We start from the raw sequence: 56,973 nt of genomic DNA, 5'->3' as shown, positions 1-56,973 counted from the left end.
CAGGTACAGGTCTTCGATGGCGGTGCGACGCTCATCGCCCAGGGTCAGGCCGGCAGCATCGCCGTCGCCCCAAGTGGCAGAACTGAGCAGGTTGAAGGCACCGTACATGGCCCCGCTATCGGCCAGGGCCTGGCTGGCGCTGAGGCCGTATTTGACGTAACCCTCCTGCCAGGCGGTGCTGCCGGGTTGGCGGTTGCCGGCCTGGTTGAAGCTTTCGTCGCTGTGGAACGTGCCGAACAGGGCTTCGAGGTCGGCGTTGAGGGTGGTGCCGTTCTGGTTGTACAGCTCGTAGGCCTGGCTGGCGGGCGCGGCGAGCAGCATGGCCAATGTGCAGGCGAGTGTGTGCCTCATGGGGTGCTCCATGGTTTTTTATTGTTGTTTTGGGTTGCCTGGGCCGGCCTCTTCGCAGCACAAGGCTGCTCCTACAGGGACCGCGTGCGCTTGTGTGCGGCGAAGAGGCCGGTACAGGCAGAAGATCAGAGCTTGATCAGCACTGACTTGAGCTCGGTGTAGTGCTCGATGGCCGCTGCGCCCATCTCACGACCCACGCCAGACATCTTGTAGCCACCAAACGGCAGCGCCGGGTCCAGCGCGCTGTGGCAGTTGACCCACACCGAGCCGGACTTGATGCGCGGGATCATCCGATGCACCGCCGCCAGGTCGTTGGACCAGATGCTCGCACCCAGGCCATAGGGGTTGTCGTTGGCCATGCCGATTACTTCGTCCAGGTCATCGAACGGCATCGCCACCAGCACCGGCCCGAAGATTTCTTCCTGCACCAGGCGGTGGCGCTGATCGACATCGACGATCACCGTCGGCTTGACGAAGTAACCCGGGCCAAAGCCTTCGCCGCCGCAGGCGATGGTCGCACCCAGTTCGCGGCCAAGCTCGATATAGCCGGTGACGCGGTCCTGCTGCTTGGCCGAGATCAACGGGCCCATCTGCACGGCTGGGTCCAGCCCGTTACCCAGCTTCATGCCGTTGGCGATCCCGGCGATGTCGGCCACCACATTGTCGAAGTGCTTGCGGTGCACGTACAGCCGCGAGCCAGCGCAGCACACCTGGCCCTGGTTGAAGAAGATCGCCGTGGCGGCGCCGGCAGCAGCTTCCTGCAGGTTGGCGTCGGGCATGACGATGGTCGGCGACTTGCCGCCCAGCTCCAGGGTGACGCGGGTCATGTTGTCCATGGCCGCCTTGCCGATCAGCTTGCCCACTTCGGTGGAACCGGTGAAGGTCAGCTTGTCGACGCCGGGGTGGCGGCTGAGCGCGGCGCCGGCGTTCAGGCCGGTGCCGGTCACCACGTTGAACACGCCTGCCGGGTAGCCAGCTTCGTCTACCAGTTCAGCCAGCTTCAGCACGCTCAGTGGGGTTTCATCGGCGGGTTTGAGCACGATGGTGCAGCCGGTGGCCAGGGCCGGGCCGAGCTTCCAGCAGGCCAACAGCAGCGGGAAGTTCCAGGCGACGATGGCGCCGACCACGCCGATGGCCTCACGGCGCACAAAGCCGTGGAACTGGTCGTTGGGCATCAACGGCATGGAGGCTTCGACGGTGCTACCCTCGATCTTGGTGGCCCAGCCCGCCATGTAGCGCAGGAAGTCAATGGCCAGCTGCACGTCCATCACCTGGGCCACGGCGGCGCTCTTGCCGTTGTTCAGGCATTCCAGCTCGGCCAGCTGGCGAGCGTCGCGCTCCATCAGGTCGGCCAGGCGCCACAGCAGGTTCTGCCGTTCGCGTGGGCGCAGGCGGCTCCACGGCGAGTCGTCGAAGGCCTGGCGTGCTGCGCGCACGGCGCGGTCGACATCCTCGGCGTCGGCGGCGGGCACTTCGCCCAGCACTTCGCCAGTGGCCGGGTTGCGGAACGACAGGGTGCGGCCGCTGGCGGCGTCCTGCCAGTCGGCGCCGATGCGCATCTTCAACTTGCGTTCGAGAAAGGCGCGGGTGGCGGGCAGGATGGGCAGATCGGAAAGCATGGGGCTGTGCCTCTTGTCATTGGGTGTGAAGGGCACTGGCGCAATGGGCGTGCCAAGGTGGGCAGATGGCCGCAAGGCGTTGAAGGCGTTGGGTTTTGCCTGGGCGCAAGGTTGTGATTGCAGGCGTGCGCTGTTGCACATTGAGACGGTGTGAGACGGTGGTGCAACAGTGGATGTCCCGGCCTCTTCGCGGGCTTGCCCGCGAAGGCCTGCGTGGCAGGCCCTTGTCTCAGGATGAAACACCTAGTCGCGAAATGGCACGCTGCAAGTGGCCATGTTGGCTGCTGGTCAGGCCACGGAAACTGCCTAAAAGGTTGAAAGGCAACGCTTTTACAGCAACTGGCACAGTTCCTGTATCACAACTGCCACATGCACACCTGCTGTACCAAAGCGTGCGAAAAACGATAAGAACAACAACCGTGGAGGTCTGACCTTGAAGACGACTCGACTCCGGCGGCATGCGGGCAAACTGGCGCTGGCCGCCGCCGCGCTGCTGAGCACCCAGGCCATGGCGGCCGAGCAGGGCCCGAGCCTGTTGCAGAACAAGTGCATGGGGTGCCATATCCCCGAAGGCAACGATACCTACAGCCGCATCAGCCACCAGCGTAAAACCCCGGAAGGCTGGCTGATGAGCATCGCTCGCATGCAGGTGATGCACGGCCTGCAGATCAGCGACGACGACCGTCGCACGCTGGTCAAGTACCTGGCCGACAAGCAGGGCCTGGCGCCCAGCGAAACCGATGGCGTGCGCTACGCCATGGAGCGCCGGCTGAACACGGTCGAGCATTTCGACACCCAGCTCAGCGAAACCTGTGGCCGCTGCCACTCTGGTGCTCGCGTCGCCTTGCAACGCCGCCCGGCCAAGGAGTGGGAGCACCTGGTCAACTTCCACCTCGGCCAGTGGCCGTCCCTCGAATACCAGGCCCAGGCGCGGGACCGCGACTGGTTGCCGATTGCCCTGCAACAGGTGGTGCCGGAACTTGCCAGGCGCTACCCGCTGGACAACCCGGCCTGGGCTGAATGGCAGCAGGCAAAACCGAAGGCCGACGTGCTGCCGGGGCAGTGGGCGTTCAGCGGCCACATGCTGGCCAAGGGCGATGTGCGCGGTGTGATGAGCGTTTCGGCCGGGGAGGGCGACACCTTCAAGGTCGAGGTCAAGGGCGCCTATGCCGACGGTACGCCGTTCAACGGCAGCGGCACGGCGATCCTGTACAACGGCTATGAATGGCGCGGCAACGTCAAGGTTGGCGACACCAATCTGCGCCAGGTGTTCGCGGCGCTGGATGGCGAAATGAAAGGCCGCATGTTCGAGGCCGAACACGACGAGCGCGGCCTTGACTTTACGGCAGCCAAGGAAGGCAAGGCGCGCCTGCTGGCGGTGCAACCGGCATTCATCAAGGCCGGTGGCGAGAGCGAGATCACCTTGGTGGGCAGCGGCCTGGACGGCAAGCCCGACCTGGGTGCCGGGGTAGAAGTGACCCAGGTACTGGAGCAGACCCCGACGCTGGTACGGGTCAAGGCCCGCGCGGCAGCCGACGCCAAGCCCGGGCAGCGCGAAGTTGCAGTGGGCGCGCTCAAAGGCGTGAGCCTGGCGGTTTACGACAAGGTCGAGGAAGTGAAGGTCGTGCCGGCGTTCTCCATTGCCCGCATCGGCGAAAACGGCGCTTCGGTGCCGAAGGTGCAAGGCCGTTTCGAGGCCGAAGCCTGGGGCAAGGATGCCAGTGGCCAGCCGCTGCGCATCGGCTACCTGCCGGCCACCTGGAAGGTCGAGCCGTTCAACGAGCGTGCGGTCGAGGACGAAGACGTCAAGTTCGCCGGGCAGATGCAGGCCGACGGGGTGTTCGTGCCAGGCGGTGCCGGCCCTAACCCTGAACGCAAGATGATGACCAACAACGCGGGCAACCTGAAGGTTATCGCCACGCTGGCCGACGGTGGCCAGACCGGCGAAGGGCACATGATCGTCACCGTTCAGCGCTGGAACAACCCGCCGCTGCCGTAACGGCAGGGTGTAACGGTTTTCCATCGGATCGATTACCGGGAGGTCGCCATGGGCGCACTACTGAACCTGGTCGAACGCAACCTGCATGAAGTGCAGGTTGATGCCGACCGCATGCTGTTCCATATCCCCAGCAGTTCGCTGTTCACCGCCGACGCGGTGACCGGGGGCATCATCGACACGTTGCGCCAGCAAGGCTGTTCGGCCGAGGAGCTGATGCAGCGCCTGGGCCAGCAGTTTGCCGGCGACGATATCCAGGACACCCTGCGCGAGCTGATCGCGCTGGAGCTGGTCAGCGACGGCTCGCCGCTGACCCCGGAAATCGGCGTCAAGCGGGTCGAGCGCACCGCGCTGAATACCGTGGTGCTCAACGTCAACACTGGTTGCAACCTGAGCTGTACCTATTGTTACAAGGAAGACCTGGACAAGCCTTCTGCCGGCAAGAAGATGAGCACCGCCACCGCCGAAGCCTCGGTGGAAATGCTGCTCAAGGAATCGCCCGACGAGGAGCGCTACAGCGTGGTGTTCTTCGGTGGCGAGCCGTTGTCCAACCGGCCGCTGATCGAGCACATGGTGGCTTACTGCGAGCGGCGTTTCGCCGAAGCGGGCAAGCAGGTGGAGTTCATCATGACCACCAATGCCACGTTGCTGACCGAAGAAATTGTCGACTGGCTCAATGCCCACCGTTTCGGCCTGTCGATCAGCATCGACGGCCCCAAGACCGTGCATGACCGCAACCGCATCACGGTGGGCGGGCAGGGTACCTACGACGTGGTGCGGCGCAAGGCCGACATGCTGCTGTCGCGTTACAACAGTCGCCCGGTGGGGGCGCGGGTAACCCTGACCCGCGGCATCACCGATATCGAGACTATCTGGAACCACCTGTTCAACGAAATGGGCTTTGCCGAAGTCGGCTTTGCCCCGGTCACCTCCGGCGACATGGCGGCCTTCAACCTCACCGGCGAAGAACTGGTTGAGGTCTTCGCCAACATGAAGGCGCTGGGCCGCCGCTACCTGGACGCAGCGCTGGAGCACCGCAACATCGGTTTCTCCAACCTGCACCAGCTGATCACCGACATTCACGAGGGCCACAAGAAGGCGCTGCCATGCGGTGCCGGGCTGAAAATGCTGGCGGTGGACCATGAAGGCGAGCTGAACCTGTGCCACCGTTTCACCGGCTCTAGCCTGCCGACCTTCGGCAACGTGCACCAGGGTGTGAAGCAGGTGGAGCTCAACGACTTCCTGTCGCAGCGCCTGGACCGCAGCAACACCGGCTGCGAGAGCTGCCGCATTCGCAACCTGTGCTCCGGTGGCTGCTACCACGAAAGCTACGCCCGCTACGGCGACCCGCAGCACCCGACCTACCACTATTGCGAACTGATGCGCGACTGGGTCGACTTCGGCATCGAAGTCTACAGCCGCATCATGGCCGCCAACCCGGCCTTCATCGACCGCTACATCACCCCGCGGAAGGCGCACTGACATGAAGCACTTGAAGCCCCTGAACAACAAGGCGCGCATCCTTGAGCAGGCCGCTGCCGAAGACCGCATCGAAGAAGTCGTGGCCATGAGTGCGGTGGCCGGCTGCACGGCCACCACCGACCCGGGTTGGGAAGTGGATGCCTTTGGTGGCGTGAGCTCGCTGTGCCAGCCGATGGAGGCCGACCTGTATGGCTGCTCCGACCCTTGCTGGTGGCCGGCCCAGGTGCCGGACATGATGAGCACCTATCAGGACTGGAACGCCCAGGCGACCAACTCGGCGGATGACTGGCGCAACCTGGGCACTGTGTTCCCGAAAGACAAGTGACCGGCCCAACAAGAATGACAAGGGGAAACCGCATGAAAGCTGGACGCTGCGCGCAACTCGCGCTCACCATCGCCGCCACGGCCTGCGCCGGGCTGGCTCAGGCTGACGACACCGGGCCTGCGCTGAAGGCTGGCCACGAATACATGATCGTGACCAACTACCCGAACAACCTGCATGTGGTCGATGTGGCCACCGACACGGTGTACAAAAGCTGCCAGATGCCCGACAAGTTCGGCCCTGGCACGGCGATGATGGCGCCGGACAACCGTACCGCCTACGTGCTCAACAACCATTACGGCGACATTTACGGCATCGACCTGGACACCTGCAAGAACACCTTCCGGGCCAACCTGTCGAGCGTGGCGGGTGAAGTGGGCCGGTCGATGTACTCCTTCGCCATCAGCCCGGATGGCAAGGAAGTGTACGCCACGGTCAATCCGACCCAGATGCTGAACGACCATTACGTGGTCAAGCCGCCACGGCTGGAGGTGTTCAGCACCACCGATGGCCTGCAGGCCAAGCCGGTGCGCACCTTCCCGATGCCGCGCCAGGTGTACCTGATGCGTGCCGCCGACGATGGCAGCCTGTTTGTCGCAGGGCCGGACATCTACAAGATGGATGTGAAGACCGGCAAGTACACCGTGGCCTTGCCGCTGCGCAACTGGAACCGCAAAGGCTACAGCGCCCCGGACGTGCTGTACTTCTGGCCGCACCAGAGCCCGCGTCACGAGTTCACCATGCTGTACACCATTGCCAGGTTCAAGGACGACAAGCAGGACCCAGCCACCGCCGAGCCGTTGTATGGCTACCTGAGCGTCGACCTCAAGACCGGCAAGACCCACACCCAGGAATTCGCCGACCTGACCGAGCTGTACTTCACCGGCCTGCGCTCGCCTAAAGACCCGAACCAGATCTACGGCGTGCTCAACCGCCTGGCCAAGTACGACATCAAGCAGCGCAAGCTGATCAAGGCGGCTAACCTTGAGCACACCTACTACTGCGTCGCTTTCGACAAGAAGGGCGACAAGCTGTACCTGGGCGGCACCTTCAATGACCTGGCGGTGTTCAACCCGGATACGCTGGAGAAGGTGAAGAACATCAAGTTGCCCGGTGGTGACATGTCCACCACTACGCCGCAGGTGTTCATCCGCTAGAACGAGGGTGGATTTACTGGCCTTTTCGCAGCACAAGGCTGCTCCTACAGGTCACCACGTTCCAATGTATGGGCCGGCCTCTTCGCAGCACAAGGCTGCTCCTACAGGTCACCGCGTTCCAATGTAGGAGCAGCCTTGTGCTGCGAAGAGGCCGGCCCAGACACTACAAAAACAACAAGAGAGCGCCCATGCCCCAGCCAAGCTACTCCCAGGGCAACCAGAACAAGGCCCTGCTTACCCAATGCATCGGCGACGCCTTCGACGCCACCGTCGCCCGCTTCCCCGACCGCGAGGCGCTGGTGGTGCGCCACCAGGCTCTGCGCTACACCTGGCAGCAACTGGCCGCTGCCGTCGACCAGCACGCCCGCGCGCTGATGGCACTGAGCGTGCAACCCGGTGACCGGCTGGGTATCTGGGCACCCAACTGCGCCGAGTGGTGCATCACCCAGTTCGCCAGCGCAAAGGTGGGCGCGATCCTGGTCAACATCAACCCGGCCTATCGCTCCAGTGAGCTGGACTACGCCCTCGGGCAGTCCGGCTGCCGCTGGGTGATCTGTGCCGACGCATTCAAGACCTCCGATTACCACGCCATGCTGCAGGGCCTGGTCCCTGGCCTGGCCAGCGGCCAACCAGGCGCACTGAGCTGCGAGCGCTTCCCCGAGCTGCGCGGGGTGGTCAGCCTGGCTGCCTCGCCACCATCTGGCTTTCTGGCCTGGCACGCATTGCAGGCGCGTGCCGAGTCTGTCAGCCGCCAGGCCCTGGTCGAACGCCAGGCGCAGCTGCGCTGCGACGACCCGATCAACATCCAGTACACCTCCGGCACTACCGGGTTCCCCAAGGGCGCCACCCTCAGCCACAGCAACATCCTCAACAACGGCTACATGGTCGGCGAAAGCCTGGGCCTTACCGAGCACGACCGGCTGGTGGTGCCGGTGCCGCTGTATCACTGTTTCGGCATGGTCATGGCCAACCTTGGTTGCATGACCCACGGCAGCACCCTGATCTACCCCAACGATGCCTTCGACCCGCTGGCCACGCTGCGTGCCGTGGCGGAGGAAAAGGCTACCGCGCTGTACGGTGTGCCGACCATGTTCATCGCCGAACTGGACCACCCGCAACGCGGCGAGTTCGACCTGTCCAGCCTGCGCACCGGGATCATGGCCGGCGCCACCTGCCCGATCGAGGTGATGCGCCGGGTGATCGGCGAAATGCACATGGCCGAGGTGCAGATTGCCTATGGCATGACCGAAACCAGCCCGGTGTCGCTGCAGACCGGCCCCGATGATGACCTGGAGCGCCGGGTGACCAGTGTTGGCCGTACCCAGCCACGGTTGGAAAACAAGGTGGTGGACGCCGACGGCAACACCGTGCCGCGTGGCGAGATAGGCGAACTGTGCACCCGCGGCTACAGCGTGATGCTCGGTTACTGGAACAACCCCAAGGCCACGGCCGAGAGCATCGATGAAGACGGCTGGATGCACACCGGCGACCTGGCGGTAATGGATGAACAGGGGTATGTGCGCATCGTCGGGCGCAGCAAGGACATGATCATTCGCGGCGGCGAGAACATCTACCCGCGCGAGCTGGAAGAGTTCTTCTTCACCCACCCGGCGGTGGCGGATGTGCAAGTGATTGGCGTGCCGTGCAGCAAGTACGGCGAAGAAATCGTGGCCTGGGTGCGGCTGCACCCGGGGCATACCGCCAGTGAAGAAGCGCTGCGTGAGTGGGCGAGGGCGCGGATTGCGCACTTCAAGGTGCCCCGGTATTTCCGCTTTGTCGACGAGTTCCCGATGACGGTCACTGGCAAGGTGCAGAAATTCAGGATGCGTGAGATCAGTGTCGAGGAGTTGTCCTCCCGATAACCATCACCCCTCAGCTACGCGGACCTTTGTAGGAGCGGCCTTGTGCCGCGAAAGGGCCGCACAGCGGCCCCAGCAATTTATGCATCACAGCTGAAATCCCGGGGCCGCTTCGCAGCCCTTTCGCGGCACAAGGCCGCTCCTACAATGACCGCGCCATGTGCTTAGCCTTGCAATAGTTCCGGGCTGTTGAAGTTGCTTAGCCGGCGATCATCCTCGGTGCATTCCAGCCCCTGCACCGCCTCGCGCAGCAGGGCCTTCTGCAAGCTGCGCTCACCCGCCGCCCAGGCCTGCTCCAGCATTGGCAGTATTCGCCGTGGCAGCACGCTGAACATCGGCTGCCAATACCCGCCCTGGCGCACCATTGCCGCACTGTCGCCGGCCACCGCCAGCCTCAGCAAGTCTTCGATCAGTTCGCGGTCAACCCGCGGTGCATCGCAGGCCAGCAGCACCACCCAGTCATGCCGAGCCACCTTGAGACCGGCAATCACCCCTGCCAGCGGCCCCGGGAAGTCGGCTTCTGCATCGCCCACCAACTGGTCGGCGTACGTGCCGTAAGCCTCCTGGTTACGGTTGCAGGAAATCACCAGGTCATCGCTTAGCGGCCGCACCACCCGCTGTACATGCACAACAAGCGGTTCGCCCTGCCAGGCGACCAGGCCTTTGTCGCGCCCGCCCATGCGTTGGCCACGGCCGCCGGCGAGAATGAGGATGGAGCAGGGGGGCAGTGCATCAGGCATGAAAAAGGGCTCCGGGCAGTCATTGCCGGGAACCCTCCCATTTCACACGGGGCTTGTCCAGTCAGCTTTCGCTTATCCCGCCTTGTGCGTTGGCATCACGCGCCTGACGCCGTCCCGCAAGGCGCATCACCACCACGAAGAACACCGGCACAAACACCACCGCCAACGTGGCGCTGAGCATGCCGCCGATCACCCCGGTGCCGATGGCCTGCTGGCTGGCCGAGCTGGCGCCGCTGGCAATGGCCAGGGGTACCACACCGAGGATGAACGCCAGCGAGGTCATCACGATGGGCCGCAGGCGCAGGCGGGCAGCCTGTACGGCGGCGTCTGCGGCGTCCACGCCCTGGTCGACCAGGTGCTTGGCGAACTCGATGATGAGGATGGCGTTCTTCGCCGACAGGCCGATCAGGGTAATCAGGCCAACCTTGAAGAACACGTCGTTGGGCATGCCGCGCAGGGTCACGGCCAGCACCGCCCCCAGGATACCGAGCGGTACCACCAGCAGCACGGCGGTCGGGATCGACCAGCTTTCGTACAGCGCTGCCAGGCACAGGAACACGATCAGCAACGACAATGCCATCAGCATCGGCGCCTGGCTGCCGGACAAGCGTTCTTGCAGCGACAGGCCGGTCCACTCAAGGCCCGCGCCGGGCGGCAACTGCGCCACCAGGCGTTCGATTTCGGCCATGGCTTCGCCCGAGCTGTGGCCAGCTGCCGGCTCACCGGAAATCGACACCGCCGGGTAGCCGTTGTAGCGGGTCAACTGCACCGGGCCGCTGACCCACTTGGCCTGGACGAATGCGCCCAGTGGCACCATCTTGCCGCTGTTGTTGCGTACGTGGATTTTCAGCAGGTCTTCGACCTGGCTGCGCTGGTCGCCTTCGGCCTGCACCACCACACGCTGCATGCGGCCCTGGTTGGGGAAGTCGTTGACGTAGCTGGAGCCCACCGCCACGTCCAGTACCGAGCCGATATCGGCAAACGACACCCCCAGGGCATTGGCCTGGCGGCGGTCGATTTCCAGCTGCACTTGCGGGCTTTCGGCCAGCGACGCTTCGCGCACGTTGGTCAGCACCTTGCTTTTGCCCGCATTGGCCAGCAGCGTGTCGCGGGCAGCCATCAGCGCGGCGTGGCCCATGCCGCCGCGGTCCTGCAGGCGGAACTCGAAGCCGGTCGACTCGCCCAGGCCGTCGATAGGCGGCGGCAGCACCGAAAACGCCACGGCGTCCTTCAGCTGGGAGAAGGCCGCGCTGGCGCGGTCGGCAATCGACTGGGCGCTGTCGTCGGCGCCGCGCTCGGACCAGTCCTTGAGGGTGGTGAAGGTCAGTGCCGCGTTTTGCCCGCTACCGGAGAAGCTGAAGCCGAGGATCACGGTAGTGTTGCCTACGCCGGGTTCCTCGGCGTTGTGTGCCTCGATTTGCGCAGCCACCTGTTCGGTGCGCATGCGGCTGGCCCCGGGCGGCAGCTGGATGTCGGTGATGGTGTAGCCCTGGTCTTCGGTGGGCAAGAATGCCGTGGGCAACTGGCTGAAGCCATAGCCCAGCACCGCCAGCAGCACCGCGTACAGCAGCAGGTAGCGGCCGCTGCGCTTGAGCGCCTGTACCACCCAGCGCTGATAGCCGTTGCTCATGCTTTCGAAGCGGCGGTTGAACCAGCCGAAGAAGCCTTTGCGTTCATGGTGCTCACCCTTGGCCACCGGCTTGAGCAGGGTGGCGCACAGGGCGGGGGTGAGGCTGAGGGCCAGGAATGCCGAGAACAGGATCGACACCGCCATCGACACCGAGAACTGCTGGTATATCACCCCAACCGAACCCTGCATGAAGGCCATTGGCAGGAACACCGCCACCAGCACCAAAGTGATGCCGACAATCGCACCGCTGATCTGGCCCATCGCCTTGCGCGTTGCTTCTTTGGGCGGCAGGCCTTCCTCGGCCATGATGCGCTCAACGTTTTCCACCACCACGATGGCATCGTCGACCAGGATGCCGATGGCCAGCACCATGCCGAACAGGGTCAGCACGTTGACCGAGAAGCCCATGGCCAGCATGACCGCGAAGGTGCCCATCAGCGCCACCGGCACCACCAGGGTGGGGATCAGGGTATAGCGCAGGTTCTGCAGGAACAGGAACATTACCGCGAACACCAGCAGCATGGCTTCGAACAGGGTGGTGATGACCTGCTCGATCGACACCTTGACGAACGGCGAGGTGTCATAAGGAATGTCGTACTTGACGCCTTCCGGGAAGTACCGCGCCAGGTCCTGCATTTTTGCCCGCACCAGGGTGGCGGTTTCCATGGCGTTGGCACCCGGTGAGAGCTGCACGCTGAACGCGGTGGCCGGCTTGCCGTTCAGGCGCGTGCCGTATTGGTATTCCTGGGCGCCGATCTCGACCCGGGCGACATCACCGACGGTGACCGTGGAGCCATCCAGGTTGGCGCGCAGGACAATGGCGGCAAATTCCTCGGGGGTGCTCAGCTGGCCCTTGACCACCACGTTGGCGGTGATTTCCTGGGTGTCGCGGCTGGGCAGGTCGCCGATGCTGCCAGGCGCCACTTGGGCGTTCTGCGCCGCGATGGCCTCGGCCACGTCGTTGGGCGTGAGGTTGAAGCCGATGAGCTTGCCCGGGTCGATCCAGATGCGCATGGCGCGCTCCGAGCCGTACAGCTGGGCCTTGCCGACACCCTTGAGGCGGCGGATTTCGTCCATCACGTTGCGCGCGAGAATGTCCGACAGTGCGGTTTCGTCGAGCTTGCCGTCTTCGGAGGTGAGGGTGCCCAGCAGCAGGAAGCCGGTGGACACCTTTTCCACTTGCAGGCCCTGCTGGGTGACCGGGCGCGGCAGGCGCGACTCGACCACCTTCAGGCGGTTCTGCACGTCGACCTGGGCCAGGTCCGGGTTGGTCCCCGGCGCGAAGGTGGCGGTGATGGTGGCGCTGCCCAGGCTGCTCTGCGACTCGAAGTACAGCAGGTTGTCGGCGCCGTTGAGTTCCTGCTCGATCAGGCTCACCACGCTTTCGTCCATGGTCGCCGCCGAGGCGCCCGGGTACACGGCATAGATTTCCACCTGCGGCGGTGCCACGTTGGGGTACTGGGCTACCGGCAGCTGCGGGATGGCCAGCGCACCGGCCAGCAGGATAAACAGCGCGACCACCCAGGCGAACACCGGGCGGTCGATGAAGAATTGCGGCATGAATCAGGCCCTCACTGGCCGGTGTGCTGAGCGATGGGTGCTACACCGGGGTTTTGTTCAACCTGCACCTGGTCACCGGCCTTGACGTGCTGCAAGCCTTCGACCACCACCCGCTCGCCAGGGGCCAAGCCCTCGCTGACGACCCAGCGATCGCCCTGGGCGCTGCCCAGCACTACCTGGCGGTCGCTGACCCGGGCTTGCTGGTCGACCACCAGCACCTTGGGCACGCCGGCGCTGTCGCGCAGGATGGCGCGCTGCGGCACGCTCAGGCCCTTGGGTTGCACGGCCTGTTCCAGGCGCACGCGCACGTAGCTGCCGGGCAACAGGTCGAGGTCCGGGTTGGGGAACTCGCTGCGCAGGGTGATCTGGTTGGTGGTGGGGTCGACGCTGATGTCCGAGAACAGCAGCTTGCCTGGCAGCGGGTAGGCGCTGCCGTCGTCCTGGATCAGCGTGGCGCGGGCCTGGCCGTCGCCCACCTGCTGCAGTTCGCCTGCGCGCAAGGCGCGGCGCAGGGCGTTGAGCTCGCGGGTAGACTGGGTGACGTCGGCATGGATCGGGTCCAGCTGCTGGATGGTGGCCAGTGGGGTGGTCTCATTCTGGCCGACCAGTGCGCCTTCAGTGACCAGGGCACGGCCGATACGGCCAGAAATCGGCGCCGTTACGGTGGCGTAGCCGAGGTTCAGGCGGGTGCGTTCCAAGGCAGCCTTGGCCGCGGCCACTTCGGCATCGGCCTGCAGGAAGCTGGCCTTTGCGTTGTCATATTCCTGGCGGCTGACAGCCTTGTCGTCGACCAGTTCGCGGTAGCGCTGCTCCTGCAAACGCGCCTGGTACAAGGTAGCCTCGGCCTTTGCCAGGGTGGCGCGGGCGCTGTCATGGTCGGCCTTGAATGGCGCTGGGTCGATCAGGAACAGCACATCGCCCTGTTTGACGTCACTGCCTTCGCGGTACACCCGCTTGAGCACCACGCCCGCGACGCGCGCGCGCACTTCGGCGGTGCGCGGAGCCAGGATCCGGCCGCTGAGTTCGCTGCTGATGGCCAGTGGCTGCAGTTGCAGGGTTTCTACCCGCACTTGCGGGGTAGGGGCTTTTTCGTCTTGCTCGGCGCTGTCGCCACAGCCGGCCAGGGACAGGCTCAGAAACGCCATGAACGCCAATGGGCGCAGGCGAGGGGGGAGGGTAGTAGGCATGCGGATCTTCCGATGATGACCGGGCGTATGGTACGGCAGGTATTGCCCGTGCGGCTGTTAACACCTGTAGGGCGAGTGTGAAAAAGTGTGAAGAACAATCCTTTCGTGCGGCTGGGTTCTATATTCTGCGTATGCCTGTGCCGGCCTCTTCGCGGGTAAACCCGCTCCCACACGGATCGCGTACAGGCCTACCTCAACCCAGATTCCCAAGCACCTATGCCGAATATTTTCCTGGTCGAAGACGACAGCGCACTTTCCGAGCTGATCGCCAGCTACCTGCAACGCAACGACTTCCATGTCCAGGTGATCGCCCGGGGCGATCATGTGCTGGACGAATATCGTCGGCAAAAACCCGACCTGGTCATCCTCGACCTGATGCTGCCGGGTATCGATGGCCTGCAACTGTGCCGCCTGCTGCGCCAGGAGTCACAGACTCTGCCGATCCTGATGCTGACCGCCCGCGACGACAGCCATGATCAGGTATTGGGCCTGGAAATGGGCGCCGACGACTACGTGACCAAGCCCTGTGAGCCGCGCGTGCTGCTTGCCCGCGTGCGTACCCTGCTGCGCCGCAGCAGCGTCAACGAGCCGCGGCTGGATAACGACCTGATCCTGATCGGTGGCCTGCGCATCGATCTGGCCGAGCGCACGGTCAGCTGGCGCGGCGAGGAGGTGGAGTTGTCCAGCGGCGAGTACAACCTGCTGGTGGTACTGGCGCGCAATGCCGGCGAAGTGCTGAACCGCGACCGTATCTTGCAGCAGCTGCGCGGTATCGAGTTCAACGGCACTGACCGTTCGGTAGACGTGGCCATTTCCAAGCTGCGGCGCAAGTTCGACGATAACGCCGGCGAAGCGCGCAAGATCAAGACCGTGTGGGGCAAGGGATACCTGTTCAGCCGCGTCGAGTGGGAGTGCTGACCGACCATGCTCAAGATCCTGGTGCGGCTGTACCTGGTGATCATCGTCGCCTACGCCGGTGCGCTACTGTTCATTCCTGACACCATCGTCGGCCTGTTCCAGGAGCGCTTCATGGCCTACAACCTGGACCAGGCCAAAGGCGTGCAGTCGCTGATCGTGCGCCAGTTCCACCAGGCCCCGCGCGAGCAGTGGCCGGCTGTGGAGCAAGACCTGGCCAGCGCGTTCGCCCCGCTGGAAGTGAAACTGCTGCGTATGGATCAGGCCGAACTGAGCGCGGACGAGCAGGCGCGCCTGGAGCAGGGCCAGTACGCTGTGCGCATTGCTGAGTGGGGTTACTACGAAACCGTGCTGGCACCGCTGGACAAGGACTGGCTGGTGCGCCTGCACGCACCGCCTGACCCGCTGGACATCAATGTGCTGTCGTGGGGCGTGACCGTGCTGATCGGTGCGGCCATGCTGGGCTGCCTGCTGTTATGGGTATGGCCGCACTGGCGCGACCTGGAGCGCCTGAAGGAAACCGCCCGGCGCCTGGGCCAGGGGCAGATGGCCGAGCGCACTCACATTTCGCCGCATTCCAACATTGGTGAGTTGGCCGGGGTGTTTGACACCATGGCCAGTGACCTGGAGCGCCACGTCAACCAGCAGCGCGAGCTGCTCAATGCGGTGTCCCATGAACTGCGCACACCGCTGACCCGCCTGGACTTCGGCCTGGTGCTGCTGTTCGACGAAGTGCCGCCGGCCAGCCGCAAACGCCTGCTGGAGCTGGTGGGGCATGTGCGCGAGCTGGATGAGCTGGTGCTGGAACTGCTGTCCTACAGCCGGCTGTACAACGCCGACCAGGCCCGCGAGCGGGTCGAGGTGTCGTTGCTGGAACTGGTCGACAGCGTACTCGGCGGCTTTGCCGAAGAACTCGATGGCCGGGGTATCCAGTGGGAAGTGCGGGCCGAGGGCAATTTGCCCCGGTTTGTGCTGGACCCACGGCTGACGGCGCGGGCGGTGCAGAACCTGGTGCGCAATGCCATGCGCTATTGCGATGAAAGCCTGTTGCTGCGCTTGCGGCTGGAGGACGATGGCGCTTGCCTGCTGACGGTGGAGGATGACGGGATTGGTATTCCGGTGGAGGAGCGGGAGCGGATTTTCCAGCCGTTCTACCGGCTGGACCGCAGCCGCGACCGCAACACCGGCGGTTTTGGCCTGGGGCTGGCGATCAGCCGGCGGGCGATCGAAGGGCAGGGCGGGACCTTGACCGTGGCGCAGTCGGCGCTGGGCGGGGCGCAGTTCAGGATCCGCTTGCCTGCAGGGTGATGGGGTGCCTGTGCCGGCCTCTTCGCGGGTAAACCCGCTCCCACAGGTACGCCACAGCGTTCAAAATCTGTGCGGTCCCTGTGGGAGCAGGTTCACCCGCGAAGAGGCCGGGCCTGCTAGCCCTGCTCCGCCAACTGTGTACTCCACAACACAAACCGGTCCTTGCCGGTGTGCTTGGCTTCATACAATGCCTGGTCGGCGCGGACCAGCGCTGTGGTCAGGCTGTCGCTCCTGCCCACCCGGGCCAGGCCTATGCTGATGGTTACCGGGTGCTCGCCCCTGTCCTCGCGCACTCGTTGGCACAACGCCGCCACCTGCTGCTCGGCACCCTGCTGGTCCAGCCCCTGCAGGAAGATTGCGAACTCCTCACCGCCCAGCCGGGCAAACGCATGGCCGGCCATGCTCGCCTTGATATGCAGGGCCACTCGCTTGAGCACTTCGTCGCCTACGTCATGGCCGAAGCGGTCATTGACCCGCTTGAAATTGTCGATATCGATCATCGCCAGGTACTGCCCGGAGGTGGCCATGCGCAGCTGGCGGTCGGCCTGGGCCATGAACGAGCGGCGGTTGGGGATTTCGGTCAGGGCGTCGACGTAGGCTTGCTCCAGCAACACCTTGGACAGGTAGAAGTTGTGCAGTTTGGTCTTGCGGATCTGCAGGTAGCTGTAGCTGACCAGGCCGCTGAGAAACACTGCGTAGCTGATCAGCATGGCGCCTTCGAGCGCGTCGGGCTCCATGCGGGTGTGGTAGAACGGGCTGAGCATCACCCAGGTGATGGCCATGGCGCAGAAGAATGACCAGCGCCGCACCGGCAGCACCGACATGGCATACAGCACGGTGGAGACCCCGAGGATCAGCCACACCGGGCGCAGGGCCACCGGGAGGCCTTCGATTACCAGCCGCATGCCCAGAGTAATGACGGTAATGAACAGCAGGTTGAGCACATCGAAGTGATGGCTGCGACGGGTGAAATGCAGCACGACGGTCAGGCAGCCGAGCAGGGCGAAGAACAGGAAGGAAAGCCAGGTAAAGCCTTGGCCGCCGAGAAAGCTGACGATCAGGTCGAATACCAGCCAGGTCAGGAGGCTGACGCAGAACACCAGCAGGCAGAACGGGCGCATGGACTCGAATTCGTGCTGGCGGAACTCGGCGCGCAAGGCGGCGGGGGCGACCTGCTTGCGTACGTGTTCCTCGATGGTTTTGAACATGGGTGAGCTCCTGGGGGTACTGCTTTGCCAGGCCCGGCCCTTTCGCAGCACAAGGCTGCTCCTACAAGAGGCCTGCGCTATCTGTAGGAGCAGCCTTGTGCTGCGAAAGGGCCAGCTTTGGCGACTCAATTCTGTGGCAAAACACCCCGGGCCCAGGGCCGGTAGCGCAAGTCAAACACCGCCTCGAGATGGCACCCGCCAACCAGCTTCGGCTCCGTAGGTTCAGCCCTGAATACCTGCCCAGGTGCGCTCACCTGGCGGAACGCCTCGCGCACCACGCCTATCCGGCATGGCAAGGCCTGTTCGTAACCCTCGCGCACCAACGGCGGCAATCGCCCAGTGCCGGCGCCATCCTGCCACCACACAGTCAAGCCCAGGCCTGCCAGTTGATCCAGCCAGGCAGCGTTGACCCGGGGCGACAGCTTGCCTGCGCTGAAGGCACTGATGTGCAAAGGCTTGTCCAGTTGGCGGTTGAAGGCCTGTAACTGGCTGAACAGCGCTTCGCGCCGCGCGGGGTCGCGAAAATGCTGGTCGTCCAGCTCCATGGGCAGGTACCAGCCGTCCACCGACAACTGCCAGGCCTGGCGCAGTTGCTGGTACTGGCTGAGTGAGCGCCCCAGTTGCGCTTTCCAATAGCTGCTCAGGCCTTCGCCGTCCAGTTCGTCCAGACGCTGGTAGTAGGCGGGGTCCATGTACAGCCCCAGCACCACCTGCAGGCCTTGGGCACGTGCGCTGCGCAGGCTGTTGGCCAGCCAGCCCTGGGCGCCGCCGAAGTCGCTGTCGCCATAGGCGCTCCATTGTACGATCAGGGCCTTGCCCCCCTGGGCCACGGTGGCATGCCACAGCTGTTGCCACTGGGCGGGAGTGACATTGGCGTCGCGGTTGAGCGGTTGATAGAACAGGCGCTGGTCGGCCGTGGCGGGCAGGCACAGGGCAAGCAGGCAGAAGGCGAGGATCGCACGCATCAGAAGGTCATCTCCGCACCGACCAGCACGCCGTTGGCGCGCTGGTAAAGATTGCCGCCCAACGACTGCTGGTACTCGGCACGCACTTTCAGCGAGCCGCGGTAGGCGTTGTAGCGGTCGTCATCGAACCACCATTGCCAGCGCACGCCCACTCCGGCCCGGACGTCCTGACGCCAGTCGTTGCTCGGGTCCTGGCTGGAGAACTCGACAAAGCCATAGGGCATGATGGTTTGCGGGGAACTGCCGGGCAGCTTCCAGGCATGGCCTTGCTGGTAGCGTGACAGCCAGGCGTGGTCGCCGGCGCGGGTCCACCAGGCCGCGTCGAGGTAGAGGAAGCGCTCGTTCCACTCGTCTTCATCCACGCGCCAGTCATTGCGCCAGTCGCCCTGGTCAAGGAACGAGGCGGTGGCGCGCAACAGCAGGTCATTGCTCGATTCGGCATGGTGGCGCAGGTCGCCCCAGTTGCCGCCGACCTTGGCCGGGCTCAACAGCTGACCAAGGCTCAGGCCGCGGTAGTGCGCTTCGTCGATCTGCCGCTGGTGGTAAAGCTCGGCGTACAGGTTGAGGTTGGCCTGGCCGAGCGGCTTGTAACGCAGGCCGACCCCGGTACCCATGCTTTGCGCATAATCGGTGCGGCTCTGGCCACCGAACAGTACCCGGCCATACACCGACAGGGTGCTGCCGTTGCGGCTGGGTTCTTCGCCCAGGGCATGGTCCCACATGGCCAACTGCACGTTCTGCGACTGGGCGCGGCGTGAGCTGCCGGTGCGCTGGCCGGTGTCGAGGAACTTGTCGTTGGTCGAAGTGCCGGCGGGTGACCAGGTGCTGGCCAGGGTGACGGTGTCACGCCGTGACAAACTTTCGTGGGCACGGCGCTGTCGGTACTTGCGGGCTTCCAGGCTGCCGTATTCGTCGTCACCGTCGACCAGGTTCTGCTCCACATCGAGGATGCGGCGCAGTTCGCGGCGTGCCGAGGCGCTGTCTTCAGCTTCGTCGTAGCGCAAGGCCAGCGTTTCGCCGAGGCGATAATCCTCGGGGAAGTCGTGGGTGGCACGCTCCAGGTAGGGGATCGACTGGCGGCGCTGGGCCTTGTCTGTCGAACCGGCCAGGCGCATGCCGTAGTCGGCGCGGTAACGCGGCTGATCGGGGGCCAGCCGCACGGCTTCGGCCAACCAGGCCATGCTTTGCTCGCTGTTGCCGGCCAGCTGCGCGGTGCTGGCAGCTGCGTAGTAGTGGTCGGCCCGTGGGCTGCTCGCCAGTGCCTGGCGCTGAAAACCCAGGGCAGCCTGGTAATCGCCCTGGCGCTGGGCAATGGCAGCGCCCAGTGCCCAGTCATCTGCGCTGTGGTGTGCGGCAGCGTCCCAATAGCGCCGGGCCGCGTCAGCATCGCCTGCGTTTAGCGCGCCACCGGCCGCGGTGAGGCGGGCGTTGTCGGTCCAGGCGCTGTCCGGCAGGCTGCGCCAGATAGGCAGCGCGGCTTGGGAGTCACCGGCTGCTTCAAGTGCATAGGCCAACGGCAGGCGGTTACTGGCATCCCCCAGGCGCTCGGCAGCCTGGTAGTAGACCACCGCTTCGCCGGGTTGGTCGGGCATGGCGCAGCGGCCGAGGGCGCGGTATTGGCCAGGCTCGCGGGGGGTGGCCGGTACCGCTTGGCGCACTGCGTCGCACTGGCCGGCCTCGGCCAGGCGGCCGAGCAACTGGGCACGGGTATTGGCATCGACCCGGGGGATCAGGCCGAGCATGCGGTGGCTGGCCAGAGGCCCATCGTTGCGGGCATACAGGTTGCCCAGGCGCTGCAACAGCGATGGGCTGAGGCGGCCCTGACGGCGGTCGTAGGCCTGTTCCAGCAGTTGCCGGGCGTGTCCGGTCTGGCCCTGTTCCACCAGCAGGAACGTAGCTTGCTCCAGTGCGGCCAGGTCGCCACTTTGCCGGTAGCGGTTTTCCCATTCGCTGGCTGTGCGCGGTTGTGGGGGTTGTGGCGGGTCGCCATACAGGCGTTGGTGGAGTACGGCGTAGGCGCGTGTGTCGGTAGTGGGTGTGCAGCCTTTGAACTGTTCGCGGGCCAGGTCCGGGTCATGGCGTGACAGCCAGTCGACGGTGTCCAGGCAGGGGCGCTGCAGGTCGTTGCTCAGGCGGCGCACCAGTGCCGCATCATCACCTTCGCGGGCCAGCTCCCACAGTTGCTGGCGCTGGCCGGGCTGATTCAGTTGATCTGGCGGCAGCGACTGCAACCAGCGCTGGGCTTGCTGGTTGTGGCCCATGGCAATGGCGCGGTTGGCCATGGCCAGGCGCGCCTGGTCGGCTGCTTGAGGGGAGGGGGCGCTGGGCAGCAGTTTGTTCAACCCTTTTTCATCCACCTGCTGGACATAGGCGTTGGCCAGGCGTTGCCAGTCTTCGGCGGGCAACTGGCCCTTGTCGGCGAGCGGCTGCAGTTGCTCGATGGTTTCCTTCCAGTTGCGCAGTTGTTCGGCGAAGTTGGCCCGGGCCAGGCGTAATACCTGGCCGTCATCCCTAGGCGGCAACTGGCTGAGCCAGTCCAGCGCCTTGCCCGCGCCACCGAATTTGGCCAGGCTCAGGCTGTAGGCCTGCCACAGGCGCACGCGTTGATTACCCTCACTGGACGCCAGCCATTGTTCCACCTGGCTGGCGGGCGGTGGGTCCTGTTCGATCCAGGTCAGGCGCAGTTCGAGCAGGGCGTCGGCGTATTCGGGGCTGCCGCCCAGCTGTTCGGCCAGCGCCTGGGCTTCCTTGTAGCGGCGTTGGTGGGCCAAGGCCTCAACCAGCAGGGCTCGGGCCTCGTCGTTGTTCGGCACCCGGCCCAGCACATGGCGGGTCAGCCGCTCGACCTCGGCCCAGTTATCTTTCCTGGCCTCGCGATAGCTGCGGTCCATAAACGGGAAGCTGGTGAACCGCTGGAAGTCGGTCATCGGTGCCGAGGCAGCGACAGGCAGCGCGGCGCAGCACAGCAACAGGCCAGTGAGGGTGAGGGAAAAGCGCGGCTTCATGCCACCTCCCGGGTCAGATCAAGGGCGGCCTGCTGCTCGCTGGCCTGTTCAATGAGCGCCTGTTGCAACACCTGCTCGGTGATGATGCCGCGGGCAATCAGGTGCTCGCCCAGGCTCTGGTGCTCAGGGTCGAAGTCGATCAGTGCCTGGTTGAACAGGGTGACCGGGACCATGCCGCGCACCTGCAACAGGGTGCCGAGCATGACCTGATGATGGCTGACACGCTCCAGCAGCGCTTCGTCGTCCTGATGGCGCTCCAGAATGGCCAGCATGTCGCGGGTTTCCGCCTTCTGCCAGGGGCTTGGGTAGTGGTAGCGCAGGCCCAGGGTGACCCGGCCCTGCGGCGCCAGGCGAATGCGGACCGGGCGTTTCAGGTAGCGGCTGATCACCCCCAGCGACACTTGGCTGACCGGGCTTTCGCTGGCCAGGACCAGCGTGTCGCCGTCTTCGGCCACGGGCAGTACCCCATAGTGCGTCGCCAGTTTGCGTGGCAGCCTGGCAATCAGTTGCGGCTCGAGCTTGAACGGGTTCAGCGGCGCCCAGGGCAGGTCGAGTTGCTCGGCCAGGGTAGCCACCAGTTGTTCGCTGTTCACCCAGCCACGCAGCAGCAGTTCGCGCCCCAGGCGCCGGCGTACCGGGTTGGTGAGTGCCTGCTGCAGCTGTTCCTCACTGATCAGCCCTTTGGCCACCAAGCGCTGGCCCAGCGGCGTGCGTGCAGGGGCGGCGATGGCGGGGAATTCATGGGTGGTCTTGTCCCAGGCCACACGCCGCGAATCGCCCATTTCCATCACCTGGCGCAGGGCACGCAGGTTGGCGAAGAAGTTGACGAAGTTGCTCCACATCATCCGCGGTGCCGACAGCAGGCCTTCGCCAATGCCGTAGAAACGGGTGACGAACCAGCCGCGCTGGAACAGGCGATTGAACAGCATCAGCCCGTTCAGCCACAGTAGGGTAGACAACAGCCAGCTGTCGCTAAGGATCGACATGAAGCGCCACGAGTCCGGCGCAATCACCGTGACCAGCCACATGGCCAGCAACACCAGCAGCAACAAGTTGACCAAAAAGCTCAGCAGGTAGGCGAACAGCCCACGGCGGTCGCGCCAGAGGAAGTAGTTGAGTGCGCCCTTGCGGCTCCAGCCGAGGTTGCTGGTGCCCTGGAATACGATACCCACGATCCACCGTGACTTCTGCCGGATGGCATGCTGCCAGTCACGCGGGAAGTGTTCGCGCACGCAGATCACCTGGGAGAATTCCCGGCTCATGCCCGGGCGCCACTCCTGCTTCAGGGTCAGCGCCGGGTCGGTGATGGAATAACGGGCGAAAATGCACTTCATGCCCTTTTGCTTCAGACGAAAGCCAATGTCGTAGTCTTCGGTGAGGCTCTGCACGTCGAAAGCAATGCCGTCGCCGTCCTCCAGCAGCGCACTGATGGCGCGGCGGCTGAAGCAGGTACCGACACCGGCGCTGGGCACCTGGCCGGTCAGCGCTTCGCGGACGATGACGTCCTTGCCGTGGTTTTCGGCAAACTCGTCGACATAGTGGCCGGCGGTAAAGCCTTTCCATTCCGGTGCGTAGGGGTAGACCGGGATCTGGATCATGTCCTTGTTCGGCAGCAGGTAGTTGAACAGGCGCAGCTCCATGGGCGAGATCACGTCTTCGGCGTCATGCAGGATGAAACCGGCGAACTCGATGCCGGCGTCCTGCTGGAAGCGCAGCAGGGCGTCGATGATGTTGTTCAGGCAGTCGGCCTTGCTGGTGGGCCCAGGGCGTGCGCACACCACCTTGTGCACGTTGGGGTAGTGCAGGCACACCGCGTCGACGTCGGCCTGGGTTTGCGGGTCGTTGGGGTAGGTGCCGACGAAAATCTGGTAGTTCTCGTAGTCAATGGTGGAGGCCGCCAGGCGCGCCATTTCACCGACCACGCCCACTTCGTTCCAGGCCGGGACCATGATGGCCAGGGGCTTTTCCGGCACTTCGTACAGGCGCTTCTCATCGGCCTTTTCGAACTTGTCGTAAATGCGAAAACGCCGGATCAGCTTGCGGCCCCAGTAGCACAGGTCGATGAACAGGTCGTCCAGGCCGAGCAGAAACATCAACGAGGCAAGGGTGATGGCCAGGATCTTCAGGCCGAACAGCACATAGGTGAGAAAATCGATGAATGCCAGGCTCATGTGGCAGTCACCGGCAGCGCAGAGTGGGCCATCGTCTTTATCCTCGCTCGGTTCCCTCGACGAAGTTGTACGAAATGTCACTTTTGTACGGGATAGATACAAGCAGCCGTATGCGCTGTTGTCCAAATTTCGGGCTTTTTCTTGTGAGCTACATCTTGTAGCTTTACAGGTCGTTCATTCAGGGAGCTGAACATGCAAGGCAAGGCCCGCAAGATCGTCCAGGCCATCCTCTATGAAGCCATCGCGGTCGCCTGCGTGGCGCCCGCGCTGGAGCTGGCGTTCGGTGCCGGCATGGCGCAGTCGACGGTGCTGTCGGTGCTGATGTCCGGCATCGCGATGAGCTGGAACATGGGCTACAACTGGGTGTTCGAGCGCTGGGAAGCGCGCCAGCGCCAGCGTGAGCGCACATTCATGCGGCGCTTGCTGCACGCCTTGGGCTTCGAGGGCGGGTTGGTGGTGATCCTGCTGCCACTGGTGGCGTACTGGCTGGATGTGAGCCTATGGGCGGCGCTGCTGACCAACCTGGCGTTGTTCGTGTTCTTCTTCGTTTACGCCTTTGCCTTCCAGTGGGGCTTCGACAAGGTGTTCGATGTGCCGCTTTCGGCGCAGCAAGCCAAGTGTTGACTTTGTGCCGCACTAACGGCTAAGTTCCTACCCCATGAATACATTCCCGCATGTGAACGCCATTATTATTACCGCCATTATCAGCTTGGCGGGCTAGCGCGTACGTGCACCTAACCCGCCCTGGAGGCGGGTTTTTTCTCTCTGACTCCTGGGCAACATAAAAAAGCCAAGGAGTCATCGATGACCAGCTTCAGCGTCCCTCGTACAACCGTCACCCCCCAGCAACTGCTGTCGGAGCAGGTGCGGCGCATTCTGGCCGCGCCGGTGTACGACCTGGCCATCGAAACGCCGCTGCAAGCCGCGCCTGCGCTGTCTGCCAGCCTGGGTAACCAGGTGCTGCTCAAGCGCGAAGACTTGCAACCTACCTTCTCGTTCAAGATCCGCGGCGCCTACACCCGTTTGTCACGCCTGAGTGCTGTGCAGCGCGAGCGCGGGGTAATCACCGCCTCGGCGGGCAACCATGCCCAGGGCGTGGCCCTGGCGGCGTCGCACCTGGGCATGAAGGCCACCATCGTCATGCCGACCACCACGCCGTCACTGAAGGTGGAAGGGGTGCGGTCGCGGGGCGGGCATGTGGTGCTGCACGGTGAGAGCTTCCCGCACGCCCTGGCCCATGCCCTGACGCTGGCCGACAGCGAAGGCGCCACCTTTGTGCCGCCGTTCGATGACCCGGACGTGATCGCCGGGCAGGGCACCGTGGCCATGGAAATCCTGCGCCAGCGCCCGGGCGCGCTGGACGCCATTTTCGTACCGGTGGGCGGTGGCGGGCTGATCGCCGGCATCGCTGCCTACGTGAAGTACCTGCGCCCCGAGGTGAAGGTGATTGGCGTAGAACCGGAGGACTCCAACTGCCTGCAGGCCGCCATGGCCGCCGGTGAGCGGGTGATCCTGCCGCAGGTCGGCACCTTCGCCGACGGTGTAGCGGTGGCGCAGATCGGCGCCCATTGCTTCGAGCTGTGTCGGCATTTTGTCGACGAAGTGGTAACCGTCAGCAGTGACGAGTTGTGCGCGGCGATCAAGGACATCTACGACGACACCCGGTCGATCACCGAGCCTTCTGGCGCCTTGGCGGTAGCCGGGATCAAGAAGTACGTGGCACGCGAGGGCGTGCAGGGTCAGACCCTGGTGGCCATTGACTCCGGGGCGAACGTCAATTTCGACCGCCTGCGCCATGTAGCCGAGCGGGCCGAACTGGGCGAGCAGCGCGAGGCGATCATCGCCGTGACCATCCCTGAGCAGCCAGGCAGCTTTCGCGCCTTCTGCCAGGCGCTGGGCAAGCGACAGATCACCGAATTCAACTACCGCTATTACCCAGGCAAGGAAGCGCGCCTGTTCGTCGGGGTACAGACTCACCCAGTGCACGACCCGCGTGACCAGCTCCTGGCCAGCCTGCACGAGCAGGGCTACAGCGTGCTGGACCTCACCGACAACGAGCTGGCCAAACTGCATGTGCGCCATACCGTGGGCGGCCACGCAGCGCCGGGCGCTGATGAGCGGGTGCTGCGCTTCGAGTTCCCCGAGCGCCCAGGGGCGTTGCTGGGTTTTCTGGAGCGGTTGGGCAAGCGCTGGAACATCAGCCTGTTCCATTACCGCAACCACGGCGCAGCGGAGGCACGGGTATTTGCCGCGCTGGAGGTACCGGCGGATGAGTCGGCGAGCTTGCCGTTGGCGCTGGACGAGATGGGGTATCGGTATTGGGATGAAACTGACAACCCTGCGTACAAGCTGTTCCTGGGCTGACGGCTAACCCACACTGGCTCCGGCGGCCTCTGTCTTGCGAGCAGCGCGCATCATCAGCCCAATTCGCCTTGCTTGTTCAACTGTTCGCACTGCACCTGCGCAGCGGTCCGGCTCGGGTAGCTCGGCTTGAGCCGCTCCTTCGCCTGGTTGTCGTAGATGTCGAACCCTCCGCACACGGTAGCGGCGTAGTAGCGGCTACCCGCGCGGAAAGAGTCCTTTTCGATTGGCACAGCGGGAACGATAACGAATCTGGTTTGCATGTTTCGTGCCTCCCCAGGCAGAGATTCAAGTATTAGTCGCACCCGTGATAAGCATCAAGCAGGCTCATGAATAAAGCCGATTTTAATCGGGCCGTCGGCCACCCGTCTGTCGATTCGGTGGCGTCTACCTGGTTTCCTGATCCATCCTGATGGAACAAGCCTGGGGCCAAGTGGTCTTCTATCTTGGCATCCGCCGGCCAGGCGGTAGCTACAGGCGCTGTGCGAGTGCTGTGCAACCCTTCAGAACCAGGCCATTCAAGGAGAAGCCGGTAGGTTACGTTCAGCGAGGTAAAGTTAGGTAAAAGCGGCCACGGCCCATAAACGGCTGGTTATTGTGGCTTGTACTGTCCAGTTAAAGATGCCATTGATGAACACACTTCCGTCGCAGCCAGGTGCTGAACGCGGGGCGTTCTCCAGTTTCGAGGCGTGTCGCAATACCCAGCAGGGCCCCGTGGTGATCCTTGCCTCCGGTGCTTCTGCCAAGCATTTTCCGTTGGGCGAATTTGCGCATTTGCCCATCATCGCCATGAACGGCTCGGTCGCGATGACCGCCGAACATGGCATTCAGCCTTTTTTCTACGTGTGCACCGACAAAAGCTTCAGCCAGCAACAGCCGGCCTTGTTTGCCACTGCCTTGCGCGACAGCGACCGCCTGGCGCTGTGGCCCGAGCAGTATGTGGGTGCTGATGTGCCAGCCGGCACCGAGTGCTATGCCTTGCACAAAGCCGACACGCCGGGCCTGCTGGACGGTTTGCGTGGCCATGGTGACAGCTGCGTGTGCAACCGGGCGCTGTGGAGCAAACGCAGCCGCTCGATTGCCTTCAGCAAAGACTTGGCCCATGGGTTCTTCGACGCCCGTACAGTAGCGTATGTGGCCTTGCAGCTGGCCTATCACCTGGGCTTTGAAGAAGTGTTGCTGGTAGGGGTAGATCTGGATCAGAGCGTTGGGCGCTTCTACGAGAAGGGCCAGGGGCAGTGTTCGCCGTGCGGGCTCGACCAGCATTGGGACAGCCGTATCCTGCCGTCGTTGACGTTGATGGCCAGGGAAGTGGTCAACGAGCAGTTCCATGTCTACAACCTGTCGGCGACGTCGCGCATTCCTGCCGAACTGATCCCCAAGGTCAATCTCAGCCAGGCCCGGCACATTGCCGGCTGCGCAATTACCTGAGCAAGAAAGCGGGTGCATCAAGGACTGTGGATGCGTACAGTAAGTTGATCGCAATCTGCAGGAGCCTGCTATGTCCAGCGCATTCACTTTCATGCAATCGCCCGTCGGCACCCTGACCCTGGTGGCCCGGGGCGATTGCCTGGCAGCCGTACTGTGGGAAGAGGAGCGGGAAAACCGCGTGCGCCTTGGCGCCTTGCACCGTGACGATCAGTGCCCGGTGCTACTGGACACCGCGCGGCAGCTTGGCGAGTACTTTGCTGGCAAACGCCAGCGTTTCGAGCTGGCGATGGATTTTGTCGGTACCGAGTTCCAGCGTCAGGTGTGGGCCGCGCTGCTGGCGATACCCTTTGGTGAAACCCGCAGCTACGGCGACATCGCCCGGCAGATCGGCAACCCCAGCGCGGTGCGAGCGGTAGGCGCCGCCAACGGCCGTAACCCGATCTCGATCATCGCCCCGTGCCACCGCGTGATCGGTGCTTCGGGCAGCCTGACCGGCTTTGCCGGTGGCCTGGCGGCCAAGCAGTATCTGCTGGCGCTGGAGGGCCGGCAAAGCCTGGCGCTGGACCTTTAGGCGTCAGCTGAACCAGCTGGCCACCAGGCAGAGCAGCACCGCAAGCGCCGAGCCGGCCATCAGGGTGTACTGCCGATGGGCGCGACGCGCATGGGCTTTGACTGCACGCAGGTACTCGCCGGGTGTCGGTGCATCGGGCCGATGGCGCAAACCCTCGGCCACGTCGGCAAGCTGGCCCTGGATCAGCAAGCCAATCAGGTAGTAGGCACAGGTGTAGCTCAGCAACGCCAGAAACAGATAGATCATGCCGGGTGCGGGTCCAGGGGCAGGGCTACTGCGCTGACATTGCCAGTGTCCAGCATGATCAGCCCTTCAGCGTGATCACCCAGGCTGGCCAGCAAGCGGCCCTGGCTGTCCCACGCTGCCGAACCGCCGGCACCGATGAAGGTGTCGGCTGGCCCCACGCAGTTGGCCATCAGTATCGGCATGCCCAGTTCACGTGCCACCTCCGGGTAATGTGCGTATCCCTCGCGGATGCCCTTGGCGGTTTTCGCCACGCTGACCAGATACAGGTCGGCGCCGTGCTCGCGGGCGGCGGCCGCGTGGGCCATGAACATCGATTCGTAGCAGATCGCCGGTGCCACCCGATGGTCGCCTACTTGCAGCAGCAGTGCCTGATCGCCTGGGGTGAAGTAGGGCAGCTCGTCATCATGCAGGCGCCGTTTGGCATAGGCCTGGCGCGGTGCCCCAGGGCTGAAGATGGGCATGCCGATGCGAATACCGTCGGGTGTCGGCAACGGCAGGCCAACGGCCACGGTGATACCCAGGCGGTCACAGGCTGCCTGCAGCGGGCCCAGTCGCTCGGAGCTGACCGGCAAGGCGGCCTGGCGCGCAAGGCTTGGCTCATAGCCGGTCAGCGACAGTTCGGGGAACACCACCAGCTCCGCGCCAAGGGCTGCGGCCTGCTCGATGCAGGCCAGATGACGCTGGAGGTTGCCTGGCAAATCGCCCTTGAGCGACGCCAGTTGTACGGCGCACAGTTTCATGAAATACCCTTCCCTGGTACAGGTTGAAGGGTCGAGCATACTATCGGCACCGACGCCTGTACCAGTGAAGGCTTTTTCAGGTTGCCGGGTGCGTCGCGAAGCGCTGGCGGAACCAGTCGTCGAGCATGGCCTTCTCGGCGTACAGGCGGTCGCTGCTGCTGGCGACCCGGCCTGGGCGGCTGAGGTACATCTTGTCGCTGACCCGTTCCTCGGACTGCTGGGCGGGTTTGCCCGGCTGGCTGAGGGTGTAGGTGAGGTCGATGGTCGGCCAGGTGATCTCGCGCATGAAACGCACATCGTAGGCCTGGCTGTGCCAGGGCTCGAAGCGCCCGGCCAGGTCGATGTCGCGGATATCGATGACCAGTTGCTGGCCCGGTTGCAGGTAACGCTGACCGAGCTTTTGCAGGTACTGGGTAAGGGACTTCATCACATAGGCATCGGCGCCACGCTCATAACCGTGGCTGTCCAGGCTGGCGTCGCGGAATTGTTCCGGGTGGTCGAAACGCACCTCGACCTGCGCGGCCGGGGAGCCTTGTGCCATGCTGTTCAGTGACAGCGCCATGAGCACGGCACACACGAGGGCGGTACGCATGATGCACCTCCGGGGTAGATTGGGGGGTGTCTCCATTTTACGCCCGCCATGGCAGCACCTGCAGAGGAAGATTGTAATGGGACGGTTTCGGCGGTTGCTCACCAATATCCGGGGGCGTGACCTGGCGGTGGGCGATATCCATGGTCACTTCCAGCGCCTGGAGCAGTGCCTTGAAGCGGTGGGGTTCGACCCTGCGGTAGACCGCCTGTTCAGTGTGGGTGACCTGGTCGACCGGGGGCCGCACAGCGAGGCCGTGCTGGAGTGGCTCGCGCAGCCTTGGTTCCATGCGGTGCAAGGTAACCATGAGGCGCTGGCAATCACTCGCGTGCGTGGGGGGCGGCTTGACTTGGAGATGTACCGCGCAGCGGGTGGAGGCTGGTTTCTGGACCTGCCGCGCAAGGCGCAATTGCGTTTCGTGGAACGCTTCGAGCAATTGCCGATTGCCATTGAGGTGGAAAGTGCGGCCGGTTTGGTCGGGTTGCTGCATGCAGACAGCCCGTTTGCGGATTGGGCAGCGCTACGTTCCAGCCTGCAACTGGATGATGACCCCGAAGTACGCAAGGTATGCCAGTGGTCGCGGCGGCGCCTGAAGGAAGGCGATACAGAACAGGTGCAAGGCCTGAGGGCCTTGCTGGTCGGCCATACGCCGGTGTTGGAGGCAAAGCGGCTGGGTAATGTCTGGCACCTGGATACGGGGGGCTGGGCGGGCGGCCATTTCACCTTGATGGACATGCGCACGCTGCGACTGGTCAGCCCCGGGCCACGTGCAGCACCAGCGCCGCAGCCAATATCACCAGCATGAGCCCTGAGGCCCGCTCCAGCCACGGCAGGCTGCGGGCGAAACGCCGCAGTACCCCCTGGTTGCCGATGGCCACGGCTACCAGCAGGTCCCAGAGCAGGACAATGCCGAACATCCACAGGGCGTAGGCCGATTTCCAGCCGGCGCTGGCACTGGTGACCATGCTGGCCAGGCTGGCATAGAACAGCGCGTTCTTGGGGTTGAGGATGCCGGACAAAAAGCCCAGGCTCAAATTGCGCCACCAGCCTAGAACCCGCTGGTTTTCAGCGACGGCGCACAGGCTGGTTAGTCCGGCATGACGCAGGAACAGTATGCCGATGTACAGCAGGTAACCGGCGCCGGCCAGTTGCAAGGTGGTGAACAGCAGGCTGCCTTCCTGCAGTACTGACAGGCCAGTGAAGGCCATGGCGATGAACGCGCCATTGGCCAGGGCAATGCCCAGGCAGGCGCCACTGGCGATGCGCCAGCCGCTGTTGATCGAGCTGCGTGCGACCAGGAAGAAGTCCGGACCGGGTGAAAGCAGGGCGAGAAAGTGGGCGAGGGCGATGATCAGAAACTGTTGCATGGGCGGGGCGGCTCTGCGGGAAAAACCGCAGTCTGCTGCCGGGCTTGTCAGGCGTATTGAAGAATATTGCGTGGTAGTGCCTTGGGGCTGCTGCGCAGCCAGGATCTCAAGGGTTGCGCAAATCCCGGTACTGCCCCGGCGTCACCCCCACATGGGCCTTGAACACCCGCTGGAAATGGCTTTGGTCGGCAAACCCCAGTTGATAGGCCACCTCCGCCAACGCCAGCCCTTCACCCAACAACTGCCGCCCGCGATTGACCCGGGCATTGAGCACATAGGCATGCGGGGTCAACCCGGTGGCCGTGCGGAACGCGCGGATCAGCTGGTAGCGCCCAAGCCCGGCTTCGCGGGCCAGCACCTCCAGGCAGAGTTGCGCGGGGTCTTGCCCTTCGAGGCGCGCGATCAATCCGCTCAACGCAGTCGCCCCCAGACCGGGGGCCGCTTCCAGAGGGGCTTGTGCGGAAAAGTCCAGATCACCCACAAAGGCAATCAGCGCAGCATCCTTCTCACTGTTGCTGGCGCTGGAGAACAGCAACCTGTTCAGCTCGCAGAACTGCCGATACACCTCCGGCGCCCGGCAGATACGCGCCGGTTCGCCGGGCCCGGCGCCGCCCAGCCCCGACTCCAGGCGCACGTGTGTCAGCCAGTCGGCGTCCACATGCAGCATCTGGTAGCTCCAGGCTTGCCCGGGCTCGGGGTTGCAGGCATGGACGCGGTGGGCTGGCACCAGCACCAGCGTACCGGGTGTCAGCCGTTCCTGCCCATGCGCGGCGCCGCTGAAATGGCTGTGGCCGGCATCCACCGCACCGATGGAAAACGTCGGGTGGCTGTGGGCCTTGTAACAGGCCCGGCTATGACAGGCGCGGCGGCTTTCCACATGCGGGAGTGCCGGGTCGCGCCACAGCGCGGCGTGGGGGCGGGGCATCACAAGGTCCTCGATTACATCGGAAGCGTAACAGGTGCAGCGTACCCATACAGTTTTTATCGCTGGCTGTTACTTGACCGCAAGGCCCGGCACGCGCCGAAATAGACGCCTGTTGCCCAAGGAAAACAACAATGGACCTTTCAAGCCTGCTGCTTTTCATCCCCGCCTGCTTCGCCCTGAACATGGCGCCGGGGCCGAACAACCTGCTGTCGCTGCACAACGCCAGCCGCTACGGCCTGCGCACGGCCTGCGTGGCAGGTGGTGGTCGCATTGTCGCCTTCAGCGGCATGATCGCCCTGGCGGCCATGGGCCTGGCCGTGGTGCTGCATACCAGTGAATACCTGTTCATGGCCATCAAGGTAGTGGGGGCGGCCTACCTGTTCTACATCGCCTGGCAACTGTGGCGTGCACCGGTAGGCGAGGCAGTGGTGGCAGCGGACCACCCGCGTGGCACCTGGCGCCTGACGCGCCAGGAGTTCTGGGTGGCGGCCGGCAACCCCAAGGCCATCCTGATCTTCACCGCGTTCCTGCCGCAGTTTGTTACAGTCGGCAGCGCCACCCCGGTGAGCGAGCAGTTTCTGTGGTTGGGCGCGCTGTTCCTGCTGTTGGAATGGGCGGCCATTGCCCTCTATGCGGGCCTGGGTGCATACATGCAGCGCTGGTTCAGCCAGCCTGGCCCGCGCCGCGTGTTCAACCGGGTCAGCGCCTCCCTGCTGGGCTGCGCCGGACTCGGCTTGCTGGCGGCACGCCGCTAGAACTGCCAGCGCACCCCCAGGTTGACGCCGCTGGCTTCCTGCTGGCGGCTGTCCAGGTTAGCGGTGTACTGCACGCCGCCATGCAGGCTCAGCGCTTCGCTGACCTGCGCCACCACGCCGCTTTCCAGTTGCACCGAGGTGTAGCGGTAGTCGGTCTTGATCTTGTCGACATCATCGAAGGTCAAGGTGTCGCGGCCACCGTCGCCGTGCCACAGGTTGACTTGCGCATAGGGCTGCAACAGGCGCCCGCTGCTTCCCGTGAACGCACCTTCCAGGCGCACCCCCAAGCGCCCGGTCAGCTCTACCTGGGCATCATGGCTGATGCGCGAAACACTATCGCTTGCGCTGTCGAGCGAGACTTTTTGTGCAATCAGCTGGGCTTGCGGCTCCAGCGTCCAGCGTTCGGACAGGGCGATGGGGTAGCCGGATTCCAGCGACGCCGTCCAGGCATGGCCGTCGATGTCCAGCTTGTCGCCGCGGTCCGAGCGGGCTCGCCCATCAAGGCGGGTGTACTGCAACACTGCATCCAGGTACGCGCCTTGCGGCCCGACCAGCGTCCAGTAAGTGCCGACGCTGTCGCCATCAAGCTTCAGGTCGCCAACGCTGCGGTCTTGCTCGGCCAGGGCGAAACCTTTTACATCGGCGTCCAGGCGGTTGTGGCTGACGTAAAAGCCGACATGTTGGCGATAACCGCCGTCGCCCGTCTTGGCATAGATGTCCTGGCCCACCTTGAAGCCATACAGATCGCCATCCAGGCTCGGGCTGACCGTACCGCTCCATTGCTGGCGCAGGGTGCCGCCGTAGGCCTGCCCCCAACTGGCAGGCAGGGCTCCTTCGCCTTTGAGCAACTGCTGGTCGCCCTGGCGCTGATGGAAGGTGCCCAGGGCCTGGCGGGCGATGATCGCAGCGCCTCTTGGGGCTGCAGCGTAAACCGGGACTTCCGGGCGATACAGCGGCAGGCTTTCGCCTTGCACGGGGGCAGGCAGGTCAACCTGGCCAGGTGCCGGTGCGGCAACAGGTGGTGTCTGGGCCGGTGCTATCACAGGTGGCTCGCCCGGCTGTGAAGGTTGTGTGGGTTGTTCGGGCTCGGGTACCGGTGCTGGAGCGGGTGGCGCGACCAGCGTCGAGCGCAGGTACCAGCTGTTTTCGCTGCCAGCGGTTACACCACCTTTGAACAACCGGTAGTCATAGGCACCCACCGATAGCGTTTGCGTCTGCACGAATGCAGTGGCCGTGCTGGTGGCGCCGTCACGGGCTTCGACGACCTGGATGCCGTTCTGTGCAGTTGCTGCACCCGCGCCATTGAGGTTGTTGACGAGCAATCGCGTGGAGCCGCTGATGGCGCCACGGCTGACCACCAGGCGGTCGGAGGCAGCGCCATCGGCTGCCAGCACGCTATTCAGGAGCAGGGTGCCGTTGTTACCGGTGTAATCGCCCTGGATTGTCAGGCGGCCCTGAGCGTCGTTGCCACGGCTCAGGTCGATGGTGCCGGCGTTGACTACCGATGCCTTGCTGTCATTCTGGATGCTGATGATGCTGCCCTGGCGGCTGATCAGCGAGCTGCTTGCATCGATTTGCAGGGTCCCGGTCCCAGTGGCGGGGATCAGGCGTGGCTGATCGCTGCCGAGGTCTCCCAGCGTAAGGGTGTCGTTGAGGGTGAGCTGGCTGCCCTGCTTGAGGTTGATGGCCTCCCAGTTTATATACGACGCGCCTTGGCCGACCTGACTCTGCTCGAACGTCAGTGTGTCCGTGCCGGTACCGCCGTCCAGGGTAACGGCAGAGTTGCCGAGGTCGAGGGCGCGAACGATGGCAGTGTCATCGTCATTCTCCATGATGACCCGCTTACCGATCTGGCCACCCGTCCAGGTAAATTCATCCTTGCCGTTGCCAGTGCGTATTTCGCCTTTGAGCGTGCCGCCGCTGATGGTTATCTTGTCAACGCCGCTACTGGTACTGATATCACCGCCGACGGTGCCGCCCGTCATGATGATCGTGTCGTTGCCAAGCCCGCTGACAACATTGCCAACAACAACGGTTTCGACACCGAGCTCCTGGGAAATCTCGAGGAAGTTGTCAGCCAGCTTGAGGTCGATTCGGCCAATGCTGCCGCCTTTGAACCACGCCGTGTCACCATCTTCAAAAGCGCCCGTGATGGTGCCGCCGGTCATGGTGAACGTGTCCATGTCACCGCCCTGGTTCAACGACCCTAGCGTGCCGCCAGACATGGTGAAGGTGTCTTGGCCATTGCCTTGTTGCAATGACTGGACCGTTCCGCCGCGGAGGGTGAACTCATCAGCGGCATCGGTTTGCACGAGGGCGCCAAGGGTCTCACCGGGGGTAACCGTCAGGGATTGGGAATGAGCCAGCAACGGCAGTGCCAGCAAGGGGAAGGGCAGCAGCAAGCGGGGGCATCGCATAGGCAGGTCTCCGGGTCCATTGAAGGGTCCACTACCTGAAGCGACGCCGGCGGGGCGGCTTCGGCCCTGCCAGAGTTGTATGTAATGTTTAGTGAGGGGGCAACTGGCAAAAATGACAGGTGGCCCGCTGCCATCAATCGCGGTAGAACGTTTGCACCAGGTGGTAACCGAACTTGCTCTTGATTGGCCCGTGCACCACACGCAAAGGTTTCTTGAAAATTACCTGGTCGATAGCGCCGACCATCTGGCCCGGGCGGACTTCGCCCAGGTCGCCGCCGCGCTTGCCGGAAGGGCAGATAGAAAACTTTTTGGCGAGCACGTCGAAAGCCTCGCCGTTGGCGATGCGCTGTTTGAGCTTTTCGGCTTCGTCAGCGGTCTTGACCAGGATGTGGCGGGCTTGGGCTTTCATGAGGTACCTGTGCTTCGGGCGCGAAAAAAGGGGCGCATTATGCCTGATAGATTCGCTTTGTAGGAGCGGCCTTGTGTCGCGATGGGCCGCAGGGCGGCCCCGGCAATCTGCACTGCGAAGCTGAAAATTTGGGGCCGCTTTGCGGCCCATCGCGACACAAGGCCGCTCCTACAGGGACCGCGGTAGTTATTCGACTTTAGCCTTTTGCACGTCCTGCGACGCCGACCAGATGCGGTAGCGCACCTCGACATCCTTGGGCACATACACCACCACCGGCAGCTTGCTGTTGTAGCGCAGCAGGAAGCCGTCACCGATAACCGGCACGAAGGCCTTGGTCTTCTTGCCATCCGGGCAGGCCATCAGGGTGCTGGCCGGGCCGCTGACTTTGTCCAGGCGGTAGTAGTTGTAGCCCCAGCCTTCCAGGGTACGTTCTTCCAGGCTGCCGCCCAGACGCTGGCGATTGCAGTCGACCTGCAAGGTCTTGCCGGCGAGGATTTCCAGTTTGTAGGCCGATTCATCGGCCTGTGCCGGCAGGTGGATAACCTGCCGGGTAAAGCCTTTTTCCGCTTCGGGGTAAGGCGCGACGTCCTTCAGGCTGGCCGCCATCACAGGCGTGGCGGCAGCCAGGGTGAGGGCCAGAATTGCGGTCATCGGGGTAGGGCGCATAGGGCCTCCTTGCAGATAAACGAATGCGAACCCGCCGCCAGGCCCAGGCTGCCCGTCACTGGGCCAACCAGCCACCATCGACGTTCCAGGCGGCGCCGCGAACCTGGCTTGCGGCCTCGCTGCACAGGAATAGTACCAGTTCACCCAGGTGCTCGGGGGTGACAAACGCCAGCGACGGTTGCTTTTCGGCCAGCAGATCATGCTGTGCTTGCAGCGGATCGCCACCGTTGGCAGCACGATCGTCGATCTGCTTTTGCACCAGCGGGGTCAGCACCCAGCCGGGGCAGATGGCATTGCAGGTGACATTGCTGGTGGCGGTTTCCAGGCCAACCACCTTGGTCAGGCCGACCACACCATGCTTGGCTGCCACGTAGGCCGCCTTGCCGGTCGAGCCGACCAGGCCGTGCACCGAGGCAATGTTGATGATGCGCCCCCAATTGCGCGTGCGCATGCCCGGCAGGGCCAGGCGCGTGCCATGGAACACAGCTGACAGGTTCAGGGCAATGATCTTGTCCCAGCTTTCCAGCGGGAACTGCTCCACCGGCGCTACATGCTGGATGCCGGCGTTGTTGACCAGGATGTCGACGCCACTGAATTCGCGCTCGGCGAGGGCGAACAACGCTTCAATCTGCTCGACGTCCGACAGGTCGGCCGGGTGGTGGATAGCCTTCACCCCATGCCGGGTGATCTCGGCCAGCGCCGGTGCCGGGTCGCCAAAGCCGTTGAGTACGATATTGGCGCCAGCGCGGGCCAGCACCTGGGCGATACCCAGGCCGATGCCGCTGGTGGAACCGGTGACGAGTGCAGTCTTGCCTGTGAGGGTCATGCAAAGCTCCTTGTCAAGTAAAGGCAGGTCCGAAGATTCAGCGTCTGTGGAGGTCCTGTGGGAGCGGGTTTACCCGCGAAGAGGACGGGCCTGATAACTCATCCTCTGGGGTCGAAGGCTTCGCGCAAGGCATCGCCGATAAACACCAGCAACGACAAGATCACCGCCAGCGCAAAAAACGCTGTAAAGCCCAGCCACGGCGCTTCCAGATGTTGCTTGCCCTGGGTCACCAGCTCACCCAGCGAGGCGCTGCCTGCCGGCATGCCGAAACCGAGAAAATCCAGTGCAGTCAGGGTGGTGATCGCCCCGGTCAGCATGAACGGTACATAGGTCAGCGTGGCGTTCATGGCATTGGGCAAGATATGCCGCAGCATCACCTGGCTGTCCGGCAGCCCCAGCGCGCGTGCGGCTTTCACGTACTCCAGGTTGCGCCCACGCAGGAACTCGGCGCGCACCACATCGACCAGGGTAAGCCAGGAGAACAGCGCCATGATGCCCAGCAGCCACCAGAAATCCGGCTCGACAAAACCGCTGAGAATGATCAGCAGGTAGAGCACCGGCAACCCCGACCACACCTCCAGCAGGCGTTGGCCAAGCAGGTCGACCCAGCCGCCATGGTAGCCCTGCAACGCGCCGGCCACCACACCGATAAACACGCTGACCACGGTCAGTGCAAAGGCAAACAGCAGCGATACCCGCGTGCCATACAGCACCCGGGCCAGCACATCGCGGCCCTGGTCGTCGGTGCCTAGCCAGTTGCTCGCACTGGGCGGGCTGGGGGTGGGTACCAGCAGGTCGTAGTTGGGGGTGTCGGCGCTGAACGGGATGGGCGCGAACAGCATCCAGCCGCCCTGGTCGGCTATCAGTTGACGGACATAGGCACTGCGATAGTCGGGCTGGAACGGCAACTGGCCGCCGAATTCCTGTTCGGTGTAGCGCTTGAGCGCCGGCACATACAGGTCGCCCTTGTAACTTAGAAGCAGCGGCTTGTCGTTGGCCACCAGCTCAGCGCACAGGCACAACAGCAAAAGGCCGGCGAACAGCCACAGGGAGACCCAGCCGAGGCGGTTGCGTCGAAAGCGTTGCAAGCGGCGGCGCGAAACGGGTGAAAGCATCAGTGCGCCCTCGTGTCGAAGTCGATACGCGGGTCGAGCAGGGTGTACGACAGGTCACCGATCAGGCGGATCAACAGGCCTGCCAGGGTGAAGATGAACAGGGTGCCGAACACCACGGGGTAATCTCGCGACACGGCGGCCTCGTAACTCAGGCGGCCGAGGCCATCGAGCGAGAAGATCACCTCGATCAGCAACGACCCGGCGAAGAACACCGTGATCAGTGCCTGCGGTAACCCGGCCACCACCAGCAGCATGGCATTGCGCAGCACATGGCCGTACAGCACACGGCGCTCGCTCAGGCCTTTGGCGCGGGCGGTGACCACGTACTGGCGGGAGATCTCGTCGAGGAAGGCGTTCTTGGTCAGCAACGTAAGGGTGGCGAAACCGCCGATCACCAAGGCCCCGACCGGCAGCACCAGGTGCCAGAAGTAGTCGGCCACCTTGCCCAGCAGGCTGAGTTCGTCGAAGTTTTCCGAGACCAGCCCGCGTACCGGGAACCAGTTGAGCGAGGTGCCGCCGGCGAACAGCACGATCAGCAGCAAGGCGAACAGGAACGAGGGCAGGGCGTAGCCGATCACGATCAGTGCGCTGCTCCAGGCATCGAAACGGCTGCCGTGGCGCACCGCCTTGCGGATGCCCAGGGGGATCGATACCAGGTAGGTGATCAGCGTGGCCCAGAAGCCCAGCGACAGGGTGACCGGTAACTTGTCGAGGATCAGGTCGGTGACTTTGGCACCACGGAAGAAGCTGCTGCCAAAGTCCAGGCGGGCATACTGGCCGAGCATCAACCACAGGCGTTCGGGGGCGGACTTGTCAAAGCCGTACTGGCGCTTGATCTCTTCGATCAGTTTCGGGTCCAGGCCGCGGGTAGCCCGCGACTCGTTGTGAACGACCTCGGCCCGGGCGCCGGGTGCGCCGCCACCCAGGCCTTGCAGCCGCGCCACGGCCTGCTCCACCGGGCCACCCGGGGCGGCCTGGACGATGGCGAAATTCACCAGCAGGATCGCCAGCAGCGTCGGGATGATCAACAACAGGCGGCGCAGGATGTAGGTGGTCATGGCGAGGCCTTCCGGCGTTCGGCCATTTGCGCGTTGGTCAGAGGGGTGGGGCTTACCTCCCACCAGGTGTCCAGGCCTTCGTCATAGGCGGCCTGGACTTTGGGCAGGCCGAAACGGTTCCACCAGGCGGTGGAGCTGCCCGGCGGATAGTAGTTGGGGATCCAGTAGTAGTTCCATTGCAGCACCCGGTCCAGGGCATGGGCGTGGTGCAGCATGTCGGCCTGGGTGTCGGCGCGCACCAGGCCGTCGATCAGTTGGTCCACGGCCGGGTCCTGCAACACCATCAGGTTGTTCGAGCCGGGGTCGTGGGCGGCTGCCGAGCCAAAATAGTTGTACAGCTCGGCGCCGGGCGACAGGCTGACCGGGTAGCCGGTGACGATCATGTCGTAGTCGCGTGCCATCAGCCGGTTGACGTACTGGGCTGAATCGACATTGCGAATGTTCAAGGTGACGCCGATCTGTGCCAGGTTGCGTTTCCACGGCAGCAGCAGGCGCTCCAGGCCGGACTGGCCGTTGAGGAAGGTGAAGGCCAGCGGCGTGCCCTGGCTGTTCACCAGGCGGTCACCTTCGGGGTGCCAACCGGCTTGTTCAAGCAGCGCCAGGGCCTGCAACTGCTGCCTGCGAATAATCCCCGAACCATCGGTGACCGGTGCGGTAAACACGGTGGTGAAGACTTCGTCCGGTACTTTGCCACGCAGCGGATCGAGCAGCTTGAGTTCGCCGGCATCCGGCAGCTGGCGGGCTGCCAGCGGCGTGTTGGAGAACACGCTCTGCTGGCGGATGTACAGGTTGCGCATCATCTGCCGGTTGCTCCACTCGTAGTCCCACAGCATGCCCAGCGCCTGGCGCACGCGGCGGTCCTTGAACTGCGGCTGGTCGAGGTTGAACACGAAACCCTGGGCAACCTGCGGTTTAGCCGGGCCCAGGTGGGCGCGTTGCAGGCGGCCGTCGTCCAGTTGCGCGCCGTTGTAGCCCAGGGTGTAGGCGGTGGCGGAGAACTCGCGGTTATAGTCGTAGCCACCGCCTTTGAGCACCTGCCGCGCCACTTCGGTGTCGCCGAAGTACTCGATGCGCAGCTGGTCGAAATTGTAGCGGCCACGGCTGGCCGGCAGGTTGCGCGCCCACCAGGTCGGGTCGCGTTGGAAGGTGATGCTGCGGCCGTTGTCGATGCGCCCGATGCGGTACGGCCCGCTGCCGACCGGCTTGTTGAAGCCGGCACCATTGGCGAAGTCGCGCTGCTGCCAGTCATGTTCGGGCAGCACCGGCAGGCTGGCGAGGTCCAGCGCCAGGGTGCGGCCGTGGTCGGGCTTGAAGTCGAAGCGCACGTGCTGCGGGCCTTCCACGGTGACGCCGGTCACGTCGGCGAACTGGGTACGGTATTTAAGGCTGCCCTTGCTCATCAACAGCTCGAAGGTAAACCGTACGTCCTCGGCGCGCACCGGTTTGCCATCGGCGAAGGTGGCACGCGGGTCTATCTCGAAACGCAGCCAGGCATCGTCCGGGCCACGCTCCATGTTTCGGGCGATCAGGCCATAGACGGTATAGGGTTCATCGAACGAGCGAACCGCCAGTGGCGCGTATAGCAGGCCGTCGACCTCGCTGACGCCGATGCCCTTGTCGATATACGGCAGGATATGGTCGAACTGGCCGATCTCGATGGCCGAGCGGCGCAGGATGCCGCCCTTGGGGGCGTCGGGGTTTACGTAGTCGAAGTGCTGGAAACTGGGGTTGTAGCGGGGGGCTTCGTCGTAGACGGTGAGGGCGTGGCTGGGAGCGGCCTGGACCGTAAAGCCCATGCACGAAAATACAAGCCCCCACAATACTTGTGGGAGCGGGTTTACCCGCGAATGCGTCGGAGCAGGCAACGAGGTTGTCTGGTCTGGCCTCTTCGCGGGTAAACCCGCTCCCACAGGGGGTCTGATCACCGGGAGAGGTGAATCAGTCCTGGCGGCTGGTCACTTCCAGCAGGTGGTAGCCGAACTGGGTCTTCACCGGGCCTTGTACAGTGTTGACCGGGGCGCTGAACACCACGGTGTCGAATTCCTTGACCATCTGGCCTGGGCCGAACGAGCCCAGGTCACCGCCCTGACGGCTGGATGGGCAGGTGGAGTTGGCTTTGGCGATTTCGGCGAAGTCGGCGCCTGCTTCGATCTGGGCTTTCAGTTCGTTGCACTTGTCTTCGCTGCTGACCAGAATGTGGCGGGCGGTTGCACGGGCCATGGGTACTGCTCCTTGGGGTAAAAAGGCAAGCCTAGCGCACTTGCTTGGGGTATGTCTCGCCAGGCTCGCAACCTCGGCTTACAGTTTTTGTGCCGCCTCACGCAACAGGGTTTCAGTCGAGGCCCAGCCCAGGCAGCCGTCGGTGATCGACACGCCGTACTTCAGTGCTCCCTTGCCCAGCGCTTGGCAGCCATCGAACAGGTGCCCCTCGATCATTACGCCAACGATCGAGCCGTCACCGGCCAGGCGTTGTTCCAGCACTTCGTTGAACACCGCTGGCTGGCGTGCCGGGTCCTTGCCGCTGTTGGCGTGGCTGCAATCGACCATGATCCGCGCCTGCAACCCCACCTTGGCCAGGGCCTGGCGGGCCATGGCGATGCTGTTGGCATCGTAGTTGGGGCCCTTGTGGCCACCACGCAGTACCAGGTGTGTATCGGGGTTGCCCAGGGTTTCGATGATTGCCGGGTGGCCCTGCGCATCCATGCCGAAGTGGCGGTGCGGGTGGGCAGCGCTGCGCATGGCGTCGCTGGCAATGGCGATGCCGCCGTCGGTGCCGTTCTTGAAACCCACCGGCAGCTCCAGGCCACTGACCATTTCGCGGTGAATCTGCGATTCGGTGGTGCGTGCGCCAATCGCGGCCCAGGCCAGCAGGTCGTCGAAGTAGCCGGCTGCCATCGGTTGCAGCAGCTCGGTGGCAACCGGCAGGCCGCGCTCGATCATGCTCAGCATCAGCCCGCGGGACAGTGCGATACCCGAGTGCATGTCGTCGCTGCCATCAAGGCGCGGGTCGTAGGCCAGGCCTTTCCAGCCCACGGTAGTACGCGGTTTTTCGACGTAGGCGCGCATCACCAGCAGCAGCTTGTCATCCACTTCGCGGCTGAGGGCGGCCAGGCGGTCGGCGTATTCCAGGGCCGAGCGTGGGTCGTGGATCGAGCATGGGCCGACGATGACCAGCAGGCGCTCGTCGCGGCCTTCGAGGATGTTGCGGATGGCTTGGCGGTGGGCCTGAACTTGCTGGGCCAGTTCACTGGACAGCGGCATCTGCTGCTTGAGCAGGTGCGGGCTGGGCAGGCGCTTGCTGACGGTGGTGTTGGCTGCTTGCGGCTGGGTCAGGGGCAGGGCGAGGTTGGAAGCTTGCATGGCGTTTTTCCCTGGGCGGACGGCGGGTTCAGGCCCGCGTGGTCGGCCCTATCGAGGTGTTCGACAGATCGTTGAATTCGGATTGGCTGCTGCATTGCCACCTGTAGAAGACCGATCGGAGGCGGCAGGCTGGCCCGAGCGGGATTGGCTAAATCGCCAGGCATAGGTGTTTGCGTAGTAATAAGTGGCGTAGTTCATGAATCTGTCCTCAATATGAATCGGTGTTGTTCAAAGGCCTGAAAAGCAAAACCCCCGGTCGGGGAGCCGACCGGGGGTTTGAGTATTCTCATGTTCGGCGGCCCCTCGAAGGTGGGCGCCGTGTGGGTATCGGCGCCTAGTGGCTAAACCAATACCCAAAGTAATAGCTGGCAGGTGCCACGCAGCCGACAACGGCCAGCACAGGGCGCAGGTTGCGACCGGTGTGGTTGGCGTGGTTGCGGATGTGTTTTGGCATGGTGCTCTCCAGTGAATGAGCCCGAGCTTACTTCAGTTTTACCGGGCCATTCAATGGATAAATGCTATGGGGCCGATCATTTGGTTTTGTACTGATTGGTTCAATGGCCATAACGACCAACCAGGCTCTGCGCCCCCAACGCGTGGCCTTGTAGCAACTGCAACAGGCCGTTGCGGTCCAGGCCTTCTGGCAAGGTGCCCAACGGCAGGTCGGTGGCGATCAGGGTCAGTGCGTAATGGTGCGGGTTGTCACCAGCGGGTGGGCAGGGGCCCCGGTAGCTGAGGGTGCCCCGCGAATTGCGCCCCACTGTCACGTATTGCCCACTGAGCCCCGCCGTGCCTTCCTTGAGCCCATCGTGTTCCGGGTCGATGTTGTAGGCGACCCAGTGCACCACGCCGATACCCTTGCCGCCGTCCGGATCGAACATGATCAGCGCGAGCGACCGGGTACCTGCGGGCAGGTTTTCCCAGCTCAATTGCGGGGTGCGCTCTTCACCGGCGCCGCAGGCCGGGTCCGGCCCGACCTGCTGCAGGGCGATCACCCCACCATCGGTGAACGACGAGGAACTGATCGACAGCGCCCCTTGGTTACTGCTGTTGGCCAACGCCGTGCAAGGCAGCAGGGCGGCGAGCAGCCACGGTTTGACGTTCATGACGAATCCTTGGCAGGGCTTTGGGGCGCAGTGTAGCCGAGGCGAGCCTTAGTGGCTGTCCTGGTCCTCGGCGGTGCCGCCGGTGTGCCCGGCCCCAGAGCCGGTCGCCTCGCCCGTGCTGTTGGAACCGCCACTGGCCCCGTCGGCGGCATCGCTGTTGCTGCCGGTGTCGCTGCTGTCGTTGTCCTGGCCACTGCCGGGGCTGTTGACGCTGCTGTCGTCACCGGCGGTCTTGCCGCCAGACTGGTCGGTTTGCGGACGGCTGTCGGTGTTGGTGTCGGTGGCGGCGAAGGTGGTGCCGGTGAGGCTGGTCAAGGCCAGCGCCAGGCACAGGGAAAGCGGGCGAATGCGGATCATGGGAATGCTCCTTTGCGGATGATCTGTCATTCGTTTGGCTGGCGACGGGTGGCGGGGTGCCTTCTGGGCGACGGGTGGTCATTTCCGGGGCTGCTTTGCAGCCCAATCGCGACGCAGGGCCGCTCCCACAAGGAAATGCGATTTCCTGTGAGAGCGGCCCTGGAATCAATGAGATTCCGAGCGCTGTGCTGGCGCCGGGTTTTCGACCGGCTCCAGCGGCGGATGCTCCTGCGCCGCATGCATCAGGTCTTCGGTCACCCGCAGCTCGGCACCGGTTGGCGAGAAGGTGGTCGAAGCGGTGAACGGTGCCGGGTGCTCAGCGGCCGGGCGCTTGCCACGGCGCCACATGAAGAAGCACACCATGGCCAGGTTGACCACGGCAAAAGCCCAGAACAAACCGGCCTCGCCAAACTCGGTCATCATCGGCGAAATCGCCACCGGCGCCATGGCCGAACCCAGCGAGTTGATCAGCAGCAAGCCTTGAATCATCGGTACCAGCGCATCGGAAGGCGCCCGGTCGGCCGCGTGGCTGACTGCCACCGGGTACAGCGTGAACACGCCACCACCCAGCAGGAACAGCATGGCCGGTAGCAGGAAAGAGTCCGACGGCAGGAACACCGTGATCAGCGAAAGCACCACGCACAGCGCGGCCAGGGCGATCAAGACGTCCTGGCGGTCCTTGCGGTCGGACCAGCGGCCCACCGGGTATTGCAGCAGCATGGCACCGAGGATCACCCAGGCCATCATGTTGCCGACCTCGCCCACCGCCAGGCCGATGCGCTGCAGGTACAACGGCAGCAGGGCATAGATGCCGGCAATCGCCACGCCCGAACCGAAGCAGCCAACCAGGCCAGACGGCGCCACACCCAGCAATTGGCGGGGTTTGAGGGGTTCGACCTGGTCCAGCAGGGGCGATACCCGCGGCAGGATCACAATAGGCAGCACCGACAGGGCAGCCAGCACGCCAGCCAGCATGAAGGGTGCGGTGTCGCCAAGCTGGGTGATTTCGCCCAGGCCTGCCTGGGCAATCACCCCGGCGCCGTAGAAGGCAATCATGTACAGCGCCAGCAGGCGGCCGCGGATTTTCGCGTCGCCGGCCAGCAGCAGCCAGCTTTCGATCACCAGGAATACGCCGACTGCTGCCCAGCCGTTGATCAGGCGCAGCACCGACCACCAGGTGACGTCGTAAAACAGCCCCTGCAGCAGAATGGTCGCGGCGATCAGTGAAGCAAAACTTGTATAGGCGCGGATATGGCCGATGCGCAAGATCAGCCGGTCGTTGAAGATGGCGCCCAGGGTCAGGCCGATGAAGTAGGTCGACGAGACGACACCGATGGTGGTGGCCGATTCACCGGCAGCGCCCAGGCGCAGGGTGGTCAGCGAAGACATGAAGCCGTTGCCCAGGGCAATGATGAACAGCCCGAGCAGGGGCGCCAGCGCCATGGCCAGCAAACGCGGAGACATACGAACCTCTAGTTGGATGAGCGGAATGAGCGCCTTCTCGGACGCGCACACCGGCTCGACCCGACAAGGGGGCGAGTGGCGACACGGATGCGACCTGGGCAAGACTCAACCGCTGGCCCCTTTGGGAATGGGCCGGGCGGGGAGGGTTGAGCCTATTTCACATGTGCGTTCATGTGTTCAGGCACGGACTCTGTCATTGCTGCGGGTTGCCACCGTTCAAGGCGACGGGCGAAAAGGAAGCGGGATTCTACGGGCTTGGAAGCTTTTGCCCAAGGGGCATGGGTATGCGACGAGACGCCGCAGTCCAAGGGCGACATGAAAGTGTCTTGGGCAGACATCTTGGGGCCGCAAAGCAGCCCCGGCCCTCTCATGGACTGCTGCATAATGCTGAACCCACACCAAGGAAGGCCCATCATGTTCGCGTCGCTGTTCGCAGTCCTGGCCCCGGTTTTCATCGTCGCCGGCATCGGCTATGCCTGGGCCCGCAAAGGCCTGGACTACCCAACCGACTTCATCGCCCGGGTTGTGATGACTGTCGGAACCCCGTCGCTGGTGCTATCCACCCTCAGCCGCACCGAGCTGAACCCGGATGCCTTCACCAGCATGGCTGTGGCTTGCCTGCTGTGCACCCTGGGCATGGCCCTGGCCGCGTTGCTGGTGTGTCGCGCTTCTGGCATGCATTGGCGAGTACTGCTGCCGGCGTTCATGTTCCCCAACACCGGCAACATGGGCCTGCCGATCAGCCTGTACGCCTTCGGTGAGCACGGCCTGGCACTGGCCGTGGCGTTTTTCCTGACCCTGTCGATCGTGCAATTCACCATCGGCATGGCCATTTCCGGCACGGCAGCTTCGCTCAAGGCGCTGCTGCGCAACCCGATCGTCATCAGCCTGGCGGGCGCCATGCCCATCATCTTTCTCGATTTCGAACTGCCGCGCTGGCTGGCCAACACCGCAGACCTGCTGGGCGGCATGACCATCCCGCTGATGCTGCTGACCTTGGGGGTATCGCTGGCCAGCATTCGCCTGCGCCACGTGGGCAGCGGCCTGTTGCTGGGCGGTTTGCGCATTGGCCTGGGGGCTGCGATGGGCTGGGCAGTGGGGGCGGCGCTGGGCATGGGCAATCTTGAGCGAGCGGTGCTGGTGGTGCAATCGGCGATGCCGGTGGCCGTGTTCAACTACCTGATGGCGGTGCGAACCAACCGTGAACCAGAGCAGGTGGCGAATCTGGTGATGTGTTCCACGGTGCTTTCGTTCGCCTGGCTGCCGGTGGTGCTGGCCTGGTGGATGTAGGTCGGCAGCAAGCACATCAATCCTGGTTACGGGTATCGATACTGACCACCACTGACATCCCCGGCCGCAGGTGTTTGGCATCTGGTTGGTCGGCATCCACGGTAATGCGCACCGGAATCCGCTGGGCAATCTTGACGAAGTTGCCGGTGGCATTGTCCGCTTGCAGCAAGGCGAACTCCGAGCCGGTTGCTGGCGAAATCTGTTGTACATGCCCCTGGAGCTTCAGGTGGTTGAGCGCATCCACGGTGAAGCTCACCGGTTGGCCGATGCGTACATTGGCCATTTGGGTTTCCTTCATGTTGGCGATCACCCACAAGGTGTCGGGCACCAGCGCCATCAATTGCGCGCCGGAATTCACATAAGCCCCCAGGCGTGTACCGATCTGCCCCAGCTGGCCGTCGCGCGGGGCGGTGACCCGGGTGTTGTCGAGGTCGATGCGCGCCAGTTCCACAGCCGCCTTGGCATTCTCCACCGAGGCCTGCAGCGCGGCCCGGTTGACCACCACCGTTTCCCGGTCCTGGCGGGCGATTTCCAGCGCCGCTCTGGCTTGGGCCAGGCTGGCGACGGCAGCGGCTTCACTGGCACGGGCCAGGTCCAGTTCACGGCGTGACACAGAGCCGTCATTGACCAGCGCCTGGTTGCGGCCAAGGTCGGCTTTGGCCTTGGCTGCCTGGGCCATGGCATCGCCAATGGCTGCCTGACGCTGGGCAATGGTGGCTTCGCCGCTTTTACGCTGCTGCAGGTTGTTGGCCAGGGCCGCCTGCTGTTGCTGCAGCTGGGCGATGGCCTGGGCCAGGCGCTGCTTGTAGATGCGGTCGTCCAGTTGAACCAGCAGGTCGCCGGCCTTGACGAACTGGAAGTCATGCACCGGCACGTCGACGATGTAGCCACTGAGTTGCGGGCCGATGATGGTCACCTGGCCGCGGACCAGGGCATTTTCGGTACTCTCGATGGCGCTGCCGAATGGCGGCAGGCGCCAGGCATACAGCACCAGCAGGATGCCGGCCAGGGCCACGCAGGCGAAGCTGATCGTTGACAGGATGCGCACCCGCCGCGAGCGCCCCGGGCTGGCCGGCTCGCTGGGCGGTGTGGTGCCTTCCGGGGTTTCGGCGATGGCGGTGGTGGTCGTGGTGCGGGTGTCGTCGGTCATCGGGTGGGCGCGCCGGGGGTGGAGTCGGTGGAGGTGGTCTGGCGTCTTGCGTACCAGAGCCAGGTGCTACGGATGCAGATCCAGATCATGGTCAGGATAGCGATGCTGCCAATCAGCACGAATACATCGTTGTAGGCCATGACATTTGCTTCACGGGTGGCGGCATTGGCCAGCACACGCATGCCGGCCTCGTTGCGCAGGGCCGGGTCGGCAAAGATGCCACCGTAGCCGGCGCCGCCGCTTTGTACGCGAGCGGTAACCAACGGTTCCAGGAAGCTGAGGCGGTCCATCAGGTGGCTGGAGTGGAATTTCTCGCGCCAGGTCTGGAAGGTGCCCAGCAGTGCCGCGCCAATCAGGCCGCCGAGGTTGTTGCAGATGCCGAACAGTACCGAAAAGCTCACCAGGTTGCGCGGGTTGGCGCGCACATGGCTGATGCCCAGGGCCATCGAAGGGCCGAGAAAAAAGGTGCTGCCAAACGCCAGCAGGAACTGGCTGAAGTACATCTGTGCCGGGCGTGTGAGGTTGCTCGAGCTGCTGTCCATGAACGCGCCTGTGGCCATGGCCAGTAGCGAGACGAACAGCGGGATTACCAAATGGTTGGGGTTGATGGTCAGGGCACTGCTGGCCAGGCCCGCCACCGCCCCCAGCAGCATGATCCAGTACAGCGTGCGCATCTGCTCGCTGCCCATGTTCAGCACCTGCAGGAAACCGACCGCACCGGTGGACTGTTCGGAGGTGACCATGCGGATCAGCACCACACACAGTGCCAGGCGAATGATCGCACCGCTGCCCAGCCAGTGGGTCATCAGCAACGGGTTGCGCCGGTTGTGCTCGATGGCCAGGCCAGCGAAGATCAGGGCGATCGATGCCGCCAGTGCCACGCCGATCCACGGCGCCTCCAGCCACCATTCGATGCGCCCCAGCGACAGCGCGGCGCAGAGCAGGGCGGTGCCGCTGGCCATCAGAGTGAAGGTCAGAAAATCCAGTGGCTCGAACGTCTTGAAGCGGTCACCGGGCGGCAGCTTGAGCATCAGGACGCAGCCCAGCGCAGCCAGTGCCAGGCCCAGTTCGAACAGGTACAGGCCACGCCATTCGGCGATCTGCAGCAGGTCTTCGGAAAAGATCCGCGCCAGCGGCAGCGCCAGTTGCGAGGCGCCCAGGCCCAGCACCATCGCCTTCAGCCGCCATTGCGCGGGGAACGCCTGGATCATGTAGTACAGCCCCAGCGAGCTGAGCGCTGCGCCGACCATGCCGTGGGCCGCACGCACGGCGATGGCCGAATTGAGGTCGTTGACCAGCAGGTGGGCGAAGGTGACCAAGGCATACAGCACCAGGAACACTTCGGTGAACGCGCGCAGGCCGAACTGCTGGCGAAACTTCACCAGCAGCAGGTTGATGGACACGTTGGTCATGACGTAGGCGGCGGGCAGCCAGGCCATCTCTGCAGTAGTCGCGCCCAGGGCGCCCTGCAGGAATACCAGGTTGGCGGTGACCAGCGCGTTGCCCAGGCCACCGGTGATTGCCACCAGCAGGCCGACCACCCCGTAGGCCAGGCGTTTGGCTGGCGAATGCAGGGGCGTGGAGGGCGAGCCCGGCAGGCTGGGTTTTTCGTGGGGGAGCCACTGGCGGGGGGCGTATTTGTCCATGGGGCAGACTGTACTTGAGCGGCAACTGCAAAGAAAACAGTTACAGCCTGTTCCTGCCTCTTCGCGGGTGAACCCGCTCCCACAGGTTTGACACTGGCCTTGAGGCTGGCGCCGTACCTGTGGGAGCGGGTTTACCCGCGAAGAGGCCGGAGCAGGCTAAAACAGGCGCCAGCCTCCAGGCTCAGAAATCCACGCTGGCCGACAGGCGCAAAACCCGCGGCGTACCTTGGGTCAGGTAGTTGTTCGAGGTTGACGCCGATGCCCAGTACGCCTTGTTCGCCACGTTTTCCAGGTTGGCGCGCAGCGTCACCTGCTTGTCATCGACCTTGAAGCGGTAGCGCCCGCCCAGGTCCACCCGGGTCCAGGCCGGGATGCTCAAGCTGTTGGCCGCATTCACATACTGCCCGCCGGTACGCAATACCCGGGCGCTGAGTGCGGCGCCCTGAATACCTGGCACGTCCCAGTCGGCCCCCAGGTTGTACTGGAAGCGCGGCACGCCAGCAGCACGGTTGCCGTCGTTGCTGCCATTGGCGGTGTTCTTCTGCTCGGTGTGCATGAACACGGCACCGGTCAACAGGCGCAGGCCGTCCACCGGTTCACCGAACAGGTTCAGCTCCACACCTTTGTTGACCTGCTCGCCGTCCATGCTGAAGGTGTCCAGTGTTGCGCCAGGTGCGCGGTAGGTGACGCTGTTTGGTTGTTCGATGCGGTACACACCCAAGGTGGCGCCGAAACTGTTCCAGTCCAGCTTCACCCCGGCCTCGACTTGCTTGCTGCGCTTGGGCGGGAATACTTCGTTGGCATTGCTGACACTCGACGGTGCCGTCGGGCCCTGGGCCAGGCCCTCGATGCGGTTGGCATAGAACGACACATGCTCCCAGGGCTTGATCACCAGGCCATACACCGGGGTGGTGATGGATTCGTCGTACGGCGTGTTGCGCGCACCGGTGGCGGTCGCCCAGCTATCCACGCTGATCGACTGGCGGCGCACGCCCACGGTCAGCAGCACGCGGTCATCGAAAAAGCCCAGGGTGTTGGACAGCGCCACGCTTTTGTTGCGGTTCTTGCCGACAATGCGCGGGTCGTGCAGGTCGCTGCCGAAATAGGTATCGGTCGGGCGCGGCACTTTCACCGGGTTGTACAGGTTGCTGTCGTAGCGCTTGGCCGCAGCCAGTGCTTCATAGGCCGAGCGCTGCTCACCCCACATGCCCGACAGGCCGAAATTGAAGCGGTGGCTGACCGGGCCGGTGGCGAAGCGGCCATTCAGCCCGGCAACGGCGCTCTTGTTGTCTTCGTCGTGGGGCGAGTACAGGAAACCACCACGCGCGGTGCCGTTGTCGTCGCTGACGTACAGCGAGGAATACTCGCCATTTTCGCGGGTGTGCTTGGCGCCGGCACCGGCGTACAGCATCCAGTTGTCGTTCAGGTCATACTCGGCGTTGACCATGCCGTAGGTGTCTTCGAGCTGCGACCAGGTCCAGTCTTGCGAGTAGTTGTCACGTGCCGACGGGGCGTGGGGCACTTGGCTGCCGTTGGGGTAGATCACCGCCCGGCCCTGGTTGATGCGCTCTTTCTGGTAACCCAGGTCGGTGGACAGGCGTAGCCGTTCGCCACGGTAGTCAAGGGCCACGGCAACCAGGGTGGAATGCTGGGCTTCGTCGTCGACGCCGGTGCCGCCGTCATGCTGGGCCAGGTTGATGCGAGCGCCGAAACGGTTGTCTTCACCAAATCGCTTGCCCAGGTCGAGGTGGCCGCCAACGTTGTCGCCAGTGGCGTAGTCGAGGGTGACATGCCGGGTGGGGGTATCTTCGGCGCGCTTGGGCACCAGGTTGATGGCACCCCCAATGCCACTGCCCTGTGGCGCAACCCCATTGAGGAAGGCGCTGGACCCCTTGAATACCTCGACCCGCTCTAGCGCCTCGGTGGTCACTATCTGGCGCGGCAGCACCCCGTACAGGCCGTTGTAGCTTATGTCGTCGGTATTCAGCGGCAAACCGCGGATGGTGAACACCTGCGAAAAGTTGCCGAAGCCCGCCGATTGGCGCACCGACGCGTCATTGAGCAACACGTCACCCAAAGTGCGGGCCTGCTGGTCGGCGATGGTCTTGGCGGTATAGCTGGTAACGCTGAACGGCACGTCGCTGATTGCCTGGTCGCCGAGCACGCCCAGGCGGGCGCTGCGGGCTACCTGGCCGCCTTGCCAGGTGTCGCTGCTGGCAGCCAGGTCGCTGTTGATGGTGGTCGCGCCCAGTTCCAAAGCACTGCCCAGGTCTACCGTCGGCGCCAGGGTGTAGCCGCCACTGTCGGTGGTTATCAGGCTGTAGCCACTGCCGGCCAGCAGGCGGGCGAAGCCTTCCGGCACGCTGTAGTTGCCCTCCAACCCCTGGCTTTGTGCGCCCTTGAGCAGCGCCGGGTCGAACGACAGCGGTACCCCGGCGCTGGCGGCAAAGCGCGCCAGCACGTCGGCCAGTGGCCCGGCAGCCAGGTGGTAGGTGCGCGAGGTGGCATCGGCGGCCATCGCTGTGGGGGCCAGGGCGGCCATGGCGATGGCGAGGCTCAGGGCCTTCAAAGGCAAGCGGTACGTCTGGCGGGGCGTCATGCGAGGGTCCTGTAGGTGCAGAAAATGAAGGTTCTGCACTCATCACCGGACGACGCAGGAAAAGGTATCAACGAAATATTCTCGGCCCCTGTAGGAGCGGCCTTGCGTCGCGATGGAGCGCGTAGCGGTCCCAGGTTCTCTGCCTTCTTGCAAGACTGCCGGGGCCGCTTTGCGGCCCATCGCGGCGCAAGGCCGCTCCTACAGGGGACTGCGTTAGCCGAGAGGTTCTACGGTTACCCAGTAACGGGTCAGGCCCTGGAGTGTCACCGGCAGGGTGTCGCTCAGCAGCCGCAGGCTGGCATCGGTGTCGGCCAGCGGGAAGGCGCCGGACACCTTCAACTCGCGTACTGCAGGGTGGCAGCGCAGCACGCCGGGGCGATAGCGGGCCAACGCTTGCAGCAGATCGGCCAGGCGCATGTCACGGGCCAGCAGCATGCCGTGCTCCCAGGCCAGGTCACCGGTTTCCAGCGCAGCGGCGGGCAGTACCCGGTCGGCATCGAAAGCGCTGCGCTCGCCGGCCCGCAGCAGCAGGCCGCTGGTGGCGTGCACCGGGCGGGCCTCGACCGCGCCTTCGAGCACGGCTACCCGGGTCAACGGGCCATCGAGGTGCACGCTGAAACGGGTGCCCAGTGCAATGGCCTGGCCATGCAGGGTACGCACCAGCAGTGGCCGCGCCGGGGTGGCAGGGTCCTTGGCGCTGGTAAGCAGGATTTCGCCCGCCAGCAGGTCGATGCGGCGTTGTCGGGCGTCGAAAGTGATATCGATGGCTGTGTCAGTGTTGAGCAGCACGTGGCTGCCATCGGCCAGCGTCAACGCGCGTTGCTCGCCGACCGCTGTGCGCGCATCGGCGGCCCATTGCTGCCAGGGTGCTTCACGCCAGGCCAACCACGCCGCCGGTGCTGCCAGCAGCCACAGCCCCAGGCGATGCAGGGCCTGGCGGCGGCTGACTGCACCGTTACGGCTGAGCCGGCGCAGGGTTTCACCGGTAACGGGTGTGGGCAGCCGGCGGAAATCACCCAGGATGGCCTCTGCACGCTGCCACGCCTGGGCGTGCTGGGCGCTGCGTTGGCACCAGGCCTGCACGGCGCGCTGATCGTCCTCGGTGGCGGTGCCCGATTGCAGGTGCACCAGCCAGTCAGCGGCTTCGCAAGTATCAACGGGTCGATACGCGCGGTCATCCGTCAATGCTCAGGCAGGCAAGGAAGGCCGTGCGCATGTCGCGCTTGATCGTGATCAGTGAAACCTGCAACTGCTCGGCGATTTGCGCATAGGTCAGCCCGTCCAGCTGCGACAGCAGGAACACTTGGCGGACCCGGGCCGGCATGTCGCGCAGCATGGCGTCGATGCGGTACAGGGTTTCCAGGATCAGCCAGCGTGTTTCCGGCGAGGGCACCTCGGGTTGCGGCAAGTGGGCGATGGCTTCCAGATAGGCGCGCTCGACATCCTGGCGGCGCCAGCGGTCGACCACCAGGCCCTTGGCGATGTGGGTAAGCAAGGCCCGGGGTTCACTGCCGAAATAGGTATTGCCCTGGCGGCTGAGCAGGCGCACGAACGTGTCGTGCGCCAGGTCGGCTGCATCGCAGGCATTGCCCAGCTTGCGCCCCAGCCAGCCCTGCAGCCAGCCATGGTGCTCGGTGTACAGCGTCTGGACCTGCAGGTTGAGGTTAGGGTCGGCGGGCGGCATGGCGTGCGCAAGGTTCCGGCAAAAGGGGTGCAATTAAGAATTGATCGCATTCTAAGCACCGATTGCGGAACCTGGCAATGAGCAGTCGCTACAAGGCCTTGGCCAAAAACGTCGCCGTGCGGCTGCCGGCACACCCGGCCACCACCTGCGGCGTGCCACTGACCACTACCTTGCCCCCGGCATCTCCGGCCCCAGGCCCGATATCGATCACCCAGTCGCTTTGCGCCACCACGCGCATGTCATGCTCGACCACCACCACGCTGTGCCCGCCGTCGACCAGGCGGTTCAACTGCACCAGCAGCCGGTCGATGTCTTGCGGGTGCAAGCCATTGGTGGGCTCATCCAGCACGTACAGGGTTGCCCCACGGGCCGTGCGCTGCAGTTCGGTAGCCAGCTTGATGCGCTGCGCTTCGCCACCGGACAGTTCGGTGGCCGGTTGGCCCAGGCGCAGGTAACCCAGGCCGATATCCTGCAGCACTTGCAAGCAACGGCGCGCCGGTGGCTGTTCGGCAAATACCTGCAGGGCCTGGTCGACCGTCAGTTGCAGCACTTGGGCGATGTTCATGCCTTGCCAGCTCACCGCCAGGGTTTCGGGGTTGTAGCGAGCGCCATGGCAGGTCGGGCACGGCGCATAGACGCTGGGCATGAACAGCAGCTCGACGCTGACAAACCCTTCACCTTCACAGTTGGCGCAACGGCCCTTGGCGACGTTGAAGGAAAAACGCCCGGCGTCAAAGCCCTGGGCCTTGGCCTGCTCGGTGGCGGCGAACAGCTTGCGCACATGGTCGAACAGGCCGGTGTAGGTGGCCAGGTTGGAGCGCGGCGTGCGGCCAATCGGCTTCTGGTCGACCTGCACCAGGCGCTTTATGCTGCCAAGCCCCGCACTCACATGGCCGCTGCTGGCCTGTTCAGGTTCGTCTTCCAGGTTTTGTTCTTCGGGTTCGCTACGTTGCTCGGCTTGGCCCAGGTGAGCGCCCACCATGTCCAGCAGGGCCTGGCTGACCAGGCTGGACTTGCCCGAGCCAGAAATACCGGTAACGGCGGTAAAGCAGCCAAGCGGGAAGGCGGCGCTGACGTTGTGCAGGTTGTTGCGGGTGATGCCCTCAAGCTTCAGCCAGTCGCGGGCCTGCCGGGGCTCACGCGTGGACCGGGCCGGGGCACTGAACAGGTAGGCGCGAGTGCGCGACGGCTCGACCTCGGCCAGGCCTGCGGGCGGGCCGCTGTAGAGGATGGTGCCGCCATGCTCGCCGGCATCTGGCCCTACATCCACCAGCCAGTCGGCGCGGCGCATGGTGTCCAGGTCGTGCTCCACCACATACACCGAGTTGCCAGCGTGCTTCAGGCGCTGCAGGGCTTCGAACAGCGCTTCGCTGTCGGCAGGGTGCAAGCCGGCCGATGGCTCGTCGAGCACGTAGATCACGCCGAACAGCTGCGAATTCAGCTGGGTGGCCAGGCGCAGGCGTTGCAGCTCACCGAAGGACAAGGTCGGGGTGCTGCGCTCAAGTGCCAGGTAACCGAGGCCAAGGGCAAGCAGGGTATCGATGCGTTCGAGCAACTCGTTGGCGATGCGTTGGGCAGCCAGGCGCTTTTCTACCGTCAGCGGGTCCTGTTTTTGGGTCAGGTAGTCCGCTGCCGCCACCTTGCGCAATACCTCGGCCAGCGCCTGCAACGACAGGTGCGACAGCTCGGCGATGTCCAGGCCGGCGAAAGTCACGCCCAGTGCCTCGCGCTTCAGGCGCTTGCCCTGGCACAGCGGGCAGGGGCTGGGGCGCATGTACTGGGCCACACGCTTACGCATTTGCGCGCTCTGCGAGTGCATGAAGGTATGCAGCACGTATCGCCGAGCGCCCATGAACGTACCCTGGTAGCTGGGCTCCTGTTTGCGCTTGAGTGCTTCGCGGGTCTGTGCCGGGGTCAGGCCGGCATACACCGGTGCGGTGGGCGTCTCCTCGGTGAACAGGATCCAGTCGCGCTGCGCCTGGGGCAGGTCGCGCCAGGGAATGTCGACGTCATAGCCCAGCGTCACCAGGATGTCGCGCTGGTTCTGCCCCTGCCAGGCCATCGGCCACGCCGCCACCGCGCGCTCGCGGATGGTCAGCGACGGGTCGGGGACCATGGTTGCTTCGGTCACCTCGTAGACCCGGCCCAGGCCGTGGCACTCCGGGCAGGCACCCTGGGGTGTGTTCGGTGAAAAGTCTTCGGCGTACAGCATCGCCTGCCCGGCCGGGTAGTGGCCCGCGCGCGAGTAGAGCATGCGGATCGAGCTGGACAGGGTGGTCACGCTACCCACCGAGGAACGTGCGCTGGGCGTGCCGCGTTGCTGCTGCAGCGCCACCGCCGGCGGCAAGCCGTCGATGGCATCCACGTCTGGCACGCCAACCTGGTCGATGAGGCGCCGGGCGTAGGGCGCCACCGACTCGAAGTAACGGCGCTGGGCTTCGGCGTAAAGCGTGGAAAAGGCCAGTGAAGACTTGCCCGAGCCGGACACGCCAGTGAATACCACCAAGGCATCGCGGGGCACATCCACATCGATGTTCTTCAGGTTGTGCTCGCGGGCACCGCGCACGCGGACGAAGCCGCTTGGGGAGGTTGGGCGTGGTGGCATGACGCAGTCCTTGGCTATGGCTGAACAGTGAGCCCAAGGTAACAGCAATTGCAGTGGCCGTGCGTGGGCAATGTTTCCGGCTAATAAGTCTGAGAGTTAATGGAAGCAAGTTGATCGGGTTAGCGTGAATGGGCGATCACAATTAACAGGAATGGAAACATGCATGCTTCATCGTTAACGCCCATTGACCAACAAACTGCAGTACACATTGGCAATGATCTCCTGCGGCGTGCATATACGCTCTATGGTTATCACGGGAGCCAGGGTAGCCCTTTGTTGGCCTTTGCCGGCGAGGCTGTCGCGCAAGTGGCGCACTGTTATCTGCTGGGTAATGGCAAACGTTGCTATCACACCGTGCAAATGCGCTTTCTCAGCCCCGATGCATTCAGCCCGTTTGGGCGAGGAGGCCTCAATGCATACGCCTATTGCACGGGTGATCCCATCAACCATGTCGACCGCGATGGCCATTCGCCCACACGTGCAGTCGGACAGGCCACCGGACTCGTCTGGGGAACGGTGGGGATGCTCTCGTCGCTGAACAAGGCATCCAAAGCAATAGTCAAACGTTCGATTGCCAAGGCTGAAGGGCGGCCAATACCGAAGGAGTTTGATGACTCGAGCCGTACCAACAATGCGATGATATTTATTGGTGGGCTGGCCGGTACCGTGATCAAGGCACCCGGGGCAGCGCTCGCTCTTTCAGCGCCCTTTGAGTCAATAGGGGCTGAACTGGTGGCTGGGGCCGGGATAGGGGCTGCGTC

At 64.2% G+C, this 56,973-nt stretch carries 47 protein-coding genes and 1 pseudogene (2 of these 48 cut by a window edge); 15 read left to right on the top strand and 33 right to left on the bottom strand.

Annotated elements, in window-relative coordinates:
- Positions 1–351, bottom strand: partial view of a hypothetical protein gene (locus ABI582_RS06340; RefSeq protein ID WP_442118686.1) — the 5' portion only. It extends 963 nt beyond the left edge of the window; 351 of the gene's 1,314 nt are visible here — the first part of the coding sequence; its start codon is at positions 349–351; its stop codon lies beyond the left edge, outside the window.
- Between the two features lie 125 nt (positions 352–476).
- A complete protein-coding gene (locus ABI582_RS06335) occupies positions 477–1,970 on the bottom strand; it encodes an aldehyde dehydrogenase family protein (protein WP_442118685.1) in 1,494 nt (497 codons plus the stop codon).
- A gap of 433 nt (positions 1,971–2,403) precedes the next feature.
- On the opposite strand from ABI582_RS06335, the gene peaA reads away from it, so the two are divergent.
- The 5 genes from peaA (at position 2,404) to ABI582_RS06310 (ending at position 8,789) form a co-directional block, all read left to right on the top strand.
- The gene (gene peaA / locus ABI582_RS06330) at positions 2,404–3,969 is read left to right on the top strand and encodes a quinohemoprotein amine dehydrogenase subunit alpha (RefSeq protein ID WP_442118684.1); all 1,566 of its coding nucleotides are present in this window, start codon (positions 2,404–2,406) and stop codon (positions 3,967–3,969) included.
- Positions 3,970–4,017: 48 nt separating this feature from the next.
- The gene (gene peaB / locus ABI582_RS06325) at positions 4,018–5,448 is read left to right on the top strand and encodes a quinohemoprotein amine dehydrogenase maturation protein (RefSeq protein ID WP_338744123.1); all 1,431 of its coding nucleotides are present in this window, start codon (positions 4,018–4,020) and stop codon (positions 5,446–5,448) included.
- A gap of 1 nt (position 5,449) precedes the next feature.
- Complete coding sequence (qhpC, locus tag ABI582_RS06320; RefSeq protein ID WP_284356093.1) at positions 5,450–5,773, top strand: quinohemoprotein amine dehydrogenase subunit gamma; 324 nt, start codon at positions 5,450–5,452, stop codon at positions 5,771–5,773.
- Positions 5,774–5,805: 32 nt separating this feature from the next.
- Positions 5,806–6,927 (top strand): quinohemoprotein amine dehydrogenase subunit beta, encoded by a 1,122-nt coding sequence (gene peaD / locus ABI582_RS06315; protein ID WP_442118683.1) that lies wholly within the window; start codon positions 5,806–5,808, stop codon positions 6,925–6,927.
- Between the two features lie 188 nt (positions 6,928–7,115).
- A complete protein-coding gene (locus tag ABI582_RS06310) occupies positions 7,116–8,789 on the top strand; it encodes a fatty acid CoA ligase family protein (protein ID WP_442118682.1) in 1,674 nt (557 codons plus the stop codon).
- A gap of 161 nt (positions 8,790–8,950) precedes the next feature.
- Here ABI582_RS06310 and mobA read toward each other — a convergent pair whose 3' ends face one another.
- The 3 genes from mobA to ABI582_RS06295 all read right to left on the bottom strand — a co-directional run bounded on the left by mobA (position 8,951) and on the right by ABI582_RS06295 (position 13,903).
- Entirely contained in the window at positions 8,951–9,526 is a 576-nt protein-coding gene (gene mobA / locus ABI582_RS06305) for a molybdenum cofactor guanylyltransferase MobA (RefSeq protein ID WP_442118681.1), read from the bottom strand.
- Between the two features lie 61 nt (positions 9,527–9,587).
- Positions 9,588–12,716, bottom strand: a complete 3,129-nt coding sequence (locus ABI582_RS06300) for a multidrug efflux RND transporter permease subunit (RefSeq protein WP_442118680.1) — start codon at positions 12,714–12,716, stop codon at positions 9,588–9,590.
- Positions 12,717–12,727: 11 nt separating this feature from the next.
- A complete protein-coding gene (locus tag ABI582_RS06295) occupies positions 12,728–13,903 on the bottom strand; it encodes an efflux RND transporter periplasmic adaptor subunit (RefSeq protein ID WP_442118679.1) in 1,176 nt (391 codons plus the stop codon).
- A 216-nt stretch (positions 13,904–14,119) separates the two neighbouring features.
- On the opposite strand from ABI582_RS06295, the gene ABI582_RS06290 reads away from it, so the two are divergent.
- A complete protein-coding gene (locus tag ABI582_RS06290; RefSeq protein WP_016499479.1) occupies positions 14,120–14,821 on the top strand; it encodes a response regulator transcription factor in 702 nt (233 codons plus the stop codon).
- 6 nt (positions 14,822–14,827) lie between these two features.
- Positions 14,828–16,126 carry an ATP-binding protein gene (locus ABI582_RS06285; RefSeq protein ID WP_442118678.1) on the top strand — a complete coding sequence of 433 codons (1,299 nt, stop codon included), beginning with the start codon at positions 14,828–14,830 and terminating at the stop codon, positions 16,124–16,126.
- Positions 16,127–16,242: 116 nt separating this feature from the next.
- On the opposite strand, the gene ABI582_RS06280 is transcribed toward ABI582_RS06285, so the two are convergent.
- The 4 genes from ABI582_RS06280 to nfrB form a co-directional block, all read right to left on the bottom strand.
- On the bottom strand, positions 16,243–17,334 hold the full coding sequence (locus ABI582_RS06280) for a diguanylate cyclase domain-containing protein (RefSeq protein ID WP_442118677.1): 1,092 nt from the start codon (positions 17,332–17,334) through the stop codon (positions 16,243–16,245).
- Positions 17,335–17,459: 125 nt separating this feature from the next.
- Positions 17,460–18,299: a DUF4434 family protein gene (locus tag ABI582_RS06275; protein WP_442118676.1), complete on the bottom strand. Its 840-nt coding sequence runs from the start codon at positions 18,297–18,299 to the stop codon at positions 17,460–17,462.
- Positions 18,299–21,304, bottom strand: a complete 3,006-nt coding sequence (locus ABI582_RS06270; protein WP_442118675.1) for a phage receptor — start codon at positions 21,302–21,304, stop codon at positions 18,299–18,301. The genes ABI582_RS06275 and ABI582_RS06270 overlap by 1 nt, the downstream gene beginning before the upstream one ends.
- Entirely contained in the window at positions 21,301–23,475 is a 2,175-nt protein-coding gene (gene nfrB, locus ABI582_RS06265) for a cyclic di-3',5'-guanylate-activated glycosyltransferase NfrB (RefSeq protein WP_442118674.1), read from the bottom strand. The genes ABI582_RS06270 and nfrB overlap by 4 nt, the downstream gene beginning before the upstream one ends.
- Positions 23,476–23,667: 192 nt before the next feature.
- Between nfrB and ABI582_RS06260 the strand changes: the two genes are divergently transcribed.
- Complete coding sequence (locus tag ABI582_RS06260; protein WP_016499485.1) at positions 23,668–24,099, top strand: PACE efflux transporter; 432 nt, start codon at positions 23,668–23,670, stop codon at positions 24,097–24,099.
- A gap of 180 nt (positions 24,100–24,279) precedes the next feature.
- Positions 24,280–25,839 (top strand): threonine ammonia-lyase, biosynthetic, encoded by a 1,560-nt coding sequence (gene ilvA / locus ABI582_RS06255; RefSeq protein ID WP_338744112.1) that lies wholly within the window; start codon positions 24,280–24,282, stop codon positions 25,837–25,839.
- A 53-nt stretch (positions 25,840–25,892) separates the two neighbouring features.
- On the opposite strand, the gene ABI582_RS06250 is transcribed toward ilvA, so the two are convergent.
- Positions 25,893–26,099, bottom strand: coding sequence for a hypothetical protein (locus ABI582_RS06250; RefSeq protein ID WP_442118673.1), 207 nt, complete (start codon positions 26,097–26,099; stop codon positions 25,893–25,895).
- A gap of 367 nt (positions 26,100–26,466) precedes the next feature.
- Here ABI582_RS06250 and ABI582_RS06245 point away from each other — a divergent pair, with 367 nt between their 5' ends.
- Both ABI582_RS06245 and ABI582_RS06240 read left to right on the top strand, forming a co-directional pair.
- On the top strand, positions 26,467–27,267 hold the full coding sequence (locus ABI582_RS06245; RefSeq protein WP_338744110.1) for a lipopolysaccharide biosynthesis protein: 801 nt from the start codon (positions 26,467–26,469) through the stop codon (positions 27,265–27,267).
- A gap of 70 nt (positions 27,268–27,337) precedes the next feature.
- Positions 27,338–27,838 carry a methylated-DNA--[protein]-cysteine S-methyltransferase gene (locus ABI582_RS06240; protein ID WP_338744109.1) on the top strand — a complete coding sequence of 167 codons (501 nt, stop codon included), beginning with the start codon at positions 27,338–27,340 and terminating at the stop codon, positions 27,836–27,838.
- Positions 27,839–27,841: 3 nt separating this feature from the next.
- On the opposite strand, the gene ABI582_RS06235 is transcribed toward ABI582_RS06240, so the two are convergent.
- The 3 genes from ABI582_RS06235 to ABI582_RS06225 form a co-directional block, all read right to left on the bottom strand.
- Entirely contained in the window at positions 27,842–28,084 is a 243-nt protein-coding gene (locus ABI582_RS06235; RefSeq protein WP_338744108.1) for a hypothetical protein, read from the bottom strand.
- Positions 28,081–28,824, bottom strand: coding sequence for a carbon-nitrogen hydrolase family protein (locus ABI582_RS06230; protein ID WP_442118672.1), 744 nt, complete (start codon positions 28,822–28,824; stop codon positions 28,081–28,083). Before ABI582_RS06230 ends, ABI582_RS06235 begins: the two co-directional genes overlap by 4 nt.
- Positions 28,825–28,900: 76 nt before the next feature.
- Entirely contained in the window at positions 28,901–29,416 is a 516-nt protein-coding gene (locus tag ABI582_RS06225) for a DUF3016 domain-containing protein (protein WP_442118671.1), read from the bottom strand.
- A gap of 76 nt (positions 29,417–29,492) precedes the next feature.
- Here ABI582_RS06225 and ABI582_RS06220 point away from each other — a divergent pair, with 76 nt between their 5' ends.
- On the top strand, positions 29,493–30,218 hold the full coding sequence (locus ABI582_RS06220) for a metallophosphoesterase (RefSeq protein ID WP_442118670.1): 726 nt from the start codon (positions 29,493–29,495) through the stop codon (positions 30,216–30,218).
- Here ABI582_RS06220 and ABI582_RS06215 read toward each other — a convergent pair.
- Together ABI582_RS06215 and ABI582_RS06210 are read right to left on the bottom strand one after the other, a co-directional pair.
- A complete protein-coding gene (locus ABI582_RS06215) occupies positions 30,166–30,780 on the bottom strand; it encodes a LysE family translocator (RefSeq protein WP_442118669.1) in 615 nt (204 codons plus the stop codon). The two genes, ABI582_RS06220 and ABI582_RS06215, sit on opposite strands and share 53 nt — an antisense overlap.
- 106 nt (positions 30,781–30,886) lie before the next feature.
- Positions 30,887–31,705 (bottom strand): AraC family transcriptional regulator, encoded by an 819-nt coding sequence (locus ABI582_RS06210; RefSeq protein WP_442118668.1) that lies wholly within the window; start codon positions 31,703–31,705, stop codon positions 30,887–30,889.
- Between the two features lie 131 nt (positions 31,706–31,836).
- Between ABI582_RS06210 and ABI582_RS06205 the strand changes: the two genes are divergently transcribed.
- The gene (locus tag ABI582_RS06205; RefSeq protein WP_197863107.1) at positions 31,837–32,460 is read left to right on the top strand and encodes a LysE family translocator; all 624 of its coding nucleotides are present in this window, start codon (positions 31,837–31,839) and stop codon (positions 32,458–32,460) included.
- Here ABI582_RS06205 and ABI582_RS06200 read toward each other — a convergent pair.
- The 12 genes from ABI582_RS06200 to ABI582_RS06145 form a co-directional block, all read right to left on the bottom strand.
- Entirely contained in the window at positions 32,457–34,877 is a 2,421-nt protein-coding gene (locus tag ABI582_RS06200; RefSeq protein WP_442118667.1) for an autotransporter family protein, read from the bottom strand. The two genes, ABI582_RS06205 and ABI582_RS06200, sit on opposite strands and share 4 nt — an antisense overlap.
- A 133-nt stretch (positions 34,878–35,010) precedes the next feature.
- On the bottom strand, positions 35,011–35,286 hold the full coding sequence (locus ABI582_RS06195) for a peptidylprolyl isomerase (protein ID WP_016499499.1): 276 nt from the start codon (positions 35,284–35,286) through the stop codon (positions 35,011–35,013).
- 186 nt (positions 35,287–35,472) lie between these two features.
- Positions 35,473–35,952, bottom strand: coding sequence for a serine protease inhibitor ecotin (eco, locus tag ABI582_RS06190; protein ID WP_016499500.1), 480 nt, complete (start codon positions 35,950–35,952; stop codon positions 35,473–35,475).
- Between the two features lie 55 nt (positions 35,953–36,007).
- Positions 36,008–36,778: a 3-hydroxybutyrate dehydrogenase gene (gene hbdH, locus ABI582_RS06185; RefSeq protein WP_442118666.1), complete on the bottom strand. Its 771-nt coding sequence runs from the start codon at positions 36,776–36,778 to the stop codon at positions 36,008–36,010.
- Positions 36,779–36,876: 98 nt separating this feature from the next.
- The gene (locus tag ABI582_RS06180) at positions 36,877–37,893 is read right to left on the bottom strand and encodes an ABC transporter permease (RefSeq protein WP_442118665.1); all 1,017 of its coding nucleotides are present in this window, start codon (positions 37,891–37,893) and stop codon (positions 36,877–36,879) included.
- Positions 37,893–38,951, bottom strand: coding sequence for a microcin C ABC transporter permease YejB (locus tag ABI582_RS06175; RefSeq protein WP_338744098.1), 1,059 nt, complete (start codon positions 38,949–38,951; stop codon positions 37,893–37,895). The genes ABI582_RS06180 and ABI582_RS06175 overlap by 1 nt, the downstream gene beginning before the upstream one ends.
- Positions 38,948–40,747: an extracellular solute-binding protein gene (locus tag ABI582_RS06170; protein ID WP_442118664.1), complete on the bottom strand. Its 1,800-nt coding sequence runs from the start codon at positions 40,745–40,747 to the stop codon at positions 38,948–38,950. The genes ABI582_RS06175 and ABI582_RS06170 overlap by 4 nt, the downstream gene beginning before the upstream one ends.
- 142 nt (positions 40,748–40,889) lie before the next feature.
- Positions 40,890–41,171, bottom strand: coding sequence for a peptidylprolyl isomerase (locus ABI582_RS06165; protein ID WP_003248318.1), 282 nt, complete (start codon positions 41,169–41,171; stop codon positions 40,890–40,892).
- Positions 41,172–41,249: 78 nt separating this feature from the next.
- Positions 41,250–42,311, bottom strand: a complete 1,062-nt coding sequence (locus ABI582_RS06160; protein WP_442118663.1) for a 3-deoxy-7-phosphoheptulonate synthase — start codon at positions 42,309–42,311, stop codon at positions 41,250–41,252.
- Between the two features lie 554 nt (positions 42,312–42,865).
- Positions 42,866–43,417, bottom strand: a complete 552-nt coding sequence (locus ABI582_RS06155; RefSeq protein ID WP_442118662.1) for a YbhB/YbcL family Raf kinase inhibitor-like protein — start codon at positions 43,415–43,417, stop codon at positions 42,866–42,868.
- A 48-nt stretch (positions 43,418–43,465) separates the two neighbouring features.
- On the bottom strand, positions 43,466–43,774 hold the full coding sequence (locus tag ABI582_RS06150; RefSeq protein WP_028613899.1) for a hypothetical protein: 309 nt from the start codon (positions 43,772–43,774) through the stop codon (positions 43,466–43,468).
- Between the two features lie 165 nt (positions 43,775–43,939).
- On the bottom strand, positions 43,940–45,238 hold the full coding sequence (locus ABI582_RS06145; RefSeq protein ID WP_049276717.1) for an MFS transporter: 1,299 nt from the start codon (positions 45,236–45,238) through the stop codon (positions 43,940–43,942).
- Positions 45,239–45,652: 414 nt separating this feature from the next.
- Here ABI582_RS06145 and ABI582_RS06140 point away from each other — a divergent pair, with 414 nt between their 5' ends.
- Complete coding sequence (locus ABI582_RS06140; RefSeq protein WP_442118661.1) at positions 45,653–46,528, top strand: AEC family transporter; 876 nt, start codon at positions 45,653–45,655, stop codon at positions 46,526–46,528.
- A 16-nt stretch (positions 46,529–46,544) separates the two neighbouring features.
- On the opposite strand, the gene ABI582_RS06135 is transcribed toward ABI582_RS06140, so the two are convergent.
- From ABI582_RS06135 to ABI582_RS06110, 6 genes and pseudogenes are all read right to left on the bottom strand, one after another.
- The gene (locus tag ABI582_RS06135) at positions 46,545–47,678 is read right to left on the bottom strand and encodes an HlyD family secretion protein (RefSeq protein WP_442118660.1); all 1,134 of its coding nucleotides are present in this window, start codon (positions 47,676–47,678) and stop codon (positions 46,545–46,547) included.
- Positions 47,675–49,324: an MFS transporter gene (locus ABI582_RS06130; RefSeq protein ID WP_442118659.1), complete on the bottom strand. Its 1,650-nt coding sequence runs from the start codon at positions 49,322–49,324 to the stop codon at positions 47,675–47,677. The genes ABI582_RS06135 and ABI582_RS06130 overlap by 4 nt, the downstream gene beginning before the upstream one ends.
- A gap of 181 nt (positions 49,325–49,505) precedes the next feature.
- Positions 49,506–51,923: a TonB-dependent siderophore receptor gene (locus tag ABI582_RS06125; protein WP_442118658.1), complete on the bottom strand. Its 2,418-nt coding sequence runs from the start codon at positions 51,921–51,923 to the stop codon at positions 49,506–49,508.
- A 213-nt stretch (positions 51,924–52,136) separates the two neighbouring features.
- Positions 52,137–53,101 (bottom strand): annotated as a pseudogene (locus tag ABI582_RS06120) (FecR domain-containing protein).
- Positions 53,098–53,607, bottom strand: a complete 510-nt coding sequence (locus ABI582_RS06115) for a sigma-70 family RNA polymerase sigma factor (RefSeq protein WP_442118657.1) — start codon at positions 53,605–53,607, stop codon at positions 53,098–53,100. The pseudogene ABI582_RS06120 and the gene ABI582_RS06115 overlap by 4 nt, the downstream one beginning before the upstream one ends.
- 88 nt (positions 53,608–53,695) lie before the next feature.
- A complete protein-coding gene (locus ABI582_RS06110; RefSeq protein ID WP_442118656.1) occupies positions 53,696–56,212 on the bottom strand; it encodes an excinuclease ABC subunit A in 2,517 nt (838 codons plus the stop codon).
- Between the two features lie 159 nt (positions 56,213–56,371).
- Here ABI582_RS06110 and ABI582_RS06105 point away from each other — a divergent pair, with 159 nt between their 5' ends.
- Positions 56,372–56,973 carry the 5' portion of an RHS repeat-associated core domain-containing protein gene (locus ABI582_RS06105; RefSeq protein WP_442118655.1) on the top strand. The gene runs 214 nt beyond the window's last position, so only the first 602 of its 816 coding nucleotides appear in the window; it begins with the start codon at positions 56,372–56,374; the stop codon falls past the right edge of the window.

The sequence above is a fragment of the Pseudomonas sp. SAS7 genome (assembly GCF_052112345.1).
In the GTDB taxonomy this organism is placed as follows: domain Bacteria; phylum Pseudomonadota; class Gammaproteobacteria; order Pseudomonadales; family Pseudomonadaceae; genus Aquipseudomonas; species Aquipseudomonas putida_Q.
The sequence above is the reverse complement of the archived record's forward strand: the minus strand, read 5'-3'. Positions and strand labels throughout refer to the sequence as shown.

What these genes read in the sequence shown, in the direction of transcription:
- ABI582_RS06200 (WP_442118667.1), bottom strand. Translation starts at nt 34,877, where the DNA reads ATGCGATGCCCCCGCTTGCTGCTGCCCTTCCCCTTGCTGGCACTGCCG.
- peaB (WP_338744123.1), top strand. Translation starts at nt 4,018, where the DNA reads ATGGGCGCACTACTGAACCTGGTCGAACGCAACCTGCATGAAGTGCAG.
- ABI582_RS06280 (WP_442118677.1), bottom strand. Translation starts at nt 17,334, where the DNA reads ATGTTCAAAACCATCGAGGAACACGTACGCAAGCAGGTCGCCCCCGCC.
- ABI582_RS06235 (WP_338744108.1), bottom strand. Translation starts at nt 28,084, where the DNA reads ATGATCTATCTGTTTCTGGCGTTGCTGAGCTACACCTGTGCCTACTAC.
- ABI582_RS06225 (WP_442118671.1), bottom strand. Translation starts at nt 29,416, where the DNA reads ATGCGTACCGCCCTCGTGTGTGCCGTGCTCATGGCGCTGTCACTGAAC.
- hbdH (WP_442118666.1), bottom strand. Translation starts at nt 36,778, where the DNA reads ATGACCCTCACAGGCAAGACTGCACTCGTCACCGGTTCCACCAGCGGC.
- ABI582_RS06175 (WP_338744098.1), bottom strand. Translation starts at nt 38,951, where the DNA reads ATGACCACCTACATCCTGCGCCGCCTGTTGTTGATCATCCCGACGCTG.
- ABI582_RS06145 (WP_049276717.1), bottom strand. Translation starts at nt 45,238, where the DNA reads ATGTCTCCGCGTTTGCTGGCCATGGCGCTGGCGCCCCTGCTCGGGCTG.
- ABI582_RS06150 (WP_028613899.1), bottom strand. Translation starts at nt 43,774, where the DNA reads ATGATCCGCATTCGCCCGCTTTCCCTGTGCCTGGCGCTGGCCTTGACC.
- ABI582_RS06260 (WP_016499485.1), top strand. Translation starts at nt 23,668, where the DNA reads ATGCAAGGCAAGGCCCGCAAGATCGTCCAGGCCATCCTCTATGAAGCC.
- ABI582_RS06310 (WP_442118682.1), top strand. Translation starts at nt 7,116, where the DNA reads ATGCCCCAGCCAAGCTACTCCCAGGGCAACCAGAACAAGGCCCTGCTT.
- ABI582_RS06220 (WP_442118670.1), top strand. Translation starts at nt 29,493, where the DNA reads ATGGGACGGTTTCGGCGGTTGCTCACCAATATCCGGGGGCGTGACCTG.
- ABI582_RS06275 (WP_442118676.1), bottom strand. Translation starts at nt 18,299, where the DNA reads ATGCGTGCGATCCTCGCCTTCTGCCTGCTTGCCCTGTGCCTGCCCGCC.
- ABI582_RS06290 (WP_016499479.1), top strand. Translation starts at nt 14,120, where the DNA reads ATGCCGAATATTTTCCTGGTCGAAGACGACAGCGCACTTTCCGAGCTG.
- eco (WP_016499500.1), bottom strand. Translation starts at nt 35,952, where the DNA reads ATGCGCCCTACCCCGATGACCGCAATTCTGGCCCTCACCCTGGCTGCC.
- ABI582_RS06135 (WP_442118660.1), bottom strand. Translation starts at nt 47,678, where the DNA reads ATGACCGACGACACCCGCACCACGACCACCACCGCCATCGCCGAAACC.
- ABI582_RS06270 (WP_442118675.1), bottom strand. Translation starts at nt 21,304, where the DNA reads ATGAAGCCGCGCTTTTCCCTCACCCTCACTGGCCTGTTGCTGTGCTGC.
- mobA (WP_442118681.1), bottom strand. Translation starts at nt 9,526, where the DNA reads ATGCCTGATGCACTGCCCCCCTGCTCCATCCTCATTCTCGCCGGCGGC.
- ABI582_RS06245 (WP_338744110.1), top strand. Translation starts at nt 26,467, where the DNA reads ATGAACACACTTCCGTCGCAGCCAGGTGCTGAACGCGGGGCGTTCTCC.
- ABI582_RS06115 (WP_442118657.1), bottom strand. Translation starts at nt 53,607, where the DNA reads ATGCCGCCCGCCGACCCTAACCTCAACCTGCAGGTCCAGACGCTGTAC.
- ABI582_RS06240 (WP_338744109.1), top strand. Translation starts at nt 27,338, where the DNA reads ATGTCCAGCGCATTCACTTTCATGCAATCGCCCGTCGGCACCCTGACC.
- ABI582_RS06295 (WP_442118679.1), bottom strand. Translation starts at nt 13,903, where the DNA reads ATGCCTACTACCCTCCCCCCTCGCCTGCGCCCATTGGCGTTCATGGCG.
- ABI582_RS06130 (WP_442118659.1), bottom strand. Translation starts at nt 49,324, where the DNA reads ATGGACAAATACGCCCCCCGCCAGTGGCTCCCCCACGAAAAACCCAGC.
- ilvA (WP_338744112.1), top strand. Translation starts at nt 24,280, where the DNA reads ATGACCAGCTTCAGCGTCCCTCGTACAACCGTCACCCCCCAGCAACTG.
- qhpC (WP_284356093.1), top strand. Translation starts at nt 5,450, where the DNA reads ATGAAGCACTTGAAGCCCCTGAACAACAAGGCGCGCATCCTTGAGCAG.
- ABI582_RS06140 (WP_442118661.1), top strand. Translation starts at nt 45,653, where the DNA reads ATGTTCGCGTCGCTGTTCGCAGTCCTGGCCCCGGTTTTCATCGTCGCC.
- ABI582_RS06125 (WP_442118658.1), bottom strand. Translation starts at nt 51,923, where the DNA reads ATGACGCCCCGCCAGACGTACCGCTTGCCTTTGAAGGCCCTGAGCCTC.
- ABI582_RS06210 (WP_442118668.1), bottom strand. Translation starts at nt 31,705, where the DNA reads ATGCCCCGCCCCCACGCCGCGCTGTGGCGCGACCCGGCACTCCCGCAT.
- ABI582_RS06155 (WP_442118662.1), bottom strand. Translation starts at nt 43,417, where the DNA reads ATGAACGTCAAACCGTGGCTGCTCGCCGCCCTGCTGCCTTGCACGGCG.
- ABI582_RS06165 (WP_003248318.1), bottom strand. Translation starts at nt 41,171, where the DNA reads ATGGCCCGTGCAACCGCCCGCCACATTCTGGTCAGCAGCGAAGACAAG.
- ABI582_RS06285 (WP_442118678.1), top strand. Translation starts at nt 14,828, where the DNA reads ATGCTCAAGATCCTGGTGCGGCTGTACCTGGTGATCATCGTCGCCTAC.
- ABI582_RS06335 (WP_442118685.1), bottom strand. Translation starts at nt 1,970, where the DNA reads ATGCTTTCCGATCTGCCCATCCTGCCCGCCACCCGCGCCTTTCTCGAA.
- peaD (WP_442118683.1), top strand. Translation starts at nt 5,806, where the DNA reads ATGAAAGCTGGACGCTGCGCGCAACTCGCGCTCACCATCGCCGCCACG.
- ABI582_RS06205 (WP_197863107.1), top strand. Translation starts at nt 31,837, where the DNA reads ATGGACCTTTCAAGCCTGCTGCTTTTCATCCCCGCCTGCTTCGCCCTG.
- ABI582_RS06160 (WP_442118663.1), bottom strand. Translation starts at nt 42,311, where the DNA reads ATGCAAGCTTCCAACCTCGCCCTGCCCCTGACCCAGCCGCAAGCAGCC.
- ABI582_RS06230 (WP_442118672.1), bottom strand. Translation starts at nt 28,824, where the DNA reads ATGAAACTGTGCGCCGTACAACTGGCGTCGCTCAAGGGCGATTTGCCA.
- ABI582_RS06195 (WP_016499499.1), bottom strand. Translation starts at nt 35,286, where the DNA reads ATGAAAGCCCAAGCCCGCCACATCCTGGTCAAGACCGCTGACGAAGCC.
- ABI582_RS06215 (WP_442118669.1), bottom strand. Translation starts at nt 30,780, where the DNA reads ATGCAACAGTTTCTGATCATCGCCCTCGCCCACTTTCTCGCCCTGCTT.
- ABI582_RS06170 (WP_442118664.1), bottom strand. Translation starts at nt 40,747, where the DNA reads ATGGGCTTTACGGTCCAGGCCGCTCCCAGCCACGCCCTCACCGTCTAC.
- nfrB (WP_442118674.1), bottom strand. Translation starts at nt 23,475, where the DNA reads ATGAGCCTGGCATTCATCGATTTTCTCACCTATGTGCTGTTCGGCCTG.
- ABI582_RS06250 (WP_442118673.1), bottom strand. Translation starts at nt 26,099, where the DNA reads ATGCAAACCAGATTCGTTATCGTTCCCGCTGTGCCAATCGAAAAGGAC.
- ABI582_RS06300 (WP_442118680.1), bottom strand. Translation starts at nt 12,716, where the DNA reads ATGCCGCAATTCTTCATCGACCGCCCGGTGTTCGCCTGGGTGGTCGCG.
- ABI582_RS06180 (WP_442118665.1), bottom strand. Translation starts at nt 37,893, where the DNA reads ATGCTTTCACCCGTTTCGCGCCGCCGCTTGCAACGCTTTCGACGCAAC.
- ABI582_RS06110 (WP_442118656.1), bottom strand. Translation starts at nt 56,212, where the DNA reads ATGCCACCACGCCCAACCTCCCCAAGCGGCTTCGTCCGCGTGCGCGGT.